Here is a 56,494-nt window from a genome sequence, read left to right on the forward strand (position 1 = left end):
GGGCCGGTCGCTCATCGCCACCTGCGCCGAGTACGACGTCCCGATCTTCATCCCCGCCCTCTGCGACTCGTCCATCGGGATCGGCCTCGTGATGGCGCGCCGGAACGGGGTCGCCGTCGATGTCGACCAGATAGCCGACACCGACGAGATCACCCGTATGGTCGAGGAAGCGCAGAAGACCGGCGTCATCTACGTCGGCGGCGGCGTCCCGAAGAACTTCATCCAGCAGACCCAGGTCATCGCGTCGATCCATGACCAGAACCTCGGCGGACATGCCTACGCCATCCAGTATACCACCGACGCCCCCCACTGGGGCGGGCTATCCGGGTGCACGTTCGAGGAGGCGATCAGCTGGGGCAAGGAGGCGCCCGAATCACCCCGGGTCCAGTGCTTCTGCGACGCGACGATCGCGCTTCCCATCGTCGCATCGGGGCTGATCGGGAGCGGAGTCGAGCGCGCCCGCCGACCTTCCCGATCACCACAATGATTATTAATCAATGGGGCCAAAATAAGTAGGCACAAGTCATAGAATGCTGTGTCTGGAGCAGCACATCGCGTGTTGCGAGTGTCGAAAGATGCGAAGTTCTATGTTGAGGTAGCCAAGCCTGGTATGGCGCAGGTTTGCTAAACCTGTGTCCCCCTGGGACTCGAGGGTTCAAATCCCTCCCTCAGCGCTTTCACCGACAACGTCGATGATGAGGCGATCACATGGATGATGAAGAGATAAAGTACTTTGTTCGAGTCAGAAACACTGATCTCGACGGCACCAAGGCGGTGCATATCGCACTGACCGGGATCAAGGGCATTGGTCCGCACACGGCGCGCACCATCACCGCCCTTGCCAACGTTGACCCCCGTGCCGTGCTCGGCAAACTCGACGACGAATCGGTCGAGCGGATCTCGAGCGCCGTCGAGACCTACACCGAGAGCGTGCCCGACTGGATGGTCAACCGCCAGAAGGACGTCTACACCGGAGAGGTTCGCCACCTCCTCGGAACCGACCTCACGATGATGAACGACGACGACGTCAACCGCATGAGGAAGATGCGGAGTTACCGCGGCATCAGGCACGAGACCGGGCAGAAGGTCCGCGGCCAGCGCACCAAGTCCACCGGAAGAACCGGCACGACCGTCGGCGTCAAGAGAAAGAAGGATTGAGTGGTGATTGAATGGGATATCCCGGAAAGAACTACAAAACATATGCAACGCCCAAGCGGCAGTTCGAGAAGACCCGGCTTGAGGACGAAAAGCGGCTCATCATCGATTACGGCCTGCGCAACAAGCGCGAACTCTGGAAAGCCCAGAGCGTGCTGCGAAAATACCGCACCGCCGGCCGTGAACTGGTGGCGCTGCGCTCGGGCGGGCTCAGCACCGAGGACTACCTGAAGAAGCGGGACGAGCTCGTCAACCACCTTTACCGCTACGGTCTCGTCGGCGAGAACGCCGATGTCGGCGACGTCCTCGCGCTCAAGGTCGAGCAGCAACTCGACCGCCGGCTCCAGACGCTGGTTCTCCGCAAAGGGCTCGCAAGGTCCCCGAAGCAGGCGCGCCAGTTCATCACCCACGGCCACATCGCGATCAGGGGCCGCCGGGTGACCATCCCGAGCTACCGGGTCGAGAGAGTCGAAGAGGCCGAGATCAGCTACTACGGCCCCTCCCCGCTCACGAACGACGTTCATCCCGAGAGAGGCCGCATCGCCCGCGCAGGAGTGAGGTAACATGGCAGAAGAGAAATGGGGCATCGCGCACATCTTTGCCTCCTTTAACAACACCATCATCACCGTCACCGACCTCTCCGGAGCGGAGACAATCACGAAGAGCAGCGGCGGTATGGTCGTGAAGCAGGACAGGAACGAGAGTTCCCCATACGCCGCCATGCAGATGGCGATCCAGGTTGCGCAAAACGCACGGGACAAGGGAATCACCGGCGTCCACGTGAAGGTCCGCGCACCCGGCAGGGGCAAACAGAGGAGCCCCGGTCCCGGCGCCCAGGCGGCGATCCGCGCCCTCGCCCGTGCGGGGATGAGGATCGGCCGCATCGAAGACGTCACCCCGGTGCCTCACGACAGCATCCGCGGCAAGGGCGGCCGGAGAGGAAGGAGAGTGTAATGGAGATAGCGTTTTCTCGACTGGACGAGAGAGTCGCCAAATTCACCTTGAGCGGCGTTTCGATGTCGTTCGCCAATATGTTCCGGCGGGCGATGATCAGCGAAGTGCCGACGCTCGCCATCGAAGACGTCCGCATCTACGACAACACGAGTGTTCTCTTCGACGAGATGCTGGCACACCGCCTGGGACTCATTCCGCTCCGGACAGACCTCAAGGTCTACAAGCCGCGCAGCGAGTGTACCTGCGAAGGCGTCGGGTGCTCGGCCTGCACCGCGACCTATACGCTCTCCGTCGAGGGGCCGAAGACCGTCACCTCGAGCGACCTGATACCGCAGGACCCCGACGCCGCACCGGCGGAAGAGGGCATCCCCATCATCGAGCTCGCGAAAGACCAGAAGGTCGTGATCGAAGCACATGCGGTCCTCGGCACCGGAAAAGAGCATGCCAAGTGGCAGGCGACGACCGCCTGCGGATACAAGAACTACCCGGTGATCGCCATCGACGCGAGGTGCGACGGGTGCGGCATGTGCATCGACGAATGCCCGAGGAACGTGCTCGAGGCGGCACAGGGGAAAGCCCGGGTCGTCCAAGGGCGCCAGGAACTCTGTTCCCTCTGCAGGCTCTGCGAGCGGGCATGCCTTGCCGGCGGGATCGGCACCGAAGCGGCCATCCACATCGGCACGGACACAGAGAAATACATCTTCGTGGTGGAGAGCGACGGCTCAATGCCTGTCCGCGAGATCATCGAGAGAGCGCTACAGTACATACAGAGATCATCAGACGACCTGGTAGACGTGATGAACGAGATTACGGGAGAGGGGACTGAATGAAGAAGACAACCGAGAATAAATCGAACCCCCGGCTGACCGCCCTCATCGTGACGCTGAAAGACGCGTCGCGCGTGCACGAGGCGGGCATCTGGCGCGAGATTGCAAAGAGGCTGGATGCGCCCCGGAAGAACTACGCAGAGGTGAACCTCAGCAAGATCGACCGGTACGCGAACGAAGGCGAGACGATCCTGGTGCCGGGCAAAGTGCTCGGCAGCGGCGCGCTCAGCCTGCCGGTGAAGATCGCTGCACTGGACTTCTCCGAGGCCGCGGTGAGCAAGATCACCGGCGCAAACGGGACGTGCATGACTATCGAGGACCTCGTCCGGGACAACCCGACGGGGAGCAGGGTACGGATCCTCAGGTGAGACGAATGGTTACAATTATCGACGCAGAAGGATTACTGCTCGGAAGGATGGCCAGCATCGTCGCGCAGCGTGCGCTTGCCGGCGAAGAGATCGCCCTCGTGAACGTGGAGAAGGCGATCGTCTCCGGCAGCAAGGCGCAGGTGCTCGCGAACTACACGACGAAGCGCGAGCGCGGATCACGCGAGGGCGGCCCGTTCTTCCCGCGCAGGCCCGACCACATCGTCAAGCGCACCATCCGCGGGATGCTCCCCTACAAGCGCGAACGCGGTATCGCGGCATTCAAGCGTATCAAGACCTACGTCGGCGTTCCGATGGAGTTTGTCGGGATGGAGACGGAGACGCTCGATGCAGCCCACGTCGACCGGCTGGGCAACACGAGATACGTGACGATCGGGGCGATAAGCAACAACCTCGGAGCAAAATACTAAATAGGGTGATGAAGTGGCAAAGATCATCAATTCAAGCGGTAAGAGAAAGACGGCAATCGCCCGCGCGACCTTGAAGCCCGGCAACGGCCGGGTCCGCATCAACTCCGTGCCCCTGGACATCTACGGGACGGAACTGATCCGCATGAAGATCGCCGAGCCGCTGCTGCTGGTGCCAAACGCGCTCGACGGTGTCGACGCAGCGATCGACGTCTCCGGCGGGGGCACGATGGGCCAGGCCGAAGCGGTCCGGACGGCGCTCGCGCGCGGCATCGTGGAGTGGCACAACGACCCCGCGATAAAGGACGCATTCCTCGCGTACGACCGGACGCTGCTCGTAAACGACTCGCGGCAGAAAGAGACCAAGAAGCCGCACGGCCCCGGAGCACGCGCACGGTTCCAGAAGTCCTACCGGTGAACAAAAGAGATATAAGGGATGCTAGACCATTATTATGATACCCGTACGATGTTTTACATGCGGTAAGGTCGTCTCTACAGCCTGGAAGGAGTTCAAAGAGCGGCGGGATGCAGGCGAGGATCCAAAACGGATCCTCGACGATCTCGGTCTGGAACGTTACTGTTGCAGGCGGATGCTGCTGACGCACAAGGAAACTGTGGAGGACCTGAATCCGTACCAATGAGGGGTCGTGGGGTAGCCTGGCCATCCTATGGCGTTCGGGATGCTGTGACCTGAGTTCAAATCTCAGCGACCCCATTTTATCATGAATGATTTTGAGGCTGCACGATGGAATCTTATACCCGGTACGAACGGGCGCGAATTATAGGGGCGCGCTCTCTTCAGATCTCGATGGGTGCACCTGTTCTGGTCAAAACACCAAATACGGAGCCACTCGAGATCGCACTCGAAGAGTTCGATAAAGGCGTGATCCCTATAACAGTGAAGAGAAAGTAGTGATCTGATGACGACCATCGAACAGATTATCCTGAGAACAATCCTGGATAGCCGCGGGAACGAGACCGTCGAGGCTGAGATCTACACTGATTGTGGCTTTGGACGGGCTGCAGCACCCAGTGGTGCCAGCACCGGAACCTATGAAGCAAAGGTGCGGCCGCCGCGCGAGGCTGTCGAGGACGCAGAGAAAAACCTGATTCCATCGCTCATCGGTGAAGACACCCGTGATCAGATCACGTTCGACGCACTGCTCAGGGAGAACGACGGAACGGCCGACTTCAGTTCGATCGGTGCAAACGTCGCCGTAGCGCTCTCGCTTGCGTGTGCCAAGGCGGCTGCGTCGTCTCTCGACCTTGAACTCTTCCGCTACCTCGGGGGCACGTTCGCCGCCGATACGCCTCTGCCGCTCGGCAACGTCATCGGCGGAGGCGCGCATGCCCCGAATGCCACCTCCATCCAGGAGTTCCTGGTGGTTCCCACCGGGGCCTGTGGCGCGACGGAAGGCGTCTTTGTGAACGCTGCCGTTCACAAGACCGTGAAGAAGATGCTGCAGGAGCAGGGCAGACTCTCCGGGAAAGGGGATGAAGGCGCCTGGGCACCTGCGATCTCCGACATTGAGGCGTTCGAGATCATCGCCGAGGCGATCAACACCGTCTCCGATGAGACGAACGTCGAGGTCAGGATGGGGATCGACGTAGCGGCAAGCGAGATGTGGAACGGCGAGCACTACCGCTACAAGGACGCGGTGCGGAGCCGGGAAGACCAGATCGCCTACATGGCCGACCTCGTCGACCACTACAACCTCATCTACATTGAAGACCCCCTCTTCGAGGAGGACTTTGAGGCATTCGCCGACCTGACCGAACAGGTCGGGGACCGGTGCCTCATCTGCGGCGACGACCTCTTCGTGACCAACGTCGAACGGATCACGAAGGGCATCGAGACGGATGCGGCAAACTGCGTCCTGATCAAACCAAACCAGATAGGGACGCTCACCGACACCTTCGAGGCGATACGCCTCGCGCAGGAGAACGGTATGGAGAGCGTCATGAGCCACCGTTCCGGAGAGACGACCGACGCGACGATAGCGCACCTTGCAACCGCGTTCGGATGCATCTTCCTCAAGACCGGCGTGGTCGGCGGGGAGCGGATAGCCAAACTGAACGAACTGATTCGCATAGAGGAGCTGATCTAATTTGACAGGAAACGAACTTGAGATTGAACTGAAAGAACCGCTGATGCCCGTCGAGGAGTACCTTGCGGCAGGTGTGCACATCGGCACCCAGCAGAAGAGCAAGGACATGATGAAGTTCATCTACCGCGTCCGCGGGGATGGGCTCTACATCCTGGACATCCAGGCGACCGACGAGCGGATCAAGACCGCAGCGAAGTTCCTTTCGCAGTACGAGCCTTCGAAGATCCTGGTCGTCACCTCCCGGCAGTACGGCCAGTACCCGGCCAAGAAGTTCGCCAATGCGATCGGCGGCATGGCGGTCGTCGGCCGCTTCATCCCCGGGATGCTCACCAACCAGCGTCTACATGGCTTAAACACCTACATCGAGCCGGACGTCGTCGTGGTGACCGATCCCATCGGTGATGCCCAGGCGATCAACGAGGCCGTCCAGACCGGTATCCCGATCGTCGCGCTCTGCGACACCAACAACACGACGAAGTACGTCGACCTGGTCATTCCGACGAACAACAAGGGTCGGAAGGCGCTCTCGGTGATCTACTACATCCTGACAAAGGAACTGCTCCGTCTACGCGGTGTGACCACGTCGCTCACGCCCGAAGACTTTGAGACAGAGTTATAAGATCCGAAGCACAAGAGCTCGATCGTTGATGGATATGCGCCCATGCAGTGTAGCGGGAATGTTTTATCCTGCCGAGCCCAGGCATCTGGAGCAACTGCTGGAGACATTCTTCCAGAAAAAGGCCCCGGGGATACTATCCCGGGGGATCGTCTCTCCCCACGCCGGATACGTCTACTCGGGAGAGACCGGAGCCTGTGCGTTCTCTACCATACCCCCTGATTTTGACGGCACGTTTCTGGTCATCGGCCCGAGTCACCGTGGATACATGACCTCTGCCTCCGCCGTACCGTGGGAGACCCCGCTCGGGATCGTCGATGTCGATACGGATTTCATCGACGCGATGGATATCGAGATAGACGAGGCATCGCACCAAAACGAGCACTCGATCGAGGTGCAGATGCCGATCATAAAATACCGGTTCCCGAGAGCAAAGGCCGCACCCATCCTCATGGGAGAACAGACCTACGAAGCGGCAGAGAACCTTGCCGAGCACCTGCTCCAGGCAGTCGAGCAGACCAGACGGGACGTGCGGATCGTCGCTTCGAGCGACTTCTCCCATTACGTCCCGGACGATGTGGCCCGGCGGCAGGACCTCTACGCGATCGACGCGCTCAAGACCCTGGACATACCCGAGTTTTATCGGCGGCTCCAGGAGACCCACGCTACGGTCTGCGGCTACGGACCGATCGCGACCATGTGCATGGCATGCCGGTCGCTCGGTGCGACGAGAGGGGAACTTCTGCGGTATACGACGAGCGGCGACGTGACGGAGGATCACAATCAGGTAGTGGGGTATGCAGCGATAGCGGTGGTCTGATTGGCAACATGGAGCGCGCCGGGCAAGGTCTTCCTCTTCGGCGAGCATGCAGTCGTCTACGGGAAACCGGGAGTCGCGATGGCGATCAAGCCGCGCGTCTTCGTCACGGTGAGGAAAACGCGCAATCCGACCCGCCCGAAGTCGCCCTACATCGACGAGTGTTTCAGGATGATGGGTGTCCGGGGCAGCGTCTACGTCCACTCCCAGCTCCAGAGTTCGTCGGGGCTCGGGTCGTCGGCCGCGGTGACGGTGGCGACACTCTCTGCGATCAACGATGAGTTCAATCTCGGGCACGCCCGCGAGTACATCGCCGAGACCGCGTTCGCCATCGAGAAGAAGGTCCAGAAAGGGCGGGCAAGCCCCACCGACACCTACGTCTCTACAAACGGCGGCATGGTGCTGATCACGGGGAACTCCAAGCGGAGACTGCCGCCTGAGAACCTGCAGGTCGTCGTGGGGAACACCCTGGTGGCGCACAGCACCGCGAAGATGGTGGAACAGGTCGGGAACCTGCAGCGGAAGCATCCCGATGTCGCGAACCCGATCCTGGACGCCATCGGGGCCCTGACGCTTGCCGCCCTCCATAACATCGGCAACCCGAAGGAACTCGGGCAGTATATGGATATGAACCACGCCCTCCTGGAGGCGCTCGGCGTGGGGCACCCGGCGAGCAGCAAACTCGTGCTTGCGGCGCGGGCAAGCGGCGCATACGGTGCGAAGATCACGGGGGCCGGAGGGGGCGGGTGTATCGTCGCTCTCTGCCCGAGACGTGCAAAGAGCCGGGTTGCCGGGGCGATCGAGGCCTGCGAAGGGCGGGCGATCATCACGACGATAGACACGGAAGGCGCGAGAAAGGAGAAGCATGACTGAGAGCATGGTACTGAAACTGGGGGGGAGCGTGATCACCGACAAGTCGGGGGACTGCGCCATCGATCACGCCCGCCTGCGCGAGATTGCGGGGGAACTCGCCGCACACAGAGAGACCGCTCTCGTCCTCGTCCACGGTGCGGGGTCGTGCGGGCATCCCGAGGCCCGGCGCTACCGGATCAACGACGGTCTCGCCGGAGATAACGTCCCCGGCGTCTACGAGACGCATACCGCCGTATCGAGCCTGAACACGGCGGTCGTCACCGCCCTGCGGGACGCGGGGGTCGAGGCGATCGGTATCCATCCCCTCGACCTCTGCCTCGCTGAAGACAGACGTCTGGTCTCGTTCGAGACCCGCCATATCGCCGAAATGACGGAACACGGCATTGTGCCCGTGCTGCACGGCGATGTGGTGATGGACCGTCTCCGGGGCTCTTGCATCGTCTCGGGCGACCAGCTCGTCACCCGGCTTGCCGTCGCTCTCGGAAGCGGGCGCGTGGGCCTTGCGACCGACGTTCCCGGTGTCCTCGCGAACGGCTCGGTCGTCCCGCGCATCGACCGGACTACCGCAGCGACGCTCGATGTCGGCGGATCAGGAAAGACCGACGTGACCGGGGGCATGCGAGGCAAGATCGCGGAACTCCTGGCGCTGGCCGATGCTGGCATCGAGTCACACATCTTCCATGTCTCGAAGATCGGCCGGTTTCTGGACGGCACCGAGCATGGCGGAACAACGATAACCATAAAGGAGTAACCTATGAGAGAAGAGACCGCCACGTCTTCAAGGAAACGGGAACACCTGCAGATATGCTGCGAGCAGCCCGTCGAGGCCGGCGACGCCGGATTTCAGGACGTGCGCCTGGTTCATAACGCCCTCCCCGAGTGCGACATGGACGCGATCGAGACAAAGACGCGGTTCCTCGGCGCGACACTCGACTCCCCGCTCTTCATTGCAGCGATGACCGGAGGACACCCGGACACCCTGGAGGTGAACCAGCGGCTCGCACGGGCCGCGGAACGGTATAACCTCGGCATGGGTGTCGGTTCTCAGCGAGCGGCATTGGAGAAGCCCGAACTGGAGGGAAGTTTCACCATCGTGCGAGAGGAGGCGCCACACGCGTTTCTCTGCGCGAACCTGGGGATCATCCAGCTCCGTGACCACGGCATCGAGTGGGCGGAACGGGCTGTCGAGATGATCGATGCACAGGCGATCGCCATCCACGTCAATTCGCTCCAGGAAGCGATTCAGCCGGAGGGCGATCACAACGCAGAGGGGTGCATCGAAGCGCTGCGAAACCTCTGCCGGGAGTTCTCCTATCCCGTCATCGTGAAGGAGACGGGTTCCGGCATATCGGCCGGAACCGCAAGGGTCATCCGGGGCGCCGGAGCAAGCGCCATTGATATCGGCGGCTACGGGGGCACGTCGTGGGCGAAGATCGAACGCCTGCGGGCAAGCGGCCCCGAACTCGCCGATCTCGGGGATGCGTTCCTCTCGTGGGGCATACCGACGGTGGTGAGCCTTCATGAGGTGCGGACGGCAGGCGGGCCGATCATCGCAACGGGCGGACTGCGTTCCGGCATCGATATCGCGAAGGCCGTTGCTCTCGGGGCAGACCTCGGGGGCATGGCGCTCCCCCTCTTGAAACCGGCCATGGAGAGCGATGATGCGCTCTCGCTGGCTATCGAGGCGATGCACCGCGAACTCCGCGTGGCGATGTTCCTGACGGGATCCCGGTCTATAGCGGATCTCCGGCACGCCAGGACGTATATAACCGGCCTGACCCGGCAAATGATTGAAAACAGCGAGTAACCACACAAAATCTCAACAAGGAGACAACATGGATATTGAGATCATAGCAGTGGGCGGGTATAACGAAGTCGGCAGAAATATGACCGCCGTCCGCTGCGGAAAGGAGATTGTCATCTTTGATATGGGCCTCCGGCTCGACCAGGTGATGATCCACGAGGATGCTGATATTGAGAATATGCATTCCCTGGACCTGATCGAGATGAAGGCCATTCCTGATGACACCATCATGAATGGGATCGAGGGGAGTGTCAAGGCTATCGTCTGTTCGCACGGACACCTTGACCATATCGGTGCGATACCGAAACTGGCGCACCGATACAACGCCCCGATCATCAGCACGCCGTATACATCGGAACTGATCCGGCAGCAGATTGCAGGCGAACAGAAGTTCGGGGTGAACAACAAGCTCTTCGCCCTGAAAGCCGGGCAGCGCTACACCATCTCCCCGCACCTGACGCTCGAGTTCGTGCGCGCCCAGCACTCGATCATTGACACCGTCTTCCCGGTCCTGCATACGCCCCGGGGCGCGGTCGTCTACGCAAACGACTTCAAACTCGACCGGACGCCGGTGATCGGGGAACCCCCGGACTTTGCCCGGCTGCGCCAGATCGGGAAGGAGGGCGTCATCGCTCTCATCACGGAGAGCGTCAACATCGCCGACAACGGGCGGTGTCCGAGCGAGAAGATCGCACGGGATCTCGTGCGGGACACCATCACGAGTTACGAGGACGACAAGAGCGCCCTCTTCGTCTCGACGTTCTCGTCGCACATCTCCCGTGTGAAGTCGATCGCCGAATGCGCCCATGAGATCGGCAGAAAACCGGTCCTGCTCGGGCGCTCGATGGAGCGCTACAGCTCGGCGGCGGAACAGTTGAAACTGGTCGGGTTCCCCGAGTCGCTCTCGATGTTCGGCAACCGGCGGACGGTTGACCGGACGCTGCGGCGGATCATGAAGACCGGAAAGGACAAGTTCCTCCCGATCGTCACCGGCCACCAGGGAGAGTCGGGCGCCATCCTCACAAGGATCGTGATGGGGGACACCCCCTACAAACTGGAGAAAGGCGATAAGATCCTCTTCTCGGCGAAGGTGATCCCGAACCCGATGAACCGCGGTCAGCGCTACCTGGTCGAGGCCCGTGCCAAGATGGCGGGCGTGCGGATCTTCGACGAACTGCACGTCTCGGGCCACGCCTACAAAGAAGACCACTACGAATTCCTCCACCTCTTGAACCCGCAGCACGTCATCCCGTCGCACGGCGACATCAGCATGACCGGCGGCTATGCGAAGTTCGCGGAGGAGATCGGGTATACCCTCGGAAACGACCTTCATATCATGAGGAACGGGAAGAGTGTCCTGATTAAGTAGGAGAATCTACATGACGACGCTTGAAGACTACCTGGAGATGAATGCTGAGCGGATAGACAAGGCGCTGCACCGTTACTTCGGAGACGTCCAAGGCGATCTCTTCCGGGCGAGCGCCCACCTGCTGCTTGCAGGCGGCAAACGCCTTCGCCCGGCGGTCGTCATCCTCGCTGCGGATGCGGTGAGGAAGGGGAGCTCGGACGACCTGCTCCCGGCGGCCCTTTCGCTCGAACTGACCCACAACTTCACCCTCATCCACGACGACATCATGGACGGCGACGCCGTCCGGCGCGGCGTGCCGACGGTGCATACGGTCTGGGACGAACCGACGGCGATCCTCGCCGGGGACGTCCTCTACGCGAAGGCGTTCGAGTTCATCTGCCTCTCGGAAGCAGCGGACGCCGCCAAGATCCGGGCGGTGAAGATGCTTGCCCGGACGTGCACCGATATCTGCGACGGGCAGAGCATGGACATGGCGTTCGAGAAGCGCGAGGATGTTACCGGGATGGAGTACCTGGAGATGGTCAGCAAGAAGACCGGGGTGCTCTACGGGGCATCCGCCGCCATCGGCGGGATCCTTGCGGGTGCAACCGCCATCCAGGCCGACGCCCTCTACCAGTACGGGGTGAACAGCGGCATCGCCTTCCAGATCCAGGACGATCTCATCGATCTCCTCGCGAGCAGCGATGTGACCGGCAAGGACCGGGCCTCGGACATTCGGGAAGGAAAGCAGACCCTGATCGCCATCCGGGCACGGGAGAAAGGGATCGATCTCGCCCCATACCGGAGGAGACTCACGGTAGCCGAGATCGACGACCTGATCGCCCGGCTCGGGGAGGCGGGCGTCATCGACGAGGTCAGGGCGGTCGCCGTCGAGCGGGCCACCGTCGCGAAAGAGGCGCTCTCGGTCATCCCGGACTCGGAGGAGAAGCGTCTTCTCGGCGATATCGCCGATTTCTTCATCGCTCGAGGCAACTGATACCATGGAGACCGATATCGAGCGTCTGCTCTTTATCTACGCTCTGCAGAACGCGGTGAAGCACGATAGCGCCCCGAAGAGCGGGACGGTCATCGGCACGGTGCTCGGCAAGCACCCGGAGTTCCGGAGCCGGGCGAAGGAACTCGGGCCGCTCGCGGGGAAGGCGATTGCGGAGGTGGCGGCGATGAGCGCGGCGGAGAGGAGGAGCCGTCTCGAAGAACTCGCCCCCGAACTTGTTGCGGAACTCACCGAGACGCACGAGAAGTCGAGGGAACTCCCCGCGCTCGAAGGCGCGGAGAACGGCGTGGTGATGCGGTTCGCGCCGAACCCGAGCGGGCCGCTGCACCTCGGGCACGCTCGCGCCTCCGTCCTGAACGACTACTACGTCAAACGCTACGGCGGGCGGTACGTCCTCCGTGTCGAGGATACCGACCCGAGGAGGGTCGATCCCGAGGCATACGCGATGGTCCTCGAGGACATCGAGTGGCTGGGGCTCGGGATCACCGATATCGTCTACCAGAGCGACCGCCTCGATATCTACTACGACTGGTGCAGGAGGCTGATCGAACTCGGCGGCGGCTACGTCTGCGTCTGCGACTCCGAACGCTTCCGCGAACTCAAACTCAAGGGGAAGGCATGCCCCTGCCGGGAGCGGACGGTGGAGGAGAACCTGGAACTCTGGCAGAAGATGCTTGATCAGGAGTTCTACGAGGGCGACGCGACCGTCCGGGTGAAGACGGAGCTCGACCATCCCGACCCGGCGATGCGGGACTACTCGGCGATGCGGATCGTGAACACGCCGCTCCACCCGCGGGTGGAGAACACGGTCTTTCCGCTGATGAACTTCTCGGTCGCGGTGGACGACCACCTGCTCGGGATCACCCACGTCATCCGCGGCAAGGACCACATCGCGAACACGAGACGGCAGCGCTACCTCTTCGACTACTTCGGGTGGAAGCCGCCGGTCTACCGCCACTACGGGCGGATGGGGATATCGGGCGTCGTCCTCTCGACGTCGGGGATGCGCGAGGGGATCAAGAGCGGCCTCTACACCGGCTGGGACGACATCCATCTCGGGACGATGCGGGCGATCGCGCGCCGGGGCATCGAGCCGGAAGCCGTCCGGAACGCCATGATCGATATCGGGATCGGAGAGACCGACATATCGTTTTCGTGGGAGAACCTCTACTCACGGAACAAGGAGATCGTTGACCCGAAGGCGAACCGCTACTTCTTCGTGCCCGACCCGGTCGAGGTGACCGTCGAGGACGCCCCTTACCGCGAGGCCCACGCGGCCCTCCATCCGGGCGATCCCGCCCGGGGGGTCAGGACGCTCGTCGCCGAAGGGAGGATCCTCCTCCCGCGGGCGGATATCGAAGGGAGGAGCATGGTCCGGTTGAAAGACCTCTACAACGTCGGGATAGCGTGGGACGGCGATACACCGCGGGTATCCTACGCAGGCGACGCACTCGAGGATGCCCGGCGCGAGAAGGCGCCGATCATCCAGTGGCTGCCGGCGGATGCAAAACTCCCCTGCACCCTTCTCCAGCAGGACGGGACCCTCGAAGGGTTCTGCGAACCATCGGTCGCCGGCGAGGCGAATAGGGTCGTCCAGTTCGAGCGGATCGGGTTTGCCCGGGTCGACTCCGTCGAGGGCGGCCGGGTGAGCGCGTATTTCGCGCACCGGTAGATTGGGTTTCCCCTTCCCCCGTTTTTTTAATCCAGTTCAGGTTTCCATCCTTAGCCCGACGAGGTGGGTCCCAAGCCCGGATGAAGTGTCACTTCTCCCACCGAATATGGGCCGTCTTCGATGACCCCGGGATACAGAACCCGGTCTTGGTCCGCACGATCCGCTCATGCACGAACGAGGCGACGATCTCCCGCTGCCGGTCGTCGTGGGCATACAGGCGCCGGCAGTAGTCGGCAACAGCCTCCTCCTCGGTCGGGTAGCGCTGCCCTTTATCCACGTCTTCGACCGTGAGATCCGGGTAGATCCCGACCTGGCAGAGACAGTTCCAGAGGAGATCCGCCGTCGGTTCGGCAGCAAACTCGCTCCCGTGCAGTCGCGGCCAGAGACTGAAGTTCGCTCCGGTCCACGCGGGCGGCGTCAGGAACCAGAAGAGGTGTACCGACCGCTTCGCCACCGAGTCTATCTTTTTGAGGGAAGGGCCGATGTCGTCGAGCGCGAGCGAGAACGAAGCGACGACGACGTCGTGCGTCCCCACCTCCGCCGGGTCCGCATCCTCCCACCGGGAGGGGATCTCGCGGATCTCCGGAGCCCCGGAGAACGCCCGGTACTCCTTCATCGCGGCCCGCATCCCGGCGGACGGCTCCACGACCGTGACGTCGCAGCCCGCGAGAGCAAGGGGGACGGCAAGAGTCCCCGGACCCGCCCCGATGTCGAGCACCGTGGACCCGGGAGGGATCTGCATCGCCGCAATCTGGTCAACGATACGCGACCGGTCGCCGTTCAGCAGCCGGTCCACAAACCGGCGGATGTTTGCCGGGTCTTCCCAGAAACTTCTGCCGTCGTTCCAGACCTGCTTCTGGCGGTTCGCCGCCTCGTGCTGCTCGTTCCAGAGAGCGATGTAGTCGACCGCCATGCAACTCACCGGTTGCGTCCCCTCCCGGCAACAGCCGCTGCTGCGGCGAGACCTGCAAGAACGCCGAAGAGCGGGGCCGGAGCCTGCGTGGTTGCCTGTGCCGACGCAGACGCCGGTGCGGGCTTTGCATACACCATCAGGTCGTCCAGCTCCGCATCCGTCAGGTCGTACCTGAAGAACAGCGAGTAGAACTCCTTGACGCGCTCATCGATATCGTAGTCGAAGACGTCCGGGTACATCAGGTTGCCGAGCCAGATCATCGAGAGCAGCCGCTGAATCGACGGCGGACCGCCCATCCAGCTGTACGGGCCGTAGGGAGCCTCGTAGACATTGCCGTTCCTGACCGCGGAGAGCGACCGCCACATCGGATCGGTCATGATCGTGTTATAGTAGGCGTGCCCGTCGACGTACCCCACGATGATGTAATCGGGGTTCAACTGGAGGATATCCTCCATCGTGTACTCGTCGCCCGGCCCGCCGGTCGTCGCGGGTTTTGCGAGGTTGTTGCCGACATAATCGATAACCTCGGCATGATACGACCCTTTTCCGATCGTGGACACGGAGTTGCCGTCGATGGCGGTCACGTAGATCAGGGACTTCTTATTGTCGCCGACCTCCTTCATGCCGGTATCAAACTCGGCAAGAAGCGCCGAGACGTAGTCGGCGAGTTCCTGGCCGCGCTCCGGGCGGGAGAGAAGTTCGCCGAGTTTCACATAGGAGCCGGGGATCTCCTTGAGCTTGTTCTGGGTGACGAACGCGAACCCCACACCGGTCTTCGACTGGATATCGTCGAGGTCCGGCTTCATGGTCTCCTTTGCTTCACCGATGTCCAGAACCACGTCGATGTTGAGGTTTTTGTTCAACTCCATGATCGACTCGGGGTTCATGGTCGCGGCCTTGGAACCGTAGAACTGGCCGGTGACCGGAAGCGTCAGAAGCCGGGGATCGATGTACTTTGCCTGTGCATCGGTAAACTCGCTGGAGACACTCACGAAGAGGTCCTGATCCACTGAGTAGAGCACGATCTGTGCCAGGGGGCCGGACGGCGAGACCGCATCGATCTTGACCGGCAGGGTGATCTCCCGGCCGACATCGTCGACGAATGTCCGGGTCTCCTCGGCGGCGCTGCAGAATGCGACGGCGGTGCCGGAGAGGAGAACGAGAACCACGAGCATTTTCATTACTGTCTTCATACGTGTACCTCCCGAGAACGGGAACGTTACATAGGTATGATCTGGGTGCAGGCAGATTAAATATTTTTCATTACAATTTAGGGTAAATAAATAATTTAATATTAACAAAAATACTACTCGTGCTTCCCGACCCCACCGTCGATCGGGATGCAGAGTTTGTGGCGGCGTGAGCCGTACTGGTAATCCTCGATATGTACATCCACACCATAGACATCCTTGATCAGGCCTGCGTCCAGAACATCCTCCGGCGTCCCATCAGCGATCACCCTCCCGCCGTAGATCATCAGCGTCCGGTTCGCGTACAGAAACGCATGGTCCGGGTTGTGGGTCGAGAGGATGATGATGTAGCCGTCCCTCGCGAGATCCGATATCCGGCACATCACCCGAAACTGGTTGCCGTAATCCAGGTTTGCCGTCGGCTCGTCCATGATCAGGATCTTTGCCTTCTGCACAAGCGCACGGGCGACCAGGGCAAGCTGCCGCTCGCCGCCGCTGATCTCGCCGTATCCTGCATCCCGGAGATGGGCGATGCCAAGGTTCTCCATCGCCGCGTACGCCTCATCGATGTGGCTCCGGTTCGGCGTACCAAGCAGACGCACCTGATTGGTCAGACCCATCAGGACCACGTCCAGCACCGTGTAGTTGAAGACCGGGTGCGTCGACTGGGGGATGTAGGCGACGTGCTTTGCAATCTCCTTGTGATCGAGCGTCTTGATATCCAGACCGTTCAGCCGGATGTTGCCCCGGTAGTTTCGCAGAAATCCGAGGATGCACCGGAACATCGTGCTCTTCCCGACGCCGTTCGGCCCGAGCACGGCGAGGAGGTCTCCCTCCTTCACCGAGAACGAGACATCGTCGAGCACCAGGCGGGTGCGCCTGCCGTAGGCAAAGGAGAGGTGCGATATCTCCAGGCTCATGACCGCTTCCCCCCCATCATCAGCAGATAGGCAAAGATCGGCGCTCCGACGAACGCGGTGAGGATGCCGAGCGGCACCTCGGTGGTTGCGATCGTCCGGGCGAAATTGTCCACCAGGAGAAGAAAACCGCCGCCCATAACGATTGCCGCAGGGATGATCCTCCGGTAGTCGTAGCCGAAGATCATCCGGCAGAAGTGCGGGATGACGAGGCCGACCCAGCCGATGATGCCGGAGATCGAGACGGCGACCGCCGTAACGAGGGTTGCACAGAGGATCACGATCAGCCGGAGCAGGTGGGTGTTGATCCCCATGCTCTTCGCCTCGTCCTCGCCGAGGGTGAGGACGTTCATCCTCCAGCGGAGCAGGTAGAGGGGGATGAGGCCGATGACGATCACCACGCCCGCAAAGTAGACGTCCTTCATGGTCGCGCCGGCAAGGCTGCCCATCAGCCAGTAGGTGATGGCCGGCAGCTGGTCGTTGGTATCGGCGACGAGTTTGATGTAGGAGGTGGATGCGGAGAAGAGGCTGGCGACAAGGATTCCGGCAAGGACCATACCAAGGGTGGGGTTTCCTCTCGTCAGGCGGCTGACCGCATACGCGGTGCCGACCGCAACAAGACCACCGGCGAAGGCGAAGATCGTGATCGCCCCGGTCCCGAGATAGCAGTTGATGGCAAGAGCCGCGCCGAAACCGGCACCGGCGGATGCTCCGAGGATATCGGGAGAGACAAGAGGATTCTGAAACATTCCCTGGTATGCGGCGCCGGCCGTCGAGAGGGCGGCCCCGACGAGAAGCGCCGCGAGGATCCGCGGCAGGCGGATGTTGAAGACGACGCTGTACATCGCATCGTCCCAGGTCTCCGCCACGGATATGAGCGGCGAGAGGAGAATGTGCATGATATCGTTCAGGACCGGGACATCCAGCGACACGGCGAAATAAAAGGCCGGCGAGAGGAGGATGAGAACGGCGTCGGCGACGGCGAGCGAGAACCTGCCGACGGCAAACGACCCGATGATGCAGGAGACGGCGGCGAGTATCAGAAGGATGAACCGGAACCGGTAATTGGGCAGTTCCCGGTCCGAGACGGACGGGGTCGATGCCGCACCGGCTGTCTGCAACCGGGTCTCCGGTGGAGCGCCGGTCGGTGCCGTAAGAGGTGATCTCGTCGGTTCTGCATCAGCCATGTAGGGATATTGATTCTTCTTCATAGTTAATTAAATATGCTTTTATTTTCAGGCATGTTAACTAAGTAAAATTAACAATTCACACCGCCGGAAATAAGGATCGGTCGAAGAGAGCAACAGGACCGTCCGCCGGCGCAGATGCACCGGAGGCGGATCCGTTTCTGCTCCAGAAGATCCGCCCGTGACATTCTCCCCGGGCTTTAGCCGGGAGATTCACGTTTCACCGACCGGGACCTGCATCACCGGGATTGGTAGTGTGGTGATCCTCACTGGCGTCAGGTTAAGGCCATGGACATCATCCTTCACACTCTTACCCGGGCAACTCGTCCGGGTAAGGCTCCCGGAGGTCATCACATTGTCCCATGAGCTTCACACACCACCGTTGCCAGGGATTCATGTCATGGTAGAGTCATGCCGAAAAGAACGACAACCTCACGCGAAGCCGCAAAGTCCGGTGCTGCCGATTCCGTTGGGTCGCTATGCGAGATTGATGAGTCGATTGCAGAGGCTATTATTAGCGAAGTACTGAGACCGATCACATACGCCCGTATCTTCGATGTGCCCGTTCAGTGGTCAGGATCTGGATGATATGAACGATATCATTGCGCGGATCGATGGTATAGATTGCCGTAAAAGAGCGTGCAATGTGCATCCGGTAAATGATCCTGTTTTTGCCGGTGCGAAGTTTCTCTTTGCCCCCTGTTCCAGGATACGGGTCCTCTTTCAAAGTGTTGATATAATCCCTGACGATTCGTTGGCTCTTTGGATTGAGGGAATGCAAAAACACACACGCATCCTCATCCACGAGAACCCGAAACGCCACGGTTATATCTCCACGAACCGATTGCGGGCAAGAATCGCTTCGACGTCGTTCTCAAGCTGCTGCTTCTTCGCCTGCTCCACCAGATTCGCGATAATTTCGTCGAACGTTCTGTTGGGACCCTTCAGATCCGAGATCTCCTCGTATGTTTTTTGCGATACGGGGATGAACTCCGTAGTCGTCATCGAGGTATGATCTGTGCTAATCATAGATATACCTCATCCATACCGAGAACAAAAGAAGCCAGGCCGGCGGGGAGCGCGGCAGGGTGTGCCGGAAGAGCACCTGGCAAAGCCTACCTCCCGGCTGCAGACAGACATGTACGTTTTGAGGATCGATTGTATAGCGGACTTCAAGGGGGTTGTCCACCGTATGGTCAGATAAGACTGCATGCAGAGCGGAGCAGAGGTATAGGGCGGGACTGGATATGTGAGATCGTCGCCGCCGATCAGGGAGTGCAAAAGATCAGAGTCTGTTTTGGCTCATTCAAAAGTGATCCATCAGGCTCATCTAAAACTTATCCACCTGAGTGGTCCTGATCTCCACAAACGTCGATTCGAGTGTGCCCCACCCTGCACAGAGAACAATGGTATTGTGATATGACTAAAAGGGTATCCCGTGCGAGGTGAAAGCGAACTGACAGAGGGTGCGATTCATCCCCGCGGGCTTTAGCCGGGGGCTTTCTTGCATCCCTTGAACCTTGAACCTGTAAAAAAGTTCGTTCAGGGGGTTTCCGACCGGCGGAAGGTCGCCTTCTCGGCGGATTTGCCGAAGAAATGGTACCCGGATCCGCCCTCCGCAATCGTATCGAGCAGTTCGTCAGGGCGGGTGACGATATCCCCGCCGAGTATCGTTACACCGCGCCGGAAGAATGCATCCGGAAGCATGCTGGCGGTCGGTCCGACGACGACGATCGAGGCGCCGGGCCGGGCGAGGGCAAGCAGGGGCTCAAGCGTGTTGTTGATGAGGGTGGTGCCGGTGATGACGAGCATATCGGCCCTGCGGACCGCTGCATCCGCCTCATCCTGAGGAACCACATAGGGCAGTTCGTCGGGCTTCAACGTGCGCGGGTCGAGTTCGAGGATCCCGAACGGCTTTCCCCGCGCCTTGAGCCGCCGGATCACCGGCACGAGCGCCCCCACCACCACGACGTACCCGTCCTCGGGCAGCGGCACGGTATCGAGGATGTCCTGTCCGGTCTCCCGGATGTAGTCGGGCCGGCGCTTCCAGCAGGACTCGGAGAGGGCGTTTAAGATAGCGATACCGACCGCCTTCTTGAGCGGGGGCGCACGGGGAAGGTCGCGGAGGAACTCCGCGGCGCTTCGCCCCGTAAACCGTCCGGGGTAGGGCATGGCGCGGGCCGAACTCGGGCAGCAGACCGCTTCCGGGATCTCCTTTATCGGGGTGAAACAGAGGCCCCCGGAGCCGTCGCTGAGTGTGACGCCGGAGAAGAAGATACCGATGACAACCCGCTCCACGGTGATGGAGTCAAGATCGCTTCCGAGGATCTCCCGGATCTCTCCTATGGTCTCTTCGAGGATCGAGCCGGGGTGTAGAGGTGTAGTCGTCATAGGTTACCTGTTTTAGTTCTATTCGGTTAACAGGATTAAGGAAGGAAGTCCACTTAATGATAACGTCCCGCATTTTCTGTAAAATAACTACTCTGTATCCATCTCGCTCATCGCCGGACCAGGGGATATCGGCACCCGCGACGGCGCAGAAAGGAAGGGGCACCAAGAACCCTTTCCAGCGGGGAATAACCCGGATAACTGCACAGGGCATCTGTCAGGACAGCGGGATCTCCTGCAGCCCCTTGAAGTTAAACATTAATAACGAAATGCCCAAGATAGTATACATAGGCTGTTATGAAGCGAAACACGTTCTATCTTCTGGCCGGTATCGTTGCGCTCGCCGAGGTCGGCATCTTCTGGCTCTCGGTGGAGCTTGAGAGGTCGATCCTGATCCAGGTCGCATTCGTTCTTGGTGTCCTCCTGATCTACGGGGCGCGAAGGATGGTTGAAGACAGGGTCGAGGACGAACGGACGGCGATGATCACGCAGAAGGCGGCGCTCCGGACACTGGAGGTCTTCTGGGTGACCTTTTTCGTGGTCAACCTGGGGAGTGCCGTCGCCGTTTTTTCCAGGCCGCTCGGCCTACGCCCACCCCATCCGGGCCCTCCCGGAACGGCCCCACCCGACATGCTCGAATTTCCGGTCATCGGCAATTTTGCTATCCTCCAGATGGCGCTGCTCTGCCTGATGATATTCCTGTATGTCGGATTCAGGATGTACTACGCGCGCAAGTACGGAGAATGGGATACCGATGAAGAACAGGATTAAGGTCTACCGGGCGATGCACGACCTGACCCAGGAAGGGCTCGCAAACGAGCTCGGGGTCACTCGGCAGACCATCCTCGCCATCGAAAAGGGGAAGTACGACCCGTCGCTCGACCTCGCCTTCAAGATCGCCAGGTTCTTCGGCGTCACCATCGAGGAGATCTTTCTCTACGGCGATACGGCAGAACAGAAATAGGCCAGGGCTCGTCTGGGATAGAGGCTTCCTGATACAACGGTCTTTTAGTGGCTTCGGTGACGGAGCGGAGCATCAGGCCTTCGCCGGCCGGACTACCGCAAAATCTGTTCTCATGGTGGAAGTGGCGGCGATCAGTAATGTTTTAATAACAAAATGTACAATAGTTTTTACGTGGCGAGATGGTTCCGCCGTCCCGTGCGGGATCACCGCCCAAGAGCAGAATGGAGGTAACCGAAACCGCTGAGTAAAAACGACCGTCAATCAGGATACCGGCAGAAGATGGAGGAAGAGATTTTCGTCACCGCTTCTCCGACGGCAACGCTCGGGAAGGATTATTGGGCAGCAGTATGCCAATATCACCCACTCAAAGTCCGGGAGTCGGTTATGCGATACACACCACCCGAAGATCAGACTCACCAGACTCATGAAACGTCCTGCTGCCCGGTCATCACCCCCTCTCTCCTGTCCTTTCCCGGGGCGCGACACAGGCGATCCCTCCCGTGCGCCGTTTGATTTCAAAACCTCGCAAACGACTCCCCTGCCTGCAGACGCCGGTGGTTGGACAGAGTTAACCGGAACGTATCCGTAAACCCGGTACCTCTTGCCAGATTTGTCGATTCCACCCGCTATTATGTTCATTATCTCTAGCAATTAGTAACAAATAAATAACAATATGTAAAATATGCATTACATTGTCGGACAGCCCTCCCCGCAGATTCGGGGGGACGCGACATCAGAGCAGCAGATTCAAAACGAGTGAAAAGACCATGAAACCTGCCAGATCGATACCAGAGCAGCACCGATACCATACCATGCCCCGGAGGCGGAGCGAATGATGCGCAATCTCTGCATTCTGCTCCTCCTTCTCTCGGCAATCGTGGGTGCTGTGTCAGCGGCCAATGCGTCGGCGGAAGAACAGATCGCGGTCACCGACGTCACCGTCAATCCCGAGACGCTCATGCGCGGGGATACCGGCACGGTGACGGTCGATATCAAGAACACCGGGGAGACAGGCGTTGCCATCAGCAGGGCTGAACTCTATCCCAACGGAATTGCCGTCGTCAACGACAAGACCTACGATTCGGTGGGCACCATTGGCCCCGGGAACACCATGTCGTTCACGTTCACCGTGCGGGCCGACACCGCAGACGGCATCTACTACCCGACCTTCTACCTGGACCTCCGGGACAGCGGAAGCGTCCGCTACTCTGTTCCGGTGACGGTTGAGAGCACCGAGATTCAGGTCAACGTCGTCGACGCCCCGGAGACCTTCCCGGCAAACAGTGAAGACACCATCGTCCTCTCCGTCGGGAACCCCCGTGAGGGCAGCGTGAGCGGCGTCACCGTCACCCCGACCGGCGAAGGCATCAGGAGCACCCAGACGGCCGTCTTCCTCGGCGCCCTCGCACCGGACGAGGAGAAGAGCGCCTCGTTCCGGATCCTGGCATCGCGATCGACCGAACTCACGTTCGACGTCTCCTACCGGAACGGAAACAACGAACACCACGCCGTCCTGACCGTCCCTGTCGAGATCGGCGAGCGGGCGGTTGCGCCCGACATGGTCGTCAACAACATCGAGGTCTCGCAGAGCGGCGGCGCGATCACGCTGACCGGGGACGTGACCAACGCCGGCCTGGAGGATGCATACTCGGTCAAGGTCACCGTCGACGACCCCGCGACCCCGACGGACCCCTACCCGGTCTACGTCGTCGGCGGGCTGGAATCGGACGACTTCTCGAGCTTCGAGGTCACGTGCAGCGCCGAAGGCGCATCGTCCATCCCGCTCCTCGTCCAGTACAAAGACGAGAACGGCAAAACCTTCAGCGAGACCGTGACTGTCTCCCTCTCCTCCGCAGGGCAGGCATCACAGGCCGGCACCGGCAGCACGATGCCGTCCGGCATGAGCGGCGGCCCGCAGGGCGGAAGAGGCGGCATGGGCATGTTCGGATCGTTCGGCAGCGGGTTTTCACAGATCCCGGTAGTCGAGATCCTCCTCGTGATCATCGGAGGCGTGGCCGTCGTCGCCGCATGGCGGAAGGGTTACTTAGGAAAGATCCGTGAGCGGTTCCACAAGTAACCGGGGGAAGACAGATGAGCAGTCCGGTTATCGAACTCGACGACGTCAAAAAAATCTACCCCCTCCCTTCGGGGGACGTCACGGCGTTAAGAGGGATATCCCTCCGGATCGACGAGGGGGAGTTCGTCGCCATCATGGGGCCGTCGGGGTCGGGAAAGTCGACCCTCCTCAACCAGATCGGGTGCCTGGACCGCCCCACGTCGGGCGACCTCTTCCTCGCCGGGAAGAACACCCGGGAGATGGACGACCGGGAGCTGACCAGCCTCCGGCTCACCTCCATCGGCTACATCTTCCAGAAGTTCAACCTCATCCCCCTCCTCTCCGCCTACGAGAACGTCGAATACCCCTACATCATGAAGCACAGGAAGAACGACGACACCGGAAGGGTGCGGGATCTGCTCGCCATGGTCGGGATCGATGAAAATCTCTCGGCACATAAGCCAAACGAACTCTCGGGAGGCCAGCAGCAACGGATCGCCATTGCGAGAGCGCTCGTCAACGACCCGGCGATCCTCCTCTGCGACGAACCGACCGGGAACCTGGACTCGCAGACGAGCCTCCAGATCATGGAGATCCTCGGCGACCTCCACCACAGGGGCCGGACGATCGTCATGGTGACCCATAACCCGGAGACCGCCGAGTACGCGGACAGGACGATCACGATACGGGACGGGATGGTCGCATGATCGGAAACGACATCATCTTCGCGCTCTCGGTACGGAGTGTCCGGCTCCACTTCCTCCGTTCGGTCCTTGCCGCCCTCGGCATCGTCATCGGCGTCGTCGCCATCGCCTCGATCGGCATGATGGGGGCGAACATGACGCTTTCGGTCACGGAGGAACTCTCCGATATGGCGAACAAACTCACCGTCACCCCCTACACCGGGGGTGGGGGCGGCATGATGGGAGGGCCCGGAGGCGGGGGCGGTAGTTCCGACGACGACGATGCGATCACGGAAAAAGAGTTCAAGACAATTCAACGCATCGTCGCGAAGTACGGGACCGCCTACACCATTATGTCGGAATCCGACCAGATCGAGGTCGGCTCGGAAGAAGGAAGAGCGACCATCTACGGCCTTGATGCGGAGATCATGCGCGAGATTCTCACCGTCGAGACGGGGGAGTACCCCAAGAGCACGACCTCGGTGGTCGTCGGGCCGACGCTTGCAGAACGGCTCGACCTCAAGATCGGGAGCAAGATCGATATCGGCGACCCCGACGAGGGGTCCACCACGACCGTCCGGGTCGTCGGCATCCTCGAGGAGCGCGGCATGTCGATGGATCTCTCCACGGATATGGCGATCATCGGGACCCAGAAACTCTTTGTCGGCATCTACGGCGGCGAAGGTGAGTACGATCAGGTCAACATCGTCGTGAACGACTTGAACGATATCGATGCGGTCACGGAGGCGATCGAAGACGAACTCAACCGGAAAGAAGATACGGTCACCATCCAGGACAGCAGCCGGATGACGGAGAGCATCACCTCGACGGTCTCCACGATGACGACGTTCGTGATGGCGATCGCAGGGATCTCGCTCCTCGTCGCCGCGGTCTCGATCTTCAACGTGATGATGATGTCGGTGAACGAACGGATACGGGAGATCGGGATCCTCCGCTCCATCGGGACGCAGCGAACCGAGATCCTGCGGATGTTCATCTACGAGGCAGGGATTCTCGGGATCGTCGGAGCGGTCATCGGTGCCGTTGCGAGCATCGTCATCGGCTATATCGTCGTGCTTGGCATGGTCGGCACCACCGAGTACTTCTTCGCTCCCGGGAGCATCGGTTACGTCCCGATAGCCATGGCCATCGGCGCCGCAATCTGCATCGTCACCGGGGTTTACCCGGCATGGCGGGCATCTAACCTCGACCCGATCGAGGCGCTGCGGGCCGAATAGTGTACAGACAGGAGATTACCCATTTTTACCCGAAACATATGTCGCAAGAAAACAGATTGGTATCTGTGCGATCGCTATGCTCGTCGTTATTGCAGCAGCATGCGGATGCACCAGCGCGAGCGGTGAATCACAGCCCGCAGGGCAGCCGCAAGAAGACGTGGGAGCGCCTCGGGCAAACGGGACGGCCCCGGGGCAGCGTGAGCAGCCGCAGATGGACTTCGCCTCGGCCGCGGTCGCGCTCGGGGTCACCGAAGAGGAACTCCGGGCGGCGCTCGGCGAACCGGGCCAGGGCCGGAACATCTTCGCTGATGCAGCGGCAACGCTCGGTGTCTCCGAGAAGGAACTCATAGAAGCGCTCGGGGTTTTGGAGGGTATGGGAGAAGGCGGGATGCCCGGCGGCATGGAGAACGGCACTCCTCCGGGGCCCCGGTAAGAGACGACCGATTGGAGTGTGCAACACAGCCCGATGACGACAAACACCGATGCTCCGGAGAGGCCGGACGGGGAGTCGGACGCCCGTGATCCCAATCCAGGACGTGGCCGGTTCCCTGCTGGCTCCTCCGGACAGTACGCCCTGTATTCGGCACGAGTGGAGAATGAGGCCGCCGACTCTGCCCGGGAACTCCTCGCCACCATCTCCGATCGCATCAGAAACCCCCTGCAGGTGCTCCTCGCTCGGGCAGATCTGATGGAGGATGAAGAGACCGCCGGGTGGATCCGGGAGCAGGTCCGCCGGATCAACGATGCCGTCAAATACCTCGAAAATGTCTTACCCGATTTGTACAGCACCGCAAAGAAGGGACCGGCACCGGACGAGAAGACTCACCGGCCCTGAACCGCCGCGCTCTCCGCCCGGCGGGCGAGTTCCCGGAGCACCGTCCGTGCGAGAGACACGTTGCCGTAGTCCCGCTCCCGGACGACGTCGCGGATGCAGGCCGGCACCTCGACGACCCCTTCGGCCTCCCGGATCTCGGCCTCGAGCGCCGCGAGATCCCGCCTCTCCCGCATCCGATCCCGGTGCCAGACCGCGGACCCCCGCTCCGGGTCGATCGAGAGGACTGCCTCGTAACATTCCATCGCTTCGTCGTAGCGGCAGATCACCCCGAGCACCCAGCCCCGGCTCTGCCAGGCGAGAACGTGCTCCGGGTCAAGGCCGAGCGCCAGGTCAAAGCAGGCGACCGCATCTTCATGCTCCCCGAGGTGCGCGAGGGCGTAGCCCTTCCGCTGCCATGCCGTCGCATCGCCGGGGTCGAGGCTGAGCGCCCGGTCGAAACAGGCGGCCGCCTCGGCGTAGCGGCCGGCCTTGATGAGCGCAAAACCCTTTCTCCGCCAGAGGAGAGGGTCGGCGGGGGAGAGCTCAAGTGCTTCATCGTAACAGACGACCGCATCGCTGAAACATCCGGTGGTGCAGAGGACCCGACCCCTCCGATACCACCGCTCAGTATCCTCATCTCCTGTCGTCATCGAACCAGAAAGGGGGACCAACCCATAAGAAGATAACCCGTTCGAGCACGAAGTACCTACACATGACAGAGAGGATTCTTGTTGCCTACGCCACCCGTTACGGCTCGACCGCAGAAGTGGCGGAGGCGATTGGCGAAGAACTCCGCAGATCAGGCGCCGATGTTGATGTAATGCCGGTGAGCGAGGTCCGGGACCTCTCCCCGTACCGGGCCGCCGTCATCGGGAGCCCGATCTACATGGGGAAGTGGCTCCCGGAACCGCAGGTCTTCATCGAGAAGAACCAGAACCACCTCCGCACCATCCCGGTCGCCTACTTCGCCGTGGGCCTCACGGTCACGGACAGAAGCCCCGAGATCCTCAGGAAAGCGGAGGCATCGATGGACGCCGTCAGGATGCTCGTCAACCCGGTGGAGGTCGGTATCTTCCCGGGCAGACTGGAGAGCGGCGGCCTCTCCTTCACCGACCGCACCATCATCAAGATGATCCGGGCAAAGACCGGGGACTTCCGCGACGTTCAGGTCGTCCGCGCCTGGGCGCAGGCGGTCTGCCGGAAGTTCATGGCGGCGTGATCAGCGGCCAAAGAAGCCTCCCTTTTCTCGTCAGAGGTGTCGCACCGCACAAAAAAGTGCTTATAGGACGGTCGCTCACCTCTATGGAATCATAAGGTGAACCGGGTGAATAAATATTCTTTTGTCGCCAGAGTGCCCGATAAACCGGGCACGCTGCATCGCGTGGCCGAGATCGTCAAGTCCTACTCCGGTAACATCATCCGCATCCAGTACGACCGCCGGATCGATCCCGCCACGGTCTTCTTTGAGGTTGCCGCGGAACCGGAGGGATACTCCCGGATGAAAGAAGACCTCCATGCGCTCGGCTACCTCCAGGAGTCGCTCCCCACCCTCGGATTTCTCAAATTCTCCGTATACCTCCCTCACGAGCCCGGATCCCTCTTCGAGCTCCTCACCTACATCACCGGGGCGGGGGCGAACATCGCCTACATCGACTTCGACGACCGGCGGTGCGACCCCGGCAGAGTCACCATCAGCCTGAACGTCGAAGAGACCGCGATCGTCGAGAGCCTGCTCGACCGGCTGAAGTCCCGCTACCGGCTTGAGATCCTCGAGTATGACACCACCGGCGAGCAGCTCGACGACACCGTCTTCTACGTCCGGTTCGCCCAGGCGGTGCGAGGACTGATCGGGACGGCGGAGGACGAGTTCCTGCTCTCGCTCCTGCAGGACGTCAACCACATCGTCCAGGAATTGAACAGCCTCGGCCAGGATCCAAGAGAGGTCTTCGAGTCCATCCTCCGCACCGGCCGGACGCTCAAGAACACGACCGGCGATGGGTTCTACGCCGACGTCCAGCGGATCGCCCTCACCGACGACGTCGAGGTCTTCTGCTTCCAGATGCCGGGCGGCGGGAACATCTTCCTGCTCCGCGCCCCGGACGAGACGGTGATGATCGATACCGGATACGGGGTTTACCACGAAGACGCCGTCCGGATGTTCCGGCACTACGACCTCGGGGATCCGGGGAAGCTCAACCAGATCTACATCACCCACGCCGACGCCGACCACTGCGGGGCGGCGGGGTTCTTCGACGCAACGGCGTATACGCACACCGGGTCGCTCGAGATCATCCGCCGGGCAAACCGGGCCTACGGGTCGCGCAGCGAGTCCTCGATCCTCGAAGAGGTCTACACGACCGTCATCAACCTCTTCTCGCAGTTCACTCCCCCGAAGAACCCGGAGGTCTTTGCAGCGGGACGGATCGGGATGCGCTCGATCTTTCCCATCCTCGCACGCTTCAGGGTCCACGACCTCGAGTTCGAGGTGCTGGAATCCCTTGGCGGGCACATGCACGGCCAGGTCTACTTCTTCTGCCCCACACACGGGATCATCTTCACCGCCGACACCCTGATCAACTTCGGAAGCCTCGACGAGGAGCGGAAGCGCTACAACTCGCTTGCCGACTTCCTGGTCACCTCGGTCAACGTCGACAGCGACCGTGCACGCCAGGAGAGGAAGGCGTTGCTTGAGTTGATCCGGGAAACGGACGAAGAACTCGCCCCGGCCGGCCGCCGGTGCCTGGTCGCATGCGGTCACGGCGCCATATCCGTCCTCTCGGACGGGAGACTGGAGGCGGTCGGGGAGATCGAGCGCTACCGGGCAAAAGAGCCGGGAGAAGGTTAGGGAGCGGCCGACCCCTTCTCGCCGAAGAGGGCGATCAGCGCGCCGATGACGACCATCACCCCGCCGACCATCAGCACGAGAGAGCCCAGCTGGGTGAGGAGGAGGAGGGTCGAGACGATCCCGACGGCCGGGATGAGCGGGAACCTGCCGATGTTGCCCGGTATCCGGAACGGTCGGGCCACGTCCGGAGCGCGGTAGCGGAGCAGGATCACGGAGGCGTTGATGATGGCAAACGTCACGAAGAGCGTGAAGTTCGTGATGCTTGCAACGAAGTCGATCTCGCCGGCAAAGAGGAAGACGATGGAGGCGAGTGCGACGGCGATGGTTGCCGCCCAGGGCGTCCGCGTCCGGCGGTGCACCCGGGCGAAGACCGAAGGGAGCGAGGAGGAGGAGGCCATTCCGTAGAGGATCCGGGACGACGCCATCATCATCAGGAGGGCGGTGTTTGCCGTAGCAAAGAGGGCGATGACGGAGATAAGGGTGAACGCCGCAGGGCCGAGAGCGACGGCCGCGACCTCGGCGAAGGGCGCCCGGGAGGCGGCGAGCTGTTCCCACCCGACGACCGAGACGGCAGCGAGTGAGACCAGGATGTAGAGAAGGACAGAGATGACGAGCGCGATCATCAGGGCGCGGGGGATGGTTTGTTCCGGGTCTTTGGTCTCCTCCGAGAGTTTCACGATCTCCTCAAACCCCATGTAGGCGAAGAAGACGAGTGCGGAGGCCTGCAGGAGACCTGGAACCCCGAAGGGCATCTCGAGATAGTCCACCCGGCCAAGGTACGGGAGGCCGATCAGGATGACCATGACGATCCCCCCGACCTCGATGAGCGTCATGGCGACGGCGGCCCGGGCGGTCTCCCTGATGCCGTAGAGGAGGACCCCGGTAAGGACGAGGAGGAGGAGGATCGCGGCGGGGAGAGCCGGGACGCCGAAGAGGTCCGAGAAGTAGCCGGAGAACCCGAGCGAGACGGTCGCGGCCCCGAGGATCCCGGAGAGGGCGATCAGCCACCCGACGACGAAGGCGAGCCTCCTCCCGAAGGCGTTTCTAACGTACTCGAACTCGGCGCTCGCACGGGGGTACATCGACGAGAGTTCGGCGTAACCGAGCGCGCTGAAACCGGCGATGGCCGCAGCGATGGCAAACGTCAGCCAGACGGCGTTTCCGGCCATGCCGGCCGCTTCCCCGAGCAGGGCATAGATCCCGGCCCCGAGGATGATCCCGACGCCCGAGAGGGTGACCGCGGGAAGGCCGAGTTCGCGCCGGAGTTTCGTTCCGGGAGCCGGGGAGGCCCGGTCCTCGTTTGGCATGTACAATCCTATGCACCAGGAGCATTTATGGATATCCGGGAGCCCCTGCCGGGGGATCGGCATGATCCGCCGTCCAGCCGGGGATACCGCTGCCGGAACGGGAGAAGAGGCCGCGGGACGGAACAGCGCATAATGTATATATACCCGTCTCGCCCCTCATGGCCTCCCTGCAAGAGCGGGGGGGAAGTGACTCGATGGCACAGAACGTTATCGATATCCTGAAGCAGGAGCACGAGGTGGTGCTCTCGCAGCTCTCGGAACTCGCGAGCAAGGGCACGAGCAGCCGGGAGCAGAAGTACAACACCATGAAGGAGAACCTCATACCGCACATGGTAGGGGAGGAACAGGCCGTATACCCGAAGTTGATGGACGCAGGCATGAAGGAGATGGCCCTCGAGTCAATCGAGGAGCACAACGCGGTCAAGACGCTCCTATCCCAGCTCGACAGCGCATCGTCCTCAGAAGAAGACGTCTGGGTGGCGAAGATAACGGTGATCCAGGAGAACGTGCAGCACCACATCAGCGAGGAGGAGGAGCATATCTTCCCCGAGATGCAGCAGAAGATGAGCAGCAGCGACCTATCGGGTATGGGGAGCAGTTACGAAGAGGCAAAGAAGAGCGCGATGCCGATGGCGGCACGCTGAGCGGCCGGGCGAAGGTGTCGGCACCTCTCTTTTTTGGCCGGGACATCCCGGGCGAAACCGTTAAGTCCCTCATCCCCTATTCTCCCCCGGACGGAGGACGCATATGCCGCAGATTCTTGAACTGATCCGGGAGGACCACGGACTCATCGGGGTGCTCTTCGACGACCTCGAGAACAAACCCGAGACCCGGGACGTCCGGTGCATCACACTGCGCCGGGAACTGACGGGCCACATGTACGCGGAGGAGGCCACGCTGTATGCATGGCTCCGGGATATGGTGCCGGAAGAGATCCGGAGGTCGCTCGACGAACATGATGCTGTTCGTGCTGTGCTTGTACGCTTCGAGAGAATACCGCTCCGGGACGACGCCTGGATGCCGGGGCTCCGCGAACTGAGGGGGGAGATCGAGGCGCACTTCGCGACGGAGGAGGGGAGGGTCTTTGCCCTGGCGGAGCAGCACCTCAGCCAGGACAACCTCTTTGAACTTGGCGAGACGTTCCGGCAGGAGAAAGAGGCGGCGGCACAGACTGCGGTGATCTGACCTCCCGGTGCTCCACGGTCGCGGTCAGAGCACCGCGCCTCTGCCGCATGCGTGGGGCCGGGGGGAGAGACGGGCCACGAGAGGTCCCCGCCGGAGGTGGTGAACCTATCGAGTTAATGCCATTTATTCAACAAATGAATAAAGTTAAATAGTTTAGATATATATTGAGAGTATGGTGCCACTGCATCTGCGGTGCATCATGAGAGCAACGGAATGCGGAGGAACTGGAATACCAGATGAAGATCCCCCGTTGGCAAGAGGCTGATGAAGTAACGATCACGCCCTGAATTCTCATAAGCATCAACGTAATGAACCAGCAGGTCACCCGGGAGGAGCTGAAGGGGACGCGAACCGTCATCCGGGTGCCTCTGGAAACGCCATGGAAGCCGGGCGGGAACGGTGTCACCATCCCCGCCCAACCTATTCTACCGCTGCTTTCCTCCATGGGCTCTCCGTAGAAGCGGATTCATCCCGGACTGGTGGCAAAATATATCGTTTACATATCCCGAAAGTAAACCACATTAACAACTATTATCCATGCAGAAGTCTGATTGACCTTCTATGGACGTTCTCATCACGAGCGGGAGGACGATCGCCCAGGGCGGAGAACTCTACTACAAAGACATGCCCCGGTACTCCGAAGAGACGGCACGCTGTTTCGTCAACCCGTTCGATCTCCTGGAACTCGGCGCGGCGGCAGGCGACTCTCTTCTCCTCTCAACCGCCACAGGAGAAGAAGTCTTCACCGCCACACCCTGCGACGATCTCGTCTCCGGGACCGTGTTCATCCCCTGCGGGCCGCACGCAAATGCCATCCTGCATGCGACCACGCGGGGGACCGGTGCCCCTGACTACAAGTGGCTGAAAGGGACGGTGACCCCGACACGGAGACCCCCGCGGTCGGGCTGGGATATCCTCATCGAGGAAGGCGGGGCCGCATGCCCTCCGGTGCCGGCACTCCCCGGCGGAGAAGACGACGAAGTCGTGACCGTCAGCGATGTCGTCTGCCCGCTCTGTGGGTGCCTCTGCGATGACCTCGTCGTGGAGGTCGGGGACGGGGCCGTCAGGTCGGTCGATAACGCATGTTCGCTCGGCTCAGAGAAGTTCCTCTCGCAGAGCCGTCTTACGCACCCGATATCGAACGATGGAGGCACCTGGAGCGCGATCGACTTTCAGGGGGCGATCCGGTATACCGCAGAGGTGCTCGCCGACGCCGAACGACCGCTCCTCTTTGGGTGGAGCGGGACGTCCGCGGAGGCACAGTGCATCGGCATCCATATTGCCGAAGCGATCGGGGGCGTCATCGACAACTGTTCGTCGATCTGTCACGGCCCCTCGATCATGGGCATCCAGGAGGCGGGCCACCCGGGGTGCACGCTCGGTACCGTGAAGAACCGGGCCGACGTCGTGATCTACTGGGGCTCAAATCCCATCGAGTCGCACCCGCGCCACCTTTCCCGGTATACGACGTTCGTCAACGGGAAGTACCGGGAGAACGGGCACCATGACCGGATCCTCATCGTCGTGGATATCAGGAAGACCGATACCGCGAAGATCGCCGACGAGTTCATCCGGATCAAGCCGGGCGGGGATTACGCCGTCTTTTCAGCCCTGCGGGCAATCCTCAGGGGCCACGCAGACACCCTTCCCGCAACCGTCGCCGGCGTCCCGCGGGAGAGGTTGATCTGGCTCGCCGACCTCTGCAAAAACACCCGGTTCGGGGCGCTCTTCACGGGAATAGGCCTGACCCAGTCCCGGGGCAGGTACAAGAACGTCAGGAACGCCATCCAGCTCGTCGACGAACTCAACCGGCATACGAAGTTCACCCTGACCCCCATGCGCGGGCACTGGAATGTCAACGGCACCAACCAGACGTTCTCCTACCTCACGGGTTACCCCTACGGCGTCGATTTCTCCCGTGGGATACCTTACTACAACCCCGGCGAGACGACGGCGGTCGACCTGCTCCGGCGGGGCGAGGCCGATGCATGCCTCATCATCGGCGCCGATCCCGGGGCGCACTTCCCGAGGAGGTGCAACGAGCACCTTGCGAAGATCCCGACGATCGTCATCGATCCGTTCGTCTCGCTCAGCACCTCCTTTGCGGACCTCCACATCCCGGTCGCATGTGTGGGGATCGACTGCGAGGGGACGGGCTACCGGATGGACTCCGTCCCGATCCGGATGAAGAAAGTTCTCTCCCTGGGTCTCCCAACCGACGAAGAGGTGCTGTCGCAGATCCTCTCCCGGGTACAGGAGAGGCGCCAGCCATACGGCGTAAACGTCCAGAAGAGGGTCCCTTCAGAAGCGCCGCCGGTAGCATGATGCGCGCCGCCGAGGTAAAGGCAAATAATTCGACTCGCGACAAAAGTTAAATATACTCAACCGCCAACAGATAGAATGGTGCTGCCGCAGTGGCGGGCATCCTTGAGATCCAATCTTTAAACCTCAATTCCAACACCGGGAACGGGGAAGAGCCCGACCGGGCATCGTGCCGGATGTCCCGGGAGGCGCCTCAAGGGCGACAGGGATTGTTTCCGCTCTTCTCCACCCCCGTCTTTCGATTTTATGATACCATCATTGATAAAGCATGCGCTACGCAGAAGAAGAACGATCGATAACAGGCGTTCGCACGAGAAAGAAACAGAGTAAAAACTCAAAGAACAGCAAACTCAAAGAACAGTTTTCAGTGTAAAGGAAGGTAATAGCAGCGAGTTGTGTTTCCCGAGGGCTCGCGCACCTCAGTACCGCACATCACGTGAGAGGGCTTAACTTCTGGGTTCGGAATGGGTCCAGGTGTTTCCCCTCTGCTATGGCCGCTATTACCAAAGCCAAGGCCCGGACTTGAACCGGGGTGTAGTTGATCTGCAGTCAACCGCGTGGCCGCTCCGCCACCTTGGCAAGCTGTGTTACCTTACTATGTTCTCGCCCAATCTATTTAAGGGTTACACCCTCATCAGATTCGGCTGTAAGGCGCTATGGTGCGTACTCCGGATTTCGTCTGAGCTCAGCGGAAGACATCGGACGTTAGTATCCGCGGACTGAACACGTCGTTGCCTTCGTGCTTACATCCCGGACCTATCAAACGGGTCTTTTACCCGTGTCCTCAACGGAGTCTCTTTTTAGGTCAGGTTTCAAGCTTAGATGCTTTCAGCTTTTATCCCTTATCGCGTAGCTGCTCGGCATTGCCCTGTCGGACAACCGATCGACCAGAGGCGACGACGGAAAGTTCCTCTCGTACTATTTCCATCTTACCTTCAGACTCCTAACACTCCAGATAGATAGTAACCGACCTGTCTCACGACGGTCTAAACCCAGCTCACGATCCCCTTTAATAGGCGAACAACCTCACCCTTGGCCGCTGCTGCACGGCCAGGATGGAAAGAACCGACATCGAGGTAGCAAGCCGCCGGGTCGATATGTGCTCTTGCCGGCGACGACTCTGTTATCCCCGGGGTAGCTTTTCTGTCGTCAATGGCCCTCATCAATAAGGCTCATTGGTTCGTTAGACCCGAGTTTCCTCTCGCGATTACTTGCTATGCGTAATCGCGTCAGGCCAACTTATGCTCTTGACACTCTCCTGTGAGTTTCTGACTCACATGAGTTGACCATAGGGCACCCTTGATATTTTTTCGAGGGTGTGGCGCCCCACCCAAACTGCCTACCTATCGTTGTCCTCAGGTTTGAGTAAGTGTTACAGTAAACCAAGGATGGTGTCTCATTGTTGGCTCCCCACCCCCCGGAAGGGGTGGATCGACGCCTCCCATCTACGCTGCGCAAGGAATACCGTAACACAGCGACAGGCTGCAGTAAAGCTCCACGGGGTCTTCACTTCCCATCTGGAGTCCCTAGTCTCTGCACTAGGATAAAATGTTCAACGGCCTCGTGTTAGGGACAGTAGGACTCTTGTTAATCCATTCATGCAAGTCGCCAATTAAGCGACAAGGTACTACGCTACCTTAAGAGGGTCATAGTTACCCCCGCCGTTTACGAGTCCTTCGTCCGGTTGAACCCGGTGTTCAGATACTCGCACTGGGCAGGAATCAGTGACTATACTAATCGTTTCCGAGTTGCAGTCACCTATGTTGTTATTAGACAGTCAGAGTCCCCTGGTCACTGCGACCTGCCTGATCGCCAGGCAGGCACCCCTTCTCCCAAAGTTACGGGGCTAATTTGCCGAGTTCCCTTAACACGATTAAACCGACACGCCTTAGCCTCTTCAGCTAGGGGCACCTGTGTCAGATCTCGGTACGGACATACGTCTCCCTTTTCACGGGCTCCAGGAATTTGCCGAGTTACCCCATCACGCCTTCACTCGCTTCTCACCATGGCGGTACTCCACGAGCTTGAACGCTTGGACAGGGCGACGACCCTGCCCGGCATATCCCGAAGCGTCAGGGCAGTAAACTGCTACAGACGCATGGTACAGGAATATTAACCTGTTTCCCTTTTGATGTGCTCGAATTACGACACACCTTAGGACCGACTAACCCTCGGCTGACGAACATTGCCGAGGAAACCTAGCCCCTCCGGCGGTTGGGATTCTCACCCAACTTTGCTTCTACTAATGCCAGAATTCTCATTACTACCCGGTCCACAGGAGCTCACGCCCCTGCTTCTGCCCAGGCAGCACGCCTCTCTACGCCATCACACGAAAGTGTGGTCCGTGGTATCTGTAGTAGGCTTTAGCCCCGTCCATTTTCAGTGCCCCAAACCTCGACTGGTAAGCTGTTACGCACTTTTTAAAGGATAGCTGCTTCTGAGCTCACCTTCCAGTTGTCTTTGGCCTGGGACGCCTTTCAGTGTTGACACTTAGCCTACATTGAGGGACATTAACCACGGTCTGGGTTGTCTCCCTTACGCATTACAAGCTTACCCCGTAATGCGGACTGCCAGCCTTCTTCGACGACGGGGAATTTGGAGTTTGACAGGAGGGTGAGGGATTTCTCCCCCAGCTCCCCCAATCAGTGCTCTACCTCACCGTCTATCTCCAGCCAGGTCATGCTACGGCATGTTTCGAGAGGAACCAGCGGATGCCCAGCTCGATTAATCTTTCACTCCTATACGCAGGTCACGCGAATGATTTGCATATCAAAACCGCTTGCGGTCCTCCACGCGCCTTTCGGCACGCTTCAACCTGCCCACGCATAGATCGCTAGGCTTCGGGTCTTATCCTGCAGACTCCACGCACTTTTAATACGTCGTCCCATGCCCGAAGGCTACGGACCTGTTGGTTTCCCTTCGGCTCCCCTTTTGGGTTAACCTTCGCCTACAGAATAAACTCTCTGGCCCGTTCTTCAAAACGTACGTTACGACACCGGCAACCACGCCCGTACTACCGCCTCACGACGGGTTCCTTCACGTGGAAGATCCTTTCGCGCCGTAACTCACCATCACCTATCAGTTTCAGGCACTTTTAACCACCTTTCAAGGGTTACTTTTCAGCCTTCGCTCACGCTACTAATACGCTATCGGTTTCGAGTAGTATTTAGTTTTGGAGGTTGATGACCCCCAGATTCCCGCGAGAATTCCGACCCGCGGTACTCAAGACACTACCAGGATACCTTGGCTTACATGTACGGGACTGTCACCCTCTTTGGTGCCACATTCCAGAGGACTTCCATTTGACCTTGGTACCCAGACGGTAGGCTTACTACACCACATCTCCCTTGCGGGATTCAGTTTGAACTCTGTCGTGTTCGATCGCCTCTACTAACGACATCTCGGTTGATTTCTTTTCCTCCCCCTACTAAGATGTTTCAATTCGGGGGGTTCCCGATCCTTACGGATCAACACCGAAGTGTTGGGATGTCCCATTAGGGGATCTCCGGATCGTAGACTCCATGCGTCTTCCCGGAGCTTATCGCAGCTTGGCACGCCCTTCTTCGGCACTCGAACCGAGCCATCCACTGATAGGCATACTGTCGTTCCGCTGAACTCATTTAACGTCCAGAGTACGCACCTATACACAGCTTCGTCAGGTCAAAAGACCTTCAGCCCTTCCCCGGTGATTCACATCTCCGGGTGCATCGAAGGCAGGAAGGGATGCTTCCTGCCCAGTGGACTCAGGGGGATTTGAACCCCCGGCCTCCGCCTCGCAAAGGCGGCGCTCTTCCAACTGAGCTATGAGCCCTAATCTCCCGTTGACATCGGCAATTTTACGTTTTGTTCAGCAACCGCGATTCCCAAGTCGATTTCTTTAGGAGGTGATCCAGCCGCAGATTCCCCTACGGCTACCTTGTTACGACTTAACCCCCCTTGCGGAACCTAGATTCGACTGCGGCAACGACCGCAGCCTCATCCAAACCCCACTCGGGTGGTTTGACGGGCGGTGTGTGCAAGGAGCAGGGACACATTCACCGCGTTATTTTGAAACGCGATTACTACAGATTCCAGCTTCATGTGGGCGAGTTACAGCCCACAATCCGAACTACGGACAGGTTTAGGAGATTGCCTTCACCTTTCGATGTCGATACCCATTGTCCTGCCCATTGTAGCCCGCGTGTAGCCCGGATAATTCGGGGCATGCTGACCTACCGTTGCCCATTCCTTCCTCCCCTTTAGCAGAGGCGGTCCCAACAGTGTCCCCACCAATCCGGGGATCGTGCTGGCAACTGTTGGCGTGGGTCTCGCTCGTTGCCTGACTTAACAGGATGCTTCACAGTACGAACTGACGACGGCCATGCACCTCCTCTCAGCTAGTCATGCAGAGTCTTCAGCCCGGCAATCATTCCGCTGTCTTATCCGGTGAGATTTCCGGCGTTGAGTCCAATTAAACCGCAGGCTCCACCTGTTGTGGTGCTCCCCCGCCAATTCCTTTAAGTTTCAGCCTTGCGACCGTACTTCCCAGGCGGCACGTTTCACGGTTTCCCTTCGGCACCTCGACGACTCGTGGTCGTCGATACACCTAACGCGCATCGTTTACGGCTGGGACTACCCGGGTATCTAATCCGGTTTGCTCCCCCAGCTTTCGTCCCTCACTGTCGAAGCCGTTCTGGTGAGGCGCCTTCGCCACAGGTGGTCCCTCGAGGATTACAGGATTTCACTCCTACCCCCGAAGTACCCCTCACCTCTCCCGGTTCCAAGATTGCCAGTATCCCTTAGACGCCCGACGGTTGAGCCGTCGGATTTCCCAAGAGACTTAACAACCCAGCTACGAACGCTTTAAGCCCAATAAAAGTGGCCACCACTCGAGCCGCCGGTATTACCGCGGCGGCTGGCACCGGTCTTGCCCGGCCCTTTCTTCAGGTGTGCTTTAGACACCTGGACAGCCTGCATATACAGGCACTCGAGGTTCCCTTATCACGGTTGCCCGCATTGTAAAGTTTTCGCGCCTGCTGCGCCCCGTAGGGCCTGGATTCGTGTCTCAGAATCCAACTCCGGGCTCTTGCTCCCACAACCCGTACCGATTACTGGCTTGTTGGGCCGTTACCCCAACAACAACCTAATCGGCCGCAGATCCATCCTAAGGCGCCGGAGCTTTGAGTTACAGAGCATTCCAGCATCTGTAACCTATAGGGTATTATCCCCAGTTTCCCGGGGTTATCCCCTTCCTTAGGGCAGGTTATCCACGTGTTACTGAGCAGTATGCCGAGGGCCGAACCCTCTCGACTCGCATGGCTTAATCGAACCCCGATAGCAGTGGCCTCTGGCAGGATCAACCAGAATTTGAAATACGCACACTTACTGAACTTGGAAGAATTAGCGGTTACTGAACAAATTTCCGCATTGCCAATGCCAACGTCAGAATCAACCCGCACAATGGCGGTCGTGTTGATTCTCCATCATCAGGATAACAATGTTTATTTCATAAGTATTTAAACATTTGTTTCCTGCATCAGATTCGAGAACGAATCTCGAACCTTCATATCCATCTTGAAAGCAGGGAACTCGGCCCAACCAGGTCGCGAGATTCCACCTGCGCAGGAATTAACGTTTGTGCTTCAACACATATAAACGTTTTCATCCCACCACAGGATCCAGCCCGGAGATTCCGAGTTGGAACCCCGGCCCGAATGAGGAGTTCGTCCGGAATTTAGCGCTCCGGAGCCCCGCATACTTCACCTGTGCAGGAACATATGTTTGCGAGTTATCGCATATAAACATTTGCTCCCATCCAGATTTTGGGCCGGAGATCCATATTCTCCGGCCCGTGCACCCGCATCGCGGGGCACACATCGCCTTGTGAGAATATACGTTGAATCTCCGAGCATATAAACATTGTCACCCTGCATCAGACCCGACGAGATTGTCGGGCCCTCACAGCGGTTGAAGGGACACGAGATCAGACCACCCCCGAAGAGGCTGCACGACCCGAGCCCTGACAACACAGCCTTACAATGTTGTCACCAATGCTATATGAACATTTCCCTGCATCGTCGGATCAAAGCACACGGCTTTGACCCCCATAGACGTTGAGATCTCCGGACGACCTGCGCATTTTGCGCAGGAATCGAGCGGATTTCGCTCCCAACTTGACTATTACATGTTGATGCCGGATGTATTTAAACATTTACCTCGCACCCAATCAGGAAACCGGGATCGTCCCGCAAAATCTCCAGGTTTCACCCTGTAAAATACCTCGCCGGGAACCCCGTGCGCCGGCGAGAACCTATGCGCGCAGCGCCGTCGAAGGTGAATCCGGCATCATTATCGAGAACGCCCTGCAAAACACCCGACAATCTAAGACTTCTCCCGGGCCTTCCCCCTCGCATGCGTGCCCGGGATACGGCTTCACACAGGGTATCGCCACAACCGCCCCCACCCCTCACGGTCGGGGAGGAGCGCGAAGCGCGGGTGAGGCGACGGGACAGAGGTGCCGCGAGAGGTGGAAAACAGGGAAGGTGAAGACCGCTCCACCACGAGTTGCCACCCCGGCGCACAGCATGAGGCGATGCTTGCAAGCGAGGGTTCTCTGCGAGAACAGGCCGGGTCACAGTAATTCGCGGCAACGCGCTCTTCGCGTGAGATCATAGTGCTATCTTCGCCCATTAACTCACGCAGAAGCACGCGGGAGAACGCGAAGAGAGGTCGATGAGTTGACGTTTTGAAGATTACATCAACCGTTTTAGCGAAGTACTGAGGCTGGAGGTCACTTCTCCAGATCGCTCTCTTCAGCATCCCTCTCCGGGATCCGGTCGCCGACATAGATCTCACCGAAGAACTCGTCCTGCCAGAGCGCGAGTTCCCCCTCGAGCATCAGGAACAGGAGCGGGATGTAGACCTCACGGCGGCTCCGTCCCATGGTGCTGGCGAGATCGCCGAGCGTCAGGACATCCCCGTTCGAGGCAACGCGCCGGAACTCCTTCATCACGCCCGAGACCGCGCCCTGGTATCCCTCATCGTGCGCCACCGCCACCACGTCCCGCGCGTCGAGGTCGAGATCCGGCTCTCTCGCCACAGGGGCGCGTTTCCGCTGTCGGCGGCGCTGCTCCTTCTCCGCTGTTTTGAGCTGCTTGATGAGTTCGTAGAGTGTGACCGGAGGGCGTTTGCGCAGGTTCTTCCGCCCCAGGCGGCGCTGGATCTCCCGCTCCAGGCGACCGATCGGCTCGACCTCCCCGGCCGACTCGAAGTCGAACCCAAGATCCTCAAACGACTCGTCTTCGTCGTCGTCGAACGAATCCTCGTCCTCTTCTTCGCCCCAACCATCGAAATAATCCGACTTCAGGCGCAGCAGGCACGCGGCATAAAAGAGCGTCCTTCCCGAGATCCGGAGGTCCAGTTCCTTACGGCGGTCGAGTTCGGCGAGGAACCGGTCGGTCACGTCCACGATATCGATGTTCCAGGGATCGACCTCCCCACGCTCGGCCATGCCGGCCAGGATCTCGACAGGTTCCTCATCCATTGTTCTGCACACCGGTCACGTAGGTGCTCTTGTCCGCGCGGATCGTCACGCCCACGATACGGTCGGCACGCTCGATCATCGGTTTTCGGAGCGAGACGATGATCGACTGCGCGTTCCCGGAGAGTTCGCTCATCATGGTGGCGATGCGGCCGACGTTGTTCCCGTCGAGGAACATATCCACCTCATCGAGCGCGTAGAACGGCGCGGGCATGAACTGCTGGATAGAGAAGATGAACGCGAGCGTGGTGAGCGACTTCTCGCCCCCCGAGAGCGAGGAGAGGAGGTGCACCTTCTTGTCCCGCGGCTGGACCGCAAACGTCATCCCGCCGGCGAAGGGGTCCTCCTCATTGTCGAGGACAAGCCTCCCGCTCCCGTCGGTCAGGCGCGCGAAGATATCGCGGAAGTTCGTGTCGATCGCGGTAAACGCGGTCATGAAGGCGTCGTACTTCATCTTCTCGTACTTCTCGATCCGCTCAAGAAGCATCATCCGCTCCCGCGAGAGCACCTCTTTCTTCTCCGTCCGCTCCTCGACGCGGGCAGAGACCCGGTCGCACTCCTCGATCGCGAGCATGTTCACCGCGCCGATCTTCTTGAGCGCCTTCTCGGCCTCCGCGATCCCGGCGTCGATGGCGGCGAGATCGAGATCCGTCTCCACGTCGCCCGCCTGCTCCCTGAGGACCGCGAGTTCCGCAAGGAGCGAGTGTTCCCGCTCATTGAGAGCGTCGATCTGCATCCGGATCCGCTCCATCGCGCCCGAGAGTTCAAGCGAGCGCTGGTCGAGCGCCCGGATCTCCGCGAGAATCCGGTCGCGTTTCTCGTGCAGGCCCGCGAGTTCGTCGGAGAACTCCTTCTGGCGCGCCTCGAACTGCACGATCAGGCGGCGCTGTTCCTCGATCTGCTCCTGGGTAGCCGTGATCTCGTCGCCGATCTCCTGGTTCTTCGCCTCAAGGCGGCTCCGTTCCGCGGTGAGTTCCTCGATCCGGTTCGCGAAGTGCTGGCGCTCGCGCTTCACATCGGTGATGTCCGCATCCTTGTTGCGGAGCCGCCGCTCGATATCCTCGACGGTCTTACGGATGTTCTCATAGCGCTCGCTGAGCACCGGAACCTCGGTGTCGTCGAGTTTCTTCTTGAGGTCGTCGATCTCCGCCGAGACCTGCGCAATCTCGCCGGTTATCCGTTCGAGATCGCCTTCGAGCCGCGCAAGTTCCTCGCCGCCGCTCTTCGCGGCATCGCGCATCTCCTGCAGGCTCTCTTCGAGCGTCCGCTTCTCGCCGGAGAGCACCTCGATCCGCTTCTGGAACTCGTCCACCATCATCCGGTAGCGCGCAATCTGCTCGTCGATCGAACTCCGCTCCGCCCGTTTCGCCTCCGCGGCCACGGCAAAGCGGCCGGTGGACGCCTCGATCTCGCCCGCCTCCGCCTCGAGTTCGGCAAGCTTCGCGCGGGTCCGGGCGACCTCGTCGTCGACCGCCACCCCGAACCCGCGGACCTTCTTCCCCTGGGAACCGCCGGTCATGGCGCCGCTCCTCTCGACGACATCACCCTCGATGGTGACCATCTTGTAGCGGCCCATCATCCGCCGCGCACGGTCGAGGGTATCCACCACCACCGTCGCGCCGAAGACGACACGGAACGCGCGGTCGAACGCCGGGTCGAACTCCAGGAGATCGACCGCGTAGCCGACGATCCCCGGGTCGGCCTCGAGCGGCGAGAGGATCGGGGGCCGGAGTTTGTTGAGCGGCAGGAACGTGACCCGCCCGAGCCGGTTATCTTTCAGGTAGCGGATCGCATCGGACGCCACCGCGTCGGTATCGACAACCACCCACCTGAGCCGGCCCATCGCCGCCACGTCGAGCGCGTTTGCGTACTCCGCCGGCGCCCGCCCGAGCTGCGCGACCGCGCCGTGGACGCCGTCCATGCCGAGGACGACCTCCATCGCCTTTCCGCCGGCATCGCCGTGCGCCTGCTGCTGCGCCTCAAGCCGCATCAGGTTCTGCTCGTTCTCCCGGATCTCCTTCTTCAGCCGATCGAGCGTCGAGCGCCGCCCAAAAAGCGTGCTCTCCGCCTCGGAGAGGTCGCGCTCGACCTGCCGCTTCTGTGCCTCGCAGTCGGCCATCGAGGAGGAGTACTCCGCTACCTGCTCCTGCTTGTTCGTGAGTTCCTCATCGATCTGTTTGAGCCGCGCGTCCAGGCGTTCCCGCTCCGAGGTCCGCATCCGGCTCTTCTCGATGAAGATATCCTGTTCGTGGAGGATCTTCGACCGGAGCTCCTTCTTGCTCTCCAGGTCCTGCATCTTTGCAAAGAGCTGGTCTTTCAGCCCTTCGACCTCCTTGCTCCCGCTCGCGATGCGTTCCTCGACCTCCTTCATCTCATCGCGCTGCGTCGTGAGTTCCATGGCGAGGTTCGCCCGGTCGATCGAGAGGTTGCGGACCTGTGCGGCGCATTCCTCGACTTTCGTCTCGGCACGTTTGCCGTCGAGATAGATCCGCTGGACTGCCTCGCCGTTCTCGTCGCGGTTGGCCTTCAGCCGCTCGATGTTCTTCTCGCCGAGTTTGATCGCGCTCCGCGCCTCTTCGAGCTTTCCGACGAGTTCGAGATACTCAGGGCCGCTCTTGTGGTTTATCTCCTCTTCGACCGTCTGCTGGCGCCCGTTCGCATCCTCGATCTCTTTCTGGACGGCCTCGATCTCGCCTTCGGTGCGTGCGGTCGCCGCCTGCTGGTCCTGCATGAGACCATGGAGGGTGCCGATCTCCTGCTCCTTCTGCCGGACGAGCGCCGCCCCCCGGCACTGCTCGAGGTGCTCGAGGTCTTCCTGCCACCGCCGGTACTCCATCGCCTGCTCGCGCTCGTGCTGGAGCGCGTCGAGTCGCGCCACGAGCTCGTTCAAGAGGAGTTCCTCGCGTTCGAGCCGCTCCCGCACCACCTCGAGCTCCGAGAACGCCTGTCCGCGCTTCTGGTCGAACTCGGCGACGCCCGCAATCTCGTCGATGATCTTTCGCCGCTCGCCGTCAGTCATCTCCATGATGCGGGTGATGTCGCCCTGCATCACGACGTTGTAGCCCTCCGGCTTGATCCCGATCTTCGCGAGGAACTCGATGACGTCGGCCTGCTTGCAGAGACGGTTGTTGAGGTAGTTGTAACTGTAGTATCCCGCAGGCGTCCGCTTGATCCGGCGGCGGATCACCGTTCCGTCCGAGAACGTGACCGTCACCTCGGCGGTGTTCTTCCCGGAGTTGACGTTGATGAGATCGGTCAGCTTCTCGGCCCGCAGCCCTCGCGCACCCGAGAGGGCCAGGACGAAGAGGATACTATCGATGATGTTGCTCTTCCCGGAGCCATTCGGGCCTGAGACGACGGTAAATCCTTCGAAAAAAGGGATTTTCGTCTTTCTGGCGAAAGACTTGAAGTTGTCTATCTCAAGCTGCGTGATGTACAAGGACGAAAACTCCCCTATCTATCGATCGAGGTCGACGGTGTCGTCCTCTTCAGCCTGGATGACGTCATCGACCGGACGGGCCGCCTTCTGCTCGACGAAGAGCTTGCGTTCGGCCGGTTTGCCGCCCCTCCCCCGGTTCTTCGCCGCGGCGATCCCGGACCCGGTGCTGGCGACGATGTACTCGGAGGACCTCCTCGGCTCCGGCTTTAGCGTCCCGTCGTTCTGCATGATGAGCTCGAGGTCCCGGTCGTCCTCCGGAGCAGGCGCGGGCGCGGGTTGCCGCCGCTCCACCTGACGCGCGGGAACCTTCCGCTCCATGGCACGCACGGGGCGCGGCTCGGCCTCGGCGCGCGGCTCGGCCTGGAGCGTAACCGCGGGCTTCTTCACTTCTGCCGGCACCGAAGTCACCTTCCGGCGCTCATCCGCGTCCCGGGCGAGTTTCATCACGATCGATTTGATGTCGAGAACCTCTTCTGTCAGGCCTTTTATCACGGCCTCCTGTTCCCTCACCTTCCGTTCCAGGTCGCGCAGGCGCTCGTCTCCCGCCTCAGGCGCCCGGGAAGTCCCGCGATCTTCCGCCAGGCCCCTCATAACATCCTCGAACTCCCGCATCTTCCGCTCCAGATCGGAGAGGCGCTCGTCCCCCGCATCCGATACCGGCGGCTCTTCTCGCTCTTTCATCGTCTCCATCTCCTTCTCGCGTTCCGCAAGTTCCCGCTCAAGAAACCGTATCCTTGCATCTTTCTGCGCCATTATCTCCCTCAAACTAATCCTTGATAATAATTACGTAATAATATTACTATAGATTCCCTGAATGAAGAAGTATTACATTTAATCCGGGGCGCAGCCGGGGAGATACCGGCGTTCGTCGCGGATGACACAGAGACGCTATGCGCCCGGGCACGCATAACCGGCCCAGTATAAAAGAAAGCATATTACCTCAACGGGGCAACCCTTTTTCTGCATGTCTAATCTGGCAACCTTCGATCCGGAAGTCGCAGGCCTCATCGAGGAAGAGCGCCTGCGCCAGGTCAACGGGCTGGAACTGATCGCCTCCGAGAACGTCGTCAGCAAGGCTGTTCTCGAAGCGATGGGTTCTATCATGACCAATAAATATGCCGAGGGGTACCCCGGCAAGCGCTATTACGGCGGCTGTGAGTACCATGACGTCGTGGAGAACCTAGCGCGCGACCGGCTCTGCGAACTCTTCGGCGCCGAGCACGCAAACGTCCAGCCCCACTCGGGGAGCCAGGCAAACCAGGCGGTCTACTTCGCCTACCTCGGCTACAAGGACAGAATCCTGAGCCAGAGCCTCACCCAGGGCGGCCACCTCTCTCACGGGTCGCCGGTCAACATCACCGGGCGCTGGTACTCTATCTTCCACTACGGCGTCGATTCCGAGTCCGAAACGCTCGATTATGCGGCTATCGAGGAACTCGCACGAACGGTGAGCCCACAGATGATCGTCTGCGGAGCGAGCGCCTACCCGCGCGAGATCGACTTCAAGGCCTTCCAGGAGGTCGCCGACACCGTCGGTGCGCGGTGCATGGCCGATATCGCCCACATCGCCGGACTCTGCGCGACCGGACACCACAACTCCCCCGTAGGGGTCGTCGACATCGTGACGACGACGACGCACAAGACCCTGCGCGGCCCCCGCGGCGGCGCCATCATGTGCAGCAACGAGGACGCGGCCGCGATCGACAAGTCGATCTTCCCCGGGATGCAGGGCGGCCCGCTGATGCACACGATCGCGGCAAAGGCGGTCTGCTTCAAGGAGGCCCTGACCCCCGCGTATAAGGACTACTGCGGACAGGTCGTCAGGAACGCAAAGACGATGGCCGACGTCCTCGCGAGCGAAGGGCTCGACCTCGTCTCCGGCGGCACCGACAACCACCTCATCCTGCTCGACCTGACCGGCGTCTCGACGAACGGCCAGCACCTCACCGGCCTCGCGGCCGAGGTCGCGCTCGGCGCGGCGGGGATCACCGTCAACAAGAACACCATCCCCCGCGAACAGCTCAGCCCCTTCGTGACGAGCGGCCTACGAATCGGCACGCCTGCCGTCACCTCGCGCGGCATGAAAGAGGAGGAGATGAAGCAGATCGGCCACTGGATCGCCCGGGTCGTGAAGGATATCGCAAAGGATAAGACCTCAAAGAAAGCGATCACCGAAGTGAGAGAAGAGGTTATTGCCCTCGCGAGCAAGTACCCCCTCTACCCTGAAGTAGCATGATACTCGACGGCAAAGCGGTCTCGGAGAAGAGGCTCGAGATCCTGAAAGAGAAGATAGAAGAGTTCGGGCTCTACCCGCGCCTCGCGACCGTCATCGTGGGAGAAGATCCCGCGTCGCAGATGTACGTCCGCATGAAGCACCGGGCGTGCGAGCGCGTCGGGATCGGGTCGATCGGGATCGAGCTCCCGGCGGACGCCACGACCGGGCGGGTGCTCGAGGCGATCACGCGCCTCAACAACGACCCGGACATCAACGGCATCCTGGTCCAGCTCCCGCTCCCCTCCGGGGTCGATACCACCCGCGTCATCGAGGCGGTCGCGCCCGATAAGGATGTGGACGGGTTCCACCCCTGTAGCCTCGGGAGGCTCTTCTCCGGAACCCCGGTCTTTTCGCCCTGCACCCCGCAGGGGATCATGACGATCCTCGATGAATACAGGATCCCGATCGCAGGAAAGCGGGCGGTCGTCGTCGGCCGGAGCATCGACGTCGGTCGGCCGATGGCCGCCCTGCTCCTGAACGCCGACGCGACCGTCACCATATGCCACTCAAAGACCGAGAACCTCGCAGCGGAGATGCGAGCGGCCGACATCCTGGTCAGCGCCGTCGGAAAAGCGAAGTTTGTCGGGCCGGATATGGTGAAGGAGGGCGCGACGGTCATCGACGTCGGCATCAACCAGGACGAGCAGGGCAAGCTCTGTGGCGACGTCGATTTCGAGGCGGTGAAAGACCGGGCGGGAGCGATAACCCCGGTTCCCGGAGGCGTCGGCCCCATGACCATCGCGACGCTGATGGAGAATACCTTCATGGCGGCCAAGATGAGGACATGCGACAACACCACGGTATGGTAAACCGTCTCCGGATCGGCGGCGGCGCCCCGGTTCGCCTGATGGGCGTCATCAACTGCAGCCCCGAGTCGTTCTACCGGGGCTCCTATATCCCGGCAAAAGAGATCTACGACCGCGCCCTCGCCATGACGGCGGCGGGCGCCGATATGATCGATCTCGGGGCGCGGAGCACCGCCCCCGGCTCTTCTCCCATCACCGTCGCCGAGGAGGCGGCGCGGGTGGACGCGGCTCTCTCGGAACTCGACGGGACCGGGATCACCCTCTCGGTGGACACCCGGCACCCGGAGGTGCTCGATGTCGCTCTCCGCCACGATGTCCACGCGGTGAACGATATCTCCGGGCTTGCCGAAGAGCGCTACGCGCGGGCGGTCGCCGACTCCGGGCTCCCGGTCTTCGCGATGGCGAGCCTCCGGGAGCCCGGCGACGCCGTCGGGCTTGCCGCCACGCGACAAGCCCTCGAGGCGGTCGTCAGCCGGTGCGCGCGTCTCGGGATCGAGGAGTACATCCTCGACCCCGCGGTCGGGCGGTGGGTTCCGGAGCGCACAAGCGAGGACGACTGGGAACTCTGTCGGAACTTCGCTTCGTTCCTGGACTTCGGCAGCCCGGTGCTCGCGGCGGTATCGCGAAAGACGTTCATCGGCGACTTGCTCGGCCGCCGGCCCGAAGACCGGCTCGCGGGCACCCTCGCGCTCACGATGATGCTCGTCGACGCGGGCGCGTCCGTCGTGCGGAGCCACGACGTCCCCGAGACCGCCGACCTCCTGCGGGTCCATGCAACGATGAGGCAGATATGACGACACCTTCATTCTCGGTATACAGTCTTGCGACCCCCCTGCTCCGCTCCGGCGACGACGTCGCGGCGCACCTTCTCTCATCCGTCGAACGCTCGGCCGCCCGGGGATTCGAGACGGGCGACGTCGTGGTCGTGGCGGAGTCCGCTCTCGCCACCGCCGAAGGGCGGGTCGTGCGGCTTGCCGATATCGAGCCCTCGGCGGACGCCCTCCGGCTCGCCGAAGAGTACCATATGGACCCCCGCCACGTCGAGGTGGTCCTCCGGGAGAGCGACCGGATCGTCGGGGGCATCCCGGGGTTCCTGCTCTGCATGAAGAACGGAACGCTCCTCCCAAACGCGGGGATCGACGCCTCGAACGCCCCGGAGGGCTCGCTCGTCCTCCTCCCCCTTGACCCGGATGCATCCGCCGCGCGTATCCGTGCGGCGATACGGGAGCGGTCGCGTGCGGACGTCGGGGTGATCGTCATCGACTCCCGGACGCACGCGATGCGGCTTGGGTGCTCCGGGGTCGCGATCGGGTGCTCGGGCATCCCCTCGGTGGTCGACGAGCGCGGGAAAAAAGACCTCTTCGGCCGCGAACTCGAGGTCACGAAGAGGGCGGTCGCGGACTGCATCGCCTCCGCCGCCGAACTCGTGATGGGCGAGGCGGGGGAGTGCGTCCCCGCGGCCGTGGTGCGGGGAGTCGGGCTCCCCGTCGGCGATTACGCCGGAGTCGCCACGATCGACGCTTCAGAGTGTCTCTTTATGGGCGTCGCGCTGCACGCCGACCCGTCCCTTCTCGTCGATGGCAAGAGAGAACCCTGAGTTCTCCAGGTACTCCCTGCTCTTTCTCCCTTTTCCGTGGATGAGGATCTCGACCAGGTCCTCTTTCTCGTCGATATCGGTCGACATCCTGAATGAGTCGATCACCTCGACGGAGAAGTTGCACTCTCCGGCAATCCGCATATGGTCGAGGAAACTCGCGCCGTAGTAGTCGGCGCGGAAGCACTGCGGCTTTTTCAAGAATATGATATTCGTCCCGCCGCCCCGGCCGGGCACGATGGACATATCCTTCTCGGTTCGGATCAGCCGCTGGATATCCCCGGCCGTCACCAGGGGGATATCGCCCATGATGATGAGCGCAGGGCAGTGGAACTGCTTGAGCGCCCAGTTGATGGCATCATTGAGCGACTCCTTCCGGACAGCGATGAGGGCGTTCTCATGTTTGAAGGGGTGGGTGCAGAGGAGGGTGGCGCTGCACCCGGACTTCTGCACGGCGGCGATCACGTCTTCAAGCATCGCCCGGGCAAACGCTTCCCGCTCCTCCTGGTCGAGGATGCAGGAGAGGCGCGTCTTGGGGTTTACCGGCTTAAAGGGGATGAGCGCGTGGAAGTACATCGAGAAACGATTGTCGGGGCAGTATCAAAAAGGCATCGTTTTCCCGGCGGCGAGGAGAGGCAGGCGGAGATAACGGGAGCGCCCCGCCCGGCCGTCCCGCACCCCCCCGGCGCGGCGTTCCGGGGCTTTGTGAGGCGCAAAGACTCAGCGTTCCCGAAGGTTCATGTAAGGCGATGCCGACATGTACCCATGCACCGGCGCGTGATCACCTACTCACGGAACGCGTTCCTCCCCCTGACGACGGTCTGCCAGAACCGCTGCGGCTACTGCTGTTTCCGCACCCCCGTCGAGGACGGGTGCGTCATGCCGCCCGCTGAGGCGATCCGGACGCTGGACGCAAGCGCGGCGCTCGGGTGCACGGAAGCGCTCTTCACCTTCGGGGAGCGGCCCGGCGCGGTGCCGGGCTTTGGCGAGGTGCTCGGGCGGCTCGGCTACGCGGATATCCTCGACTACGTCTACGACCTCTCACTTGCGGCGATCGAGCGCGATCTCCTCCCGCACACCAACGCCGGCATCCTCACCTACGAGGAACTCGACCGGCTCCGCGAGGTGAACGCGAGCATGGGGCTGATGCTCGAGACGACTGCGGAGGTCGCAGCGCACCAGAACTCCCCCGGGAAGGACCCCGCGGTCAGGATAGAGATGATCGAGAACGCCGGGAGACTCTCGATCCCGTTCACGACCGGGATCCTGCTCGGGATCGGCGAGACGATGGACGACCGCGAGGAGTCGCTCCGGGTCATCGCCGACCTCCACGCACGGTTTGGCCATATCCAGGAGGTTATCGTCCAGAACTTCTGTCCGAAACCCGGGACCGCGATGGAGGGTGCGGCGGTTCCCGGGACCGACGAGATCTGCGCGACGATCAGCCTCGCCCGCGAGATCCTTCCCTCCGACGTCGCCGTCCAGATACCCCCGAACCTTGCGGACGCATCCCGTCTCATCGGGTGCGGCGTGAACGACCTCGGCGGGGTCTCCCCGCTCACCGTCGATTACGTCAACCCCGAGCACCCCTGGCCGCAGATCGACGAACTCCGGCGCCTCGTCGGGGACGCCGAACTCTGCGAACGGCTCTGCATCTACCCGCATCACATCGAGCGGGGCTGGTACTCTCCCCGGCTCGAACCCCTCATCCGGCGGCTCAGAGAGAGGATTGCCGCACCCGACCGGGGCGCGGGTGCATAACCTCATGACAAATCCCGGACAACACCTATCAGGAGATTAGATCATGAAGCAGGCTGACCTCCTCTACACAGGGAAGGCTAAATCCGTCTACCGCACCGACGACCCGGAAGTATACATCATGAAATTCCGGGACGACATCACGGCGTTTGACGGCGAGAAGAAAGACACCCTGGAAGGGAAAGGAAGATATAACGCGGAAGTTTCGACCTTCATCTTCAGGTACCTGGAAGAGCACGGGATCAGGACGCATTACCTCGAGAGCATCGAGCCCGGCGTCATCGCGGTGCGAAACCTCACGATGATCCCGCTCGAGGTGATCGTGAGAAACGTCGCGGCCGGCTCGATCGTGCGCAACTACCCCTTCAGGGAAGGCGCCCCGCTCGATCCACCGGTGATCGTCATCGACTACAAGAGCGACGCCCACCACGACCCGATGTTGAACGACGACCTGATCTACGCTCTCGGCCTCGCCACGCCCGAGGAACTCGACCAGATCAAGGCTCTCGCGCTCGCAATAAACGCCCTCCTCACGGACTACCTCAACCTGCGCGGCATCACCCTGGTCGACTTCAAGATGGAGTTCGGCCGGTACAACGGCGAGATCGTCCTCGGCGACGAGATCAGCATGGACTCGATGCGCCTCTGGGACAAGGAGACCGGGACGTCCCTCGACAAGGACGTCTACCGGTTCGGCAAAGGGGACGTCATGGAGACCTACGCCGGCGTCTCGAAACGGATACTCTCGGCGCCCTGGGGCGAGCCCGCATGAACTGCACCGCCGTCGTCACCATCGGAGCGAAAGAGGAGATGCCCGGCTCAGACGGCGGAGTCAAAATATTTAACTCGCTGATAGCCTATACCGAAGAGTACAGGCGCCGGTAAGTTGTATAATTGGAGTTTTGATCATGAGTGAAGAAGGGATCAAAGAGGCGCGGACCAGGGCAAAGGTATACGCGAAGGAGAAAGGGTTCGTCTTGAACGTCGACGAGAAGCAGCTCGATGCCGTCCTCCGCGGGCTCGCCCGGAACAAGGAGCGGTTCGGGGAGGCATACTGCCCCTGCAGGCTCCGGAGCGGCGACCCCGAGAAGGACCGGATCATCATCTGCCCCTGCGTCTACCACGAGGAAGAGATCGAGGGGCAGGGGCTCTGCCACTGCCGGCTGTTCTTCAAGAAGGGCGAGTAATTTTTGGGGCCAGCAGCCGTACTGCCAAATCCGGCCTGGCGGTGCCTGAGCTCCGAATCGTGACCACTCGCGCCAGCACCGCTCGTACGCGTGATCGTCGGTTGCGCTCCGGTTGTGGCTTGTGTGGTGGCTATCGCCATTGGGGAGGGGGCTCGCGGGGAGGGGGGATCGCCCCCCTCCGGGGCCCTCCCCCGGGTGGCGATATCCAGTGGAAAGCCGTTTCACCCTTTTTGCCCAGAATGCGGCTCAGATGGTAGACGCCCCGGACATAAGGGCTCCAATTAGGGTATACCGAATATTCGGAGGTCTTTTTGGGATGGCCTCGGGCAAGAAATGTCTTCTGTGCCGCACGTCCAGGCATAATTACTGGGGAGGTCATCCCAAAACGCTATTACCGGGAGGGGGACACCCGTCCGGGGACCCTTGCTCATTTCATGCCCCGATTCTACGACCCGTCGCACTCATCCCCCCGTTCACTTCCGGATCCCCCGGCTGTACCTGAGGACGTTGTAGACCGCGTAGAACCCGACGATCACCGCAAAGACGTAGCCCAGCGTTGCGAGCGTCGAGACATACCCGGGCACGGGGACGTCGGCAACCCGGAGCACCAGCGACGAGCCCACGACGATCGCGGCGACAACCACCCCCACGATGATCTTGTCGCTCGTCCGGTCGATGACGCCGACGATCTCGTCGAGGTCGTGACCCTCGAGTTCGAGCGTGATGGTGCCCTCCGAGAGCGTCTTGAGCGTCTCGTTCACGTTCCCGGGGATGGCGATGAGGCTCTCGACCGCACCGACGATCGAGTGCATCGCACCCGTCACGTTATCGGGGGAGAGCCGCTGCGCCGCAGCGATATCGAGGAGGTACGGCCGGATCCTCTGGTCGAAGTTGAACGAGGGCTCGAGCCGGGTGCCGATGTCCATCACCATGACGATCACCTTCATCATGATCATCAGGGTCGACGGCACCCGGATACGGTACCGACGAAGGGTCTCGGTCAGGCCCCGGATCGCCGTCCCGAAGTTCATCTGCTCGATCTTCGTCTCCCGGTAGTCGAGCAGGACCACATAGAGGTCGTCTTTCACCGCATCGAGCACCGCCGGATCGATCCGGACGTCGAGTTTCTTGAGCGCTGAGATCACCCCGGCGACGTCCGTTCCGCTCATGGCGAGGAGAAGGTCCACGAAGACCCGCCGCCGCTCCGGGCGGAGGACGCCGACGATGCCGTAGTCGAGGAAGACGACCTCGCCCTTGCGTGTCACGAGAAGGTTGCCCGGGTGCGGGTCGCCGTGAAAGAAGCCGTCGACGAAGATCTGCTTGACGTAGGCCTCAAACCCTGTCGCGGCGATATCCCCCGGGGAAAGGCCGAGGGCCTGGATCGCCTCGACGTCATCGATCCGTACACCCTCCACGTAGTCCATCGCAAGCATGGCAGGGCCGGAGAGGTCCCAGTGGATGCGGGGGATCCTCACGCACGGCAGGTCGGCGAGGTTCCGCCCGAGGCGCTCCGCGTTCATCCCGTCCTGAGTGAAATCGAGTTCGCGCCGGATCTGGGTCACGAACTCGTCCACCACCCCCTCCGGGTTGTAGACTCGCAGGTCGGGGAAGAGTGCGTTCGCCCGCTTTGCGAGCGACCGCAGGATCGTGATATCGGTCTCGATCAACTCGGCGATCCCCGGGCGCTGCACCTTGAGGGCGAGTATCCGGCCGTCCCGCGTCACGGCGCGGTGCACCTGCGAGAGCGAAGCCGACGCGACCGGTTCCGCCTCGATGATATCGAAGCACTCATCGAGGTTCCTGCAATGCTCTGCGATCACCGGCCGGATATCGGCGTAAGGGACCGGAGCGACCCGGTCCTGGAGTTTCTGCAGTTCCTCGACCATCTCGGGGGGGAGGAGTTCCCGGCGGGTGCTCATGATCTGTCCGAACTTGACGTAGGTGGGCCCCAGTTCCTCGATGGCGAGCCGGATCCGTTCGTAGACCGACTGATCGTCTTTCCGGGTCTTCCCGAACCCCCGCAGCCGTTCTCCGCCGGGGACGAACTCTTCGACGAGGATCCCGAAGCCGTATTTGACCAGCACATCACCTATCTGGCGGTAGCGCTGGAACCGGGTGACCATCGGGGATGAATCCGCACTCCCGATACTTAAGGGATGGGGCGATTCATCCCCGGGTGGGGAGCCGGCCCCGTACGAGGGACTTCCAGGGGTAGGGGACGAGGAGGAAGAGCGGCACGGCGAAGACGATCGCGAGCGGGATCGTGGTGAGGCCGAGCGTGAGCGTCGAGATATCGGCGATCCAGCCGGTTACCGAGACCCCCATTCCGCCGACGCCGACCGCGAGCCCGAGCATCAGCCCGGAGACGAGCCCGACATTTCCCGGGGCTATCTCGTGGGCCATCGCGACGGTGACGGCGAAGGTCGACCAGAGGATGAACCCGAAGATCATCAGCGCGACGAGCGAGACGATGCCCCCCGTGGTGAGGAATACGACGAACGGCGGGATGGCGGTGACAAGCCCCAGGATCGTGTACTCTTTGCGGCCGTAGCGATCGGAGAGAGCGCCGCCGACGACCTGCCCCGCGACCCCGGCGATGAGCATCCCCGAGACCAGGATGTTCGCGGTCACGAGGTCGAACCCCCGCATCGTGAGGATGGTGGGGAGGAAAGCGACCGAGCCGAAGATCGCCCATGCCCGGAGACCGGATGCCGCGACCAGAAGGCCGACCGCCCGGTAGGAGGGGCGGGTAGCCGGGACGACGGGGTCAGGGACGGCGCTGCGGTCGGGGGCGGGGAGGATGCGCCGGAGCACCACCGCCATCACGAGGCCGGGGACGGCGAGCAGGGCGAGGCCCGGGAGGCCCATCAGCCCGACGGCGATCCCTGCGCAGATGGGGCCGATGGCGTAGCCCAGGTTGCCGCCGATGACGAAGTAGGAGGTGATCCTGCCCCGGCTCGCGTCCCGGGTCAGGCGGCTGACGGTGCCGAGTGCGCTCGGGTGGAAGAAGGCGTGCCCGAGCGCCGCGACGGCTACGGACGCGAGGACGAGGTAGTAGTTGTCGAGCAGCCCGACGATGGAGATGAAGACCGCGCTGATGGCGACGCTCGTGCCGATGTGGACGGCAAACCCCCGGGTATCGAAGACCCAGCCGACGAGCGGCTGCACGAACGACGACGTGAGGTTGTAGATCGTGACGATCAGCCCCGCGAGGAAGAACGAGTAGCCCTGCTCCACGATGAGGAGCGGGAGGATTGCCGGGAGGACGGGCGAGTAGAGGTCGGTGACCAGGTGGGCGGCGGAGAGCCCCCAGACTGATCTGGTATTGGAAGTCACGGTATTAGATCCGTCTCAAGTGTATGACTTCTACGGTAATATCCACCCGGTCTTTACGGTGGTGCGCAAACGTCCGCTTCATCGGGAATGCGCACCGGATCACCTCCTCGATCTCCGCCCGGCCTTCGGTGTAGGCGGCGACGAACGGGGTCGAACCTTCGTTGAAGATGCCGTAAACCTCGCCCGCGAGTTCGAGCGCCCGGTCGATGAACGGCCGGTCGGCATGCGCCTTCTGCGCTCCGAACGGCGGGTTCATCACGACTGTGTCGCAGGCGAGACTCCCCCAGTCGACACCGGGGTCGCGGACGTCGGCGACCAGGAACTCGACGGAGACGCCGAGCGTCTCCGCGTTCCGCCGGGCGATCTCGATCGCCGCCGGGTCGATCTCGAGCCCGGTCACGGGAGAGGCGCCGAGGAGTGCCGCGCCGCAGGCGAGGAACCCCGTCCCGCACCCGAGATCAGAGACCGCTCTTCCCTCGATCGCCCCCTGCATCGCGGCATGGTGAAGGAGGCGGGCCGCCACCGGCGCCGGGGTCTGGTACTGCTCGAGCCGGGCGGTCGGCCGCTCGAACCCGGCGAGGCGTTCGAG

54 protein-coding genes, 4 tRNA genes and 3 rRNA genes (2 of these 61 running past the window's edge) are annotated in these 56,494 nt (G+C 61.3%); 40 read left to right on the top strand and 21 right to left on the bottom strand.

All coding sequences use genetic code 11. The annotated features are described in order from the left end of the window. The 21 genes from FKB36_RS04045 to FKB36_RS04145 all read left to right on the top strand — a co-directional run. Positions 1-487: the 3' portion of a deoxyhypusine synthase gene (locus tag FKB36_RS04045; protein WP_261596759.1), read on the top strand. 491 nt of this gene lie to the left of the window's left edge; only the last 487 of its 978 coding nucleotides appear in the window; the start codon falls outside the window, past its left edge; it ends in the stop codon at positions 485-487. 102 nt (positions 488-589) lie between these two features. Further along, positions 590-674: transfer RNA gene (locus FKB36_RS04050), tRNA-Ser, on the top strand. A 34-nt stretch (positions 675-708) separates the two neighbouring features. Then, positions 709-1,158: a 30S ribosomal protein S13 gene (locus FKB36_RS04055; RefSeq protein ID WP_261596760.1), complete on the top strand. Its 450-nt coding sequence runs from the start codon at positions 709-711 to the stop codon at positions 1,156-1,158. Positions 1,159-1,169: 11 nt separating this feature from the next. Further along, the gene (locus FKB36_RS04060) at positions 1,170-1,718 is read left to right on the top strand and encodes a 30S ribosomal protein S4 (protein ID WP_261596761.1); all 549 of its coding nucleotides are present in this window, start codon (positions 1,170-1,172) and stop codon (positions 1,716-1,718) included. 1 nt (position 1,719) lies between these two features. Next, complete coding sequence (locus FKB36_RS04065) at positions 1,720-2,109, top strand: 30S ribosomal protein S11 (protein ID WP_067072097.1); 390 nt, start codon at positions 1,720-1,722, stop codon at positions 2,107-2,109. After that, positions 2,109-2,939 (top strand): DNA-directed RNA polymerase subunit D, encoded by an 831-nt coding sequence (locus FKB36_RS04070; RefSeq protein ID WP_261596762.1) that lies wholly within the window; start codon positions 2,109-2,111, stop codon positions 2,937-2,939. The genes FKB36_RS04065 and FKB36_RS04070 overlap by 1 nt, the downstream gene beginning before the upstream one ends. Next, complete coding sequence (locus tag FKB36_RS04075) at positions 2,936-3,304, top strand: 50S ribosomal protein L18e (RefSeq protein ID WP_261596763.1); 369 nt, start codon at positions 2,936-2,938, stop codon at positions 3,302-3,304. The genes FKB36_RS04070 and FKB36_RS04075 overlap by 4 nt, the downstream gene beginning before the upstream one ends. A 5-nt stretch (positions 3,305-3,309) precedes the next feature. Beyond that, positions 3,310-3,732, top strand: a complete 423-nt coding sequence (locus FKB36_RS04080; protein WP_261596765.1) for a 50S ribosomal protein L13 — start codon at positions 3,310-3,312, stop codon at positions 3,730-3,732. A 13-nt stretch (positions 3,733-3,745) separates the two neighbouring features. Beyond that, positions 3,746-4,147, top strand: coding sequence for a 30S ribosomal protein S9 (locus tag FKB36_RS04085; protein ID WP_261596766.1), 402 nt, complete (start codon positions 3,746-3,748; stop codon positions 4,145-4,147). A 34-nt stretch (positions 4,148-4,181) separates the two neighbouring features. Next, positions 4,182-4,370: a DNA-directed RNA polymerase subunit N gene (locus FKB36_RS04090; RefSeq protein ID WP_011844642.1), complete on the top strand. Its 189-nt coding sequence runs from the start codon at positions 4,182-4,184 to the stop codon at positions 4,368-4,370. Then, a tRNA-Pro gene (locus FKB36_RS04095) sits at positions 4,371-4,444 on the top strand. Between the two features lie 30 nt (positions 4,445-4,474). Beyond that, positions 4,475-4,642: a DNA-directed RNA polymerase subunit K gene (locus FKB36_RS04100; protein WP_221056917.1), complete on the top strand. Its 168-nt coding sequence runs from the start codon at positions 4,475-4,477 to the stop codon at positions 4,640-4,642. A 7-nt stretch (positions 4,643-4,649) separates the two neighbouring features. Next, the gene (gene eno / locus FKB36_RS04105) at positions 4,650-5,837 is read left to right on the top strand and encodes a phosphopyruvate hydratase (RefSeq protein WP_261596768.1); all 1,188 of its coding nucleotides are present in this window, start codon (positions 4,650-4,652) and stop codon (positions 5,835-5,837) included. A gap of 1 nt (position 5,838) precedes the next feature. Then, the gene (gene rpsB / locus FKB36_RS04110; protein WP_261596769.1) at positions 5,839-6,456 is read left to right on the top strand and encodes a 30S ribosomal protein S2; all 618 of its coding nucleotides are present in this window, start codon (positions 5,839-5,841) and stop codon (positions 6,454-6,456) included. Positions 6,457-6,484: 28 nt separating this feature from the next. Further along, positions 6,485-7,273 carry an AmmeMemoRadiSam system protein B gene (amrB, locus tag FKB36_RS04115; protein WP_261596770.1) on the top strand — a complete coding sequence of 263 codons (789 nt, stop codon included), beginning with the start codon at positions 6,485-6,487 and terminating at the stop codon, positions 7,271-7,273. Continuing rightward, positions 7,274-8,143 (top strand): mevalonate kinase, encoded by an 870-nt coding sequence (gene mvk / locus FKB36_RS04120; RefSeq protein ID WP_261596771.1) that lies wholly within the window; start codon positions 7,274-7,276, stop codon positions 8,141-8,143. It begins immediately after the preceding gene. Continuing rightward, positions 8,136-8,894, top strand: coding sequence for an isopentenyl phosphate kinase (locus tag FKB36_RS04125; RefSeq protein WP_261596772.1), 759 nt, complete (start codon positions 8,136-8,138; stop codon positions 8,892-8,894). Before mvk ends, FKB36_RS04125 begins: the two co-directional genes overlap by 8 nt. A 3-nt stretch (positions 8,895-8,897) precedes the next feature. Beyond that, positions 8,898-9,950, top strand: a complete 1,053-nt coding sequence (gene fni, locus FKB36_RS04130; RefSeq protein ID WP_261596773.1) for a type 2 isopentenyl-diphosphate Delta-isomerase — start codon at positions 8,898-8,900, stop codon at positions 9,948-9,950. 28 nt (positions 9,951-9,978) lie between these two features. After that, entirely contained in the window at positions 9,979-11,316 is a 1,338-nt protein-coding gene (locus FKB36_RS04135) for an RNase J family beta-CASP ribonuclease (protein WP_261596774.1), read from the top strand. 10 nt (positions 11,317-11,326) lie between these two features. Beyond that, a complete protein-coding gene (locus FKB36_RS04140) occupies positions 11,327-12,292 on the top strand; it encodes a polyprenyl synthetase family protein (RefSeq protein WP_261596775.1) in 966 nt (321 codons plus the stop codon). A gap of 4 nt (positions 12,293-12,296) precedes the next feature. After that, the gene (locus tag FKB36_RS04145; RefSeq protein WP_261596776.1) at positions 12,297-13,982 is read left to right on the top strand and encodes a glutamate--tRNA ligase; all 1,686 of its coding nucleotides are present in this window, start codon (positions 12,297-12,299) and stop codon (positions 13,980-13,982) included. 88 nt (positions 13,983-14,070) lie between these two features. On the opposite strand, the gene FKB36_RS04150 is transcribed toward FKB36_RS04145, so the two are convergent. From FKB36_RS04150 to FKB36_RS04180, 7 genes are all read right to left on the bottom strand, one after another. Further along, on the bottom strand, positions 14,071-14,895 hold the full coding sequence (locus FKB36_RS04150; RefSeq protein ID WP_261596777.1) for a class I SAM-dependent methyltransferase: 825 nt from the start codon (positions 14,893-14,895) through the stop codon (positions 14,071-14,073). A 5-nt stretch (positions 14,896-14,900) separates the two neighbouring features. Continuing rightward, on the bottom strand, positions 14,901-16,088 hold the full coding sequence (locus FKB36_RS04155) for an ABC transporter substrate-binding protein (protein ID WP_261596778.1): 1,188 nt from the start codon (positions 16,086-16,088) through the stop codon (positions 14,901-14,903). 113 nt (positions 16,089-16,201) lie between these two features. Continuing rightward, positions 16,202-17,005: an ABC transporter ATP-binding protein gene (locus FKB36_RS04160; protein ID WP_261596779.1), complete on the bottom strand. Its 804-nt coding sequence runs from the start codon at positions 17,003-17,005 to the stop codon at positions 16,202-16,204. Continuing rightward, complete coding sequence (locus FKB36_RS04165; protein WP_261596780.1) at positions 17,002-18,213, bottom strand: FecCD family ABC transporter permease; 1,212 nt, start codon at positions 18,211-18,213, stop codon at positions 17,002-17,004. The genes FKB36_RS04160 and FKB36_RS04165 overlap by 4 nt, the downstream gene beginning before the upstream one ends. Positions 18,214-18,724: 511 nt before the next feature. Continuing rightward, positions 18,725-19,012 (bottom strand): type II toxin-antitoxin system RelE family toxin, encoded by a 288-nt coding sequence (locus FKB36_RS04170; RefSeq protein ID WP_261596781.1) that lies wholly within the window; start codon positions 19,010-19,012, stop codon positions 18,725-18,727. Between the two features lie 2 nt (positions 19,013-19,014). Next, positions 19,015-19,218, bottom strand: coding sequence for a hypothetical protein (locus FKB36_RS04175; protein WP_261596782.1), 204 nt, complete (start codon positions 19,216-19,218; stop codon positions 19,015-19,017). Positions 19,219-19,731: 513 nt separating this feature from the next. Continuing rightward, positions 19,732-20,580 carry a DUF364 domain-containing protein gene (locus tag FKB36_RS04180; RefSeq protein ID WP_261596783.1) on the bottom strand — a complete coding sequence of 283 codons (849 nt, stop codon included), beginning with the start codon at positions 20,578-20,580 and terminating at the stop codon, positions 19,732-19,734. A gap of 294 nt (positions 20,581-20,874) precedes the next feature. Between FKB36_RS04180 and FKB36_RS04185 the strand changes: the two genes are divergently transcribed. The 7 genes from FKB36_RS04185 (at position 20,875) to FKB36_RS04215 (ending at position 26,353) form a co-directional block, all read left to right on the top strand. Further along, a complete protein-coding gene (locus FKB36_RS04185; RefSeq protein ID WP_261596784.1) occupies positions 20,875-21,348 on the top strand; it encodes a DUF2178 domain-containing protein in 474 nt (157 codons plus the stop codon). Then, entirely contained in the window at positions 21,332-21,541 is a 210-nt protein-coding gene (locus FKB36_RS04190) for a helix-turn-helix transcriptional regulator (protein ID WP_261596785.1), read from the top strand. The genes FKB36_RS04185 and FKB36_RS04190 overlap by 17 nt, the downstream gene beginning before the upstream one ends. Before the next feature lie 832 nt (positions 21,542-22,373). Further along, positions 22,374-23,618 carry a COG1361 S-layer family protein gene (locus FKB36_RS04195; protein WP_261596786.1) on the top strand — a complete coding sequence of 415 codons (1,245 nt, stop codon included), beginning with the start codon at positions 22,374-22,376 and terminating at the stop codon, positions 23,616-23,618. 14 nt (positions 23,619-23,632) lie between these two features. Then, complete coding sequence (locus FKB36_RS04200) at positions 23,633-24,304, top strand: ABC transporter ATP-binding protein (protein WP_261596787.1); 672 nt, start codon at positions 23,633-23,635, stop codon at positions 24,302-24,304. Then, positions 24,301-25,518: an ABC transporter permease gene (locus FKB36_RS04205; protein ID WP_261596788.1), complete on the top strand. Its 1,218-nt coding sequence runs from the start codon at positions 24,301-24,303 to the stop codon at positions 25,516-25,518. The genes FKB36_RS04200 and FKB36_RS04205 overlap by 4 nt, the downstream gene beginning before the upstream one ends. Positions 25,519-25,729: 211 nt before the next feature. Beyond that, complete coding sequence (locus FKB36_RS04210; RefSeq protein ID WP_261596789.1) at positions 25,730-25,951, top strand: hypothetical protein; 222 nt, start codon at positions 25,730-25,732, stop codon at positions 25,949-25,951. A gap of 33 nt (positions 25,952-25,984) precedes the next feature. Further along, positions 25,985-26,353 (top strand): histidine kinase dimerization/phospho-acceptor domain-containing protein, encoded by a 369-nt coding sequence (locus FKB36_RS04215; RefSeq protein ID WP_261596790.1) that lies wholly within the window; start codon positions 25,985-25,987, stop codon positions 26,351-26,353. Here FKB36_RS04215 and FKB36_RS04220 read toward each other — a convergent pair. Next, positions 26,341-26,982 (bottom strand): tetratricopeptide repeat protein, encoded by a 642-nt coding sequence (locus tag FKB36_RS04220; RefSeq protein WP_261596791.1) that lies wholly within the window; start codon positions 26,980-26,982, stop codon positions 26,341-26,343. The two genes, FKB36_RS04215 and FKB36_RS04220, sit on opposite strands and share 13 nt — an antisense overlap. A gap of 62 nt (positions 26,983-27,044) precedes the next feature. On the opposite strand from FKB36_RS04220, the gene FKB36_RS04225 reads away from it, so the two are divergent. Together FKB36_RS04225 and FKB36_RS04230 are read left to right on the top strand one after the other, a co-directional pair. Further along, positions 27,045-27,551, top strand: coding sequence for a flavodoxin domain-containing protein (locus FKB36_RS04225; RefSeq protein WP_261596793.1), 507 nt, complete (start codon positions 27,045-27,047; stop codon positions 27,549-27,551). Between the two features lie 105 nt (positions 27,552-27,656). Then, positions 27,657-29,177 carry an MBL fold metallo-hydrolase gene (locus FKB36_RS04230; protein WP_261596794.1) on the top strand — a complete coding sequence of 507 codons (1,521 nt, stop codon included), beginning with the start codon at positions 27,657-27,659 and terminating at the stop codon, positions 29,175-29,177. On the opposite strand, the gene FKB36_RS04235 is transcribed toward FKB36_RS04230, so the two are convergent. Beyond that, positions 29,174-30,484 carry an APC family permease gene (locus FKB36_RS04235; protein WP_261596795.1) on the bottom strand — a complete coding sequence of 437 codons (1,311 nt, stop codon included), beginning with the start codon at positions 30,482-30,484 and terminating at the stop codon, positions 29,174-29,176. The two genes, FKB36_RS04230 and FKB36_RS04235, sit on opposite strands and share 4 nt — an antisense overlap. Positions 30,485-30,678: 194 nt before the next feature. On the opposite strand from FKB36_RS04235, the gene FKB36_RS04240 reads away from it, so the two are divergent. The 3 genes from FKB36_RS04240 to FKB36_RS04255 all read left to right on the top strand — a co-directional run bounded on the left by FKB36_RS04240 (position 30,679) and on the right by FKB36_RS04255 (position 33,994). Further along, entirely contained in the window at positions 30,679-31,128 is a 450-nt protein-coding gene (locus FKB36_RS04240; RefSeq protein ID WP_261596796.1) for a hemerythrin domain-containing protein, read from the top strand. Between the two features lie 103 nt (positions 31,129-31,231). After that, a complete protein-coding gene (locus FKB36_RS04245) occupies positions 31,232-31,669 on the top strand; it encodes a hemerythrin domain-containing protein (RefSeq protein WP_261596797.1) in 438 nt (145 codons plus the stop codon). Positions 31,670-32,230: 561 nt separating this feature from the next. Further along, a complete protein-coding gene (locus tag FKB36_RS04255; protein WP_315901818.1) occupies positions 32,231-33,994 on the top strand; it encodes a formylmethanofuran dehydrogenase subunit B in 1,764 nt (587 codons plus the stop codon). A gap of 377 nt (positions 33,995-34,371) precedes the next feature. Here FKB36_RS04255 and rrf read toward each other — a convergent pair. From rrf to FKB36_RS04295, 8 genes are all read right to left on the bottom strand, one after another. After that, positions 34,372-34,493, bottom strand: a 5S ribosomal RNA gene (gene rrf, locus FKB36_RS04260). Positions 34,494-34,498: 5 nt separating this feature from the next. Then, positions 34,499-34,570 (bottom strand) — tRNA-Cys (locus FKB36_RS04265). Positions 34,571-34,676: 106 nt separating this feature from the next. Continuing rightward, positions 34,677-37,605: ribosomal RNA gene (locus FKB36_RS04270) — 23S ribosomal RNA — on the bottom strand. A 124-nt stretch (positions 37,606-37,729) separates the two neighbouring features. After that, a tRNA-Ala gene (locus FKB36_RS04275) sits at positions 37,730-37,802 on the bottom strand. A gap of 68 nt (positions 37,803-37,870) precedes the next feature. Next, positions 37,871-39,337: ribosomal RNA gene (locus FKB36_RS04280) — 16S ribosomal RNA — on the bottom strand. Together the 16S, 23S and 5S rRNA genes with 2 tRNA genes alongside form the textbook arrangement of a ribosomal RNA operon. Before the next feature lie 1,423 nt (positions 39,338-40,760). Beyond that, positions 40,761-41,513, bottom strand: a complete 753-nt coding sequence (locus FKB36_RS04285; RefSeq protein WP_261596798.1) for a segregation/condensation protein A — start codon at positions 41,511-41,513, stop codon at positions 40,761-40,763. Then, positions 41,506-44,949 (bottom strand): chromosome segregation protein SMC, encoded by a 3,444-nt coding sequence (smc, locus tag FKB36_RS04290; RefSeq protein WP_261596799.1) that lies wholly within the window; start codon positions 44,947-44,949, stop codon positions 41,506-41,508. Before smc ends, FKB36_RS04285 begins: the two co-directional genes overlap by 8 nt. A gap of 18 nt (positions 44,950-44,967) precedes the next feature. After that, positions 44,968-45,702, bottom strand: a complete 735-nt coding sequence (locus FKB36_RS04295) for a hypothetical protein (protein ID WP_261596800.1) — start codon at positions 45,700-45,702, stop codon at positions 44,968-44,970. A gap of 211 nt (positions 45,703-45,913) precedes the next feature. Here FKB36_RS04295 and glyA point away from each other — a divergent pair, with 211 nt between their 5' ends. Genes glyA through cofE form a run of 4 tightly spaced genes read left to right on the top strand, consistent with a single transcriptional unit; the run spans position 45,914 to position 49,627 of the window. Next, positions 45,914-47,185: a serine hydroxymethyltransferase gene (glyA, locus tag FKB36_RS04300; protein WP_261596801.1), complete on the top strand. Its 1,272-nt coding sequence runs from the start codon at positions 45,914-45,916 to the stop codon at positions 47,183-47,185. Then, a complete protein-coding gene (gene folD, locus FKB36_RS04305; protein WP_261596802.1) occupies positions 47,182-48,033 on the top strand; it encodes a bifunctional methylenetetrahydrofolate dehydrogenase/methenyltetrahydrofolate cyclohydrolase FolD in 852 nt (283 codons plus the stop codon). The genes glyA and folD overlap by 4 nt, the downstream gene beginning before the upstream one ends. Beyond that, positions 48,027-48,824: a dihydropteroate synthase gene (gene folP, locus FKB36_RS04310; protein WP_261596803.1), complete on the top strand. Its 798-nt coding sequence runs from the start codon at positions 48,027-48,029 to the stop codon at positions 48,822-48,824. Before folD ends, folP begins: the two co-directional genes overlap by 7 nt. Next, positions 48,821-49,627, top strand: coding sequence for a coenzyme F420-0:L-glutamate ligase (gene cofE / locus FKB36_RS04315; RefSeq protein ID WP_261596804.1), 807 nt, complete (start codon positions 48,821-48,823; stop codon positions 49,625-49,627). The genes folP and cofE overlap by 4 nt, the downstream gene beginning before the upstream one ends. Here cofE and cofC read toward each other — a convergent pair. After that, positions 49,553-50,200, bottom strand: a complete 648-nt coding sequence (cofC, locus tag FKB36_RS04320) for a 2-phospho-L-lactate guanylyltransferase (RefSeq protein WP_261596805.1) — start codon at positions 50,198-50,200, stop codon at positions 49,553-49,555. The genes cofE and cofC overlap by 75 nt on opposite strands. 189 nt (positions 50,201-50,389) lie before the next feature. Between cofC and cofG the strand changes: the two genes are divergently transcribed. From cofG to FKB36_RS04335, 3 genes are all read left to right on the top strand, one after another. Beyond that, complete coding sequence (gene cofG, locus FKB36_RS04325) at positions 50,390-51,385, top strand: 7,8-didemethyl-8-hydroxy-5-deazariboflavin synthase CofG (RefSeq protein WP_261596806.1); 996 nt, start codon at positions 50,390-50,392, stop codon at positions 51,383-51,385. A gap of 43 nt (positions 51,386-51,428) precedes the next feature. After that, entirely contained in the window at positions 51,429-52,154 is a 726-nt protein-coding gene (gene purC / locus FKB36_RS04330; protein ID WP_261596807.1) for a phosphoribosylaminoimidazolesuccinocarboxamide synthase, read from the top strand. A gap of 136 nt (positions 52,155-52,290) precedes the next feature. After that, positions 52,291-52,569, top strand: a complete 279-nt coding sequence (locus FKB36_RS04335; protein ID WP_261596808.1) for a ferredoxin-thioredoxin reductase catalytic domain-containing protein — start codon at positions 52,291-52,293, stop codon at positions 52,567-52,569. A 473-nt stretch (positions 52,570-53,042) separates the two neighbouring features. On the opposite strand, the gene FKB36_RS04340 is transcribed toward FKB36_RS04335, so the two are convergent. The 3 genes in view from FKB36_RS04340 to FKB36_RS04350 are tightly spaced (at most 43 nt apart) and all read right to left on the bottom strand, a layout consistent with a single transcriptional unit that may run on beyond the window. Next, a complete protein-coding gene (locus FKB36_RS04340; RefSeq protein ID WP_261596809.1) occupies positions 53,043-54,692 on the bottom strand; it encodes an ABC1 kinase family protein in 1,650 nt (549 codons plus the stop codon). 43 nt (positions 54,693-54,735) lie between these two features. After that, positions 54,736-55,905 (bottom strand): MFS transporter, encoded by a 1,170-nt coding sequence (locus FKB36_RS04345; protein WP_261596810.1) that lies wholly within the window; start codon positions 55,903-55,905, stop codon positions 54,736-54,738. A 4-nt stretch (positions 55,906-55,909) separates the two neighbouring features. Further along, positions 55,910-56,494, bottom strand: partial view of an METTL5 family protein gene (locus tag FKB36_RS04350; protein ID WP_261596812.1) — the 3' portion only. It continues 27 nt past the right edge of the window; the window shows 585 of its 612 coding nt (coding positions 28-612); the start codon falls outside the window, past its right edge — the gene reads right to left on this strand; the stop codon is at positions 55,910-55,912.

The organism is Methanoculleus formosensis (assembly GCF_025384765.1).
Classification (GTDB): Archaea; Halobacteriota; Methanomicrobia; order Methanomicrobiales; family Methanoculleaceae; genus Methanoculleus; species Methanoculleus formosensis.

Bases quoted from the DNA above. Each gene is read 5' to 3' on its own strand.
- FKB36_RS04055 (WP_261596760.1), top strand. From the start codon at position 709: ATGGATGATGAAGAGATAAAGTACTTTGTTCGAGTCAGAAACACTGAT.
- FKB36_RS04060 (WP_261596761.1), top strand. From the start codon at position 1,170: ATGGGATATCCCGGAAAGAACTACAAAACATATGCAACGCCCAAGCGG.
- FKB36_RS04065 (WP_067072097.1), top strand. From the start codon at position 1,720: ATGGCAGAAGAGAAATGGGGCATCGCGCACATCTTTGCCTCCTTTAAC.
- FKB36_RS04070 (WP_261596762.1), top strand. From the start codon at position 2,109: ATGGAGATAGCGTTTTCTCGACTGGACGAGAGAGTCGCCAAATTCACC.
- FKB36_RS04075 (WP_261596763.1), top strand. From the start codon at position 2,936: ATGAAGAAGACAACCGAGAATAAATCGAACCCCCGGCTGACCGCCCTC.
- FKB36_RS04080 (WP_261596765.1), top strand. From the start codon at position 3,310: ATGGTTACAATTATCGACGCAGAAGGATTACTGCTCGGAAGGATGGCC.
- FKB36_RS04090 (WP_011844642.1), top strand. From the start codon at position 4,182: ATGATACCCGTACGATGTTTTACATGCGGTAAGGTCGTCTCTACAGCC.
- FKB36_RS04100 (WP_221056917.1), top strand. From the start codon at position 4,475: ATGGAATCTTATACCCGGTACGAACGGGCGCGAATTATAGGGGCGCGC.
- eno (WP_261596768.1), top strand. From the start codon at position 4,650: ATGACGACCATCGAACAGATTATCCTGAGAACAATCCTGGATAGCCGC.
- amrB (WP_261596770.1), top strand. From the start codon at position 6,485: ATGGATATGCGCCCATGCAGTGTAGCGGGAATGTTTTATCCTGCCGAG.
- FKB36_RS04125 (WP_261596772.1), top strand. From the start codon at position 8,136: ATGACTGAGAGCATGGTACTGAAACTGGGGGGGAGCGTGATCACCGAC.
- fni (WP_261596773.1), top strand. From the start codon at position 8,898: ATGAGAGAAGAGACCGCCACGTCTTCAAGGAAACGGGAACACCTGCAG.
- FKB36_RS04135 (WP_261596774.1), top strand. From the start codon at position 9,979: ATGGATATTGAGATCATAGCAGTGGGCGGGTATAACGAAGTCGGCAGA.
- FKB36_RS04140 (WP_261596775.1), top strand. From the start codon at position 11,327: ATGACGACGCTTGAAGACTACCTGGAGATGAATGCTGAGCGGATAGAC.
- FKB36_RS04145 (WP_261596776.1), top strand. From the start codon at position 12,297: ATGGAGACCGATATCGAGCGTCTGCTCTTTATCTACGCTCTGCAGAAC.
- FKB36_RS04150 (WP_261596777.1), bottom strand. From the start codon at position 14,895: ATGGCGGTCGACTACATCGCTCTCTGGAACGAGCAGCACGAGGCGGCG.
- FKB36_RS04155 (WP_261596778.1), bottom strand. From the start codon at position 16,088: ATGAAGACAGTAATGAAAATGCTCGTGGTTCTCGTTCTCCTCTCCGGC.
- FKB36_RS04160 (WP_261596779.1), bottom strand. From the start codon at position 17,005: ATGAGCCTGGAGATATCGCACCTCTCCTTTGCCTACGGCAGGCGCACC.
- FKB36_RS04165 (WP_261596780.1), bottom strand. From the start codon at position 18,213: ATGAAGAAGAATCAATATCCCTACATGGCTGATGCAGAACCGACGAGA.
- FKB36_RS04175 (WP_261596782.1), bottom strand. From the start codon at position 19,218: ATGATTAGCACAGATCATACCTCGATGACGACTACGGAGTTCATCCCC.
- FKB36_RS04180 (WP_261596783.1), bottom strand. From the start codon at position 20,580: ATGACGACTACACCTCTACACCCCGGCTCGATCCTCGAAGAGACCATA.
- FKB36_RS04185 (WP_261596784.1), top strand. From the start codon at position 20,875: ATGAAGCGAAACACGTTCTATCTTCTGGCCGGTATCGTTGCGCTCGCC.
- FKB36_RS04190 (WP_261596785.1), top strand. From the start codon at position 21,332: ATGAAGAACAGGATTAAGGTCTACCGGGCGATGCACGACCTGACCCAG.
- FKB36_RS04195 (WP_261596786.1), top strand. From the start codon at position 22,374: ATGATGCGCAATCTCTGCATTCTGCTCCTCCTTCTCTCGGCAATCGTG.
- FKB36_RS04200 (WP_261596787.1), top strand. From the start codon at position 23,633: ATGAGCAGTCCGGTTATCGAACTCGACGACGTCAAAAAAATCTACCCC.
- FKB36_RS04205 (WP_261596788.1), top strand. From the start codon at position 24,301: ATGATCGGAAACGACATCATCTTCGCGCTCTCGGTACGGAGTGTCCGG.
- FKB36_RS04210 (WP_261596789.1), top strand. From the start codon at position 25,730: ATGGACTTCGCCTCGGCCGCGGTCGCGCTCGGGGTCACCGAAGAGGAA.
- FKB36_RS04215 (WP_261596790.1), top strand. From the start codon at position 25,985: ATGACGACAAACACCGATGCTCCGGAGAGGCCGGACGGGGAGTCGGAC.
- FKB36_RS04220 (WP_261596791.1), bottom strand. From the start codon at position 26,982: ATGACGACAGGAGATGAGGATACTGAGCGGTGGTATCGGAGGGGTCGG.
- FKB36_RS04225 (WP_261596793.1), top strand. From the start codon at position 27,045: ATGACAGAGAGGATTCTTGTTGCCTACGCCACCCGTTACGGCTCGACC.
- FKB36_RS04235 (WP_261596795.1), bottom strand. From the start codon at position 30,484: ATGCCAAACGAGGACCGGGCCTCCCCGGCTCCCGGAACGAAACTCCGG.
- FKB36_RS04240 (WP_261596796.1), top strand. From the start codon at position 30,679: ATGGCACAGAACGTTATCGATATCCTGAAGCAGGAGCACGAGGTGGTG.
- FKB36_RS04245 (WP_261596797.1), top strand. From the start codon at position 31,232: ATGCCGCAGATTCTTGAACTGATCCGGGAGGACCACGGACTCATCGGG.
- FKB36_RS04255 (WP_315901818.1), top strand. From the start codon at position 32,231: ATGGACGTTCTCATCACGAGCGGGAGGACGATCGCCCAGGGCGGAGAA.
- FKB36_RS04285 (WP_261596798.1), bottom strand. From the start codon at position 41,513: ATGGATGAGGAACCTGTCGAGATCCTGGCCGGCATGGCCGAGCGTGGG.
- FKB36_RS04295 (WP_261596800.1), bottom strand. From the start codon at position 45,702: ATGGCGCAGAAAGATGCAAGGATACGGTTTCTTGAGCGGGAACTTGCG.
- glyA (WP_261596801.1), top strand. From the start codon at position 45,914: ATGTCTAATCTGGCAACCTTCGATCCGGAAGTCGCAGGCCTCATCGAG.
- folD (WP_261596802.1), top strand. From the start codon at position 47,182: ATGATACTCGACGGCAAAGCGGTCTCGGAGAAGAGGCTCGAGATCCTG.
- folP (WP_261596803.1), top strand. From the start codon at position 48,027: ATGGTAAACCGTCTCCGGATCGGCGGCGGCGCCCCGGTTCGCCTGATG.
- cofE (WP_261596804.1), top strand. From the start codon at position 48,821: ATGACGACACCTTCATTCTCGGTATACAGTCTTGCGACCCCCCTGCTC.
- cofC (WP_261596805.1), bottom strand. From the start codon at position 50,200: ATGTACTTCCACGCGCTCATCCCCTTTAAGCCGGTAAACCCCAAGACG.
- cofG (WP_261596806.1), top strand. From the start codon at position 50,390: ATGCACCGGCGCGTGATCACCTACTCACGGAACGCGTTCCTCCCCCTG.
- purC (WP_261596807.1), top strand. From the start codon at position 51,429: ATGAAGCAGGCTGACCTCCTCTACACAGGGAAGGCTAAATCCGTCTAC.
- FKB36_RS04335 (WP_261596808.1), top strand. From the start codon at position 52,291: ATGAGTGAAGAAGGGATCAAAGAGGCGCGGACCAGGGCAAAGGTATAC.
- FKB36_RS04340 (WP_261596809.1), bottom strand. From the start codon at position 54,692: ATGGTCACCCGGTTCCAGCGCTACCGCCAGATAGGTGATGTGCTGGTC.